Raw genomic sequence first — 49,084 nt, forward strand, 5'->3', positions numbered from 1 at the left:
GATCCAGCGGCGCGGGCGGGGTGGGCTGGCCCCTTGCGGAATTGGGCGCCAGGCTTCGACATGGCGCAGGCCGGCCAGATCGGCCCGCCGCGTGGCCATGTCCGCATGGGCGGCAAAGAAGTCGGGCCCGGCCATCGCATCTGCAAAGGACAGGTTCAGCGCGGCCAGCGTTTCATAGTGCAGCTGCACGGCCGAGCGGGCAAAGAACCACCACGCGATGCGCAGGGTGCGCCGGCGCCCGATATCCATGTCGGGCAGCGCCAGATGATGCGCCAGATGGTTGCGCAGATCCAGATAGAGCGTGTTCAGCGACTCCCGATCGGCAAAGTCCTGATCCTGAAATGACAGCACACCGGGCAGGGTGACGGTGTTGAAGTCATGCACCAGCCCAAAGCTGATATCATCGCCGCGCACGAAGAATGGAAACGGCATGTGATGGGCATGGGCTACCGGAAAGGCAAAGTACCACCAGCCGCCATAATGGTTGGGCGGCATTTCGGCGGTCGAGGCAAAGTCGAGGGCCGCGACCTGACCGGCATCGCGCAGGTCCGTTCCCAGATGCAGCGGGATGCAGTGGCTGTCAAACAGGGCCCCGTTTTCCCACAGCGCCCATTTATGCGCCGCAATCGACATGGCCCCGGCGACGGCGGTTTTGGGATCACTGGCCCAGGCCAGAAATCTCCAGGTGCGCTCGATGCTTTCCATATGGACGGTGGCGTCATCATCCATGAACAGGCAGTGCGACGATCTTCGCGCGCGCGCCTCGATCAGGCCGCGGGCAAAGCCGCCCGCTCCTCCGAGGTTTTCATTCGCCAATGCGGTGACATGTGATGAGGCCGCGATCTGCGCGCTTTGGCCATTGTCGACGACGATCATATGCAGGTGATCGGCCAGTTCGGACTGGGCGGCAAAGGTTTCAAATCGTGCAACCGAGGCGCGCACCGCCGATTCGCGCTGGAATGTGGTGATCGCGATGGTCAGATCGGGGATGCGTTGGGGTGCCTGTCGTGTTTGCCAGGCGGCGTCCTGCAGCGTCGTGCCCCTGGTTGCGACCAATGCGAACCAGAGCGTTCCCGGCCCCCGACCCGCCTCAAGCGCGGGTGTCAGATCGACCCGCGCCGGGCTGCCCGCACGCAGGGTCAGTGCGCGTTCCAGCACGATCTGGCGCGGCTTGCCGGGTGTGTCGCAGCCGATGACAAGCCGGACACGGCCGCTACCCCAAACTGCGAGATGCAGATCGCCAAGGGCGCAGTGACGGCGCCATTTCCCCAGAGAGAACAGGTTGAAATACGTGTCAAACCAGGCCTCGTCCTTGGCTTTCAGGACAAGCGGGGCGGTCGGCAGTTCGGTCTTGTGCGCAGGCCTGCGCATATAGAGATCGCCCTCTTGGTTCAGGCGGGGATCGGGCCAGATCAGGCGCTGGATCGTGAAGAACCCGGCGCTGTCGGTCAGAGCGGTGCGCATGCGGTCTCCTCCTGCAAATGGGTGATGAAGGTTTTCAGCGCGTCGCTGGGCATCGCGGCCGGGTCCATCCCGGCAAGGTAGGCCCGCATCGCGTCTTCTTCGGGCACGGGGCGGGGGCGGGCGATGTCATCTATATCGGCAAAGAAGGCGGGCTGGCCGAGACGCTGGCCGAGTGCGGCATGGATCGGGGCAAACAAGGCGGCCAGTTCAGCGCGGTGGCCTGCGCCGAACATCTCGATCTGACGGGTGGGGATGGGGGCACCGGGGCTTGGGTGGGTCAGCAGATGGTGGGCAAGCTGTTCGGTTTCACCATGGGGCAAGACCAGATTGGCGCGGCGTTTGATTTCGATCGCGGCGCGCGGCAGGCTGGGATTGGCCGCTTCGGCAGGCAGCAGCCCGGGGGGCAGATCAATCCCGGTCCGGGCAAGGAAATCCTGCGGGGATCCGCCGGCCGCGCAGATATCGTCATAGCTGCGCAGATGCAGGCGCGCTTGCGGAAACTGGTCGATCCACGGGGTGATCAGCTTGTCATAATCGGTATGGATCGTGCCGATATAGGGGCTGATCCCTGTCTCGCGCAGCGGCGCGATCGCTTCCCCCACCTTGATGCGCTGGCCATGCCAGGCGGTCAGATAATCATCCGGGCGGCGCAAGGCGCAGTAGATCTGCACCTTCCCCTCGGGCAGGGCGCGGCGCAACCGCGTGATCAGGCCGGGGTCGACATCGGCAAAATTCGCAAAAGCTTCCGAGCACAAGATCATCGTATGCGGTCCGAGATAGCGCAGCTGCTGACGGATCGCGTGCAGCATCTGTACCGCGCGCGGCAACAGGGTGAATTGCGGCGGGATCGGACGCGGCGACACCTCGGCCATCATCTGGTAGGCGAGCGCGCTGTGTGGCTCACGCGGGTTGACCGACATCCAGTCGGTACCGTCGCCTTTGCCCATTGCACGGGCCAGCAGCAGCGAGAACCCCTCCATCTCGACACAGGGGTACAGTACACCGGCGCGCAGGAGCGCGCAGGCATTGCGCGACAAGAACAGCTGCAATGCGGTCGAGCCGACCTTGTGATGCCCGATATAGAGAATGATGTTCATACCGCAGCCCCGCGCCGGAAAAATCGCGCGCAGATTGCCAGCGGGTGTCTTAAGACGGACCTAATGTGTCCGGGATTTTTCGGGAAAGCCCTGGTGGGGAATTCACATATTTACCATAACCATGATTATGAGTGTGGAATGTGCAGCTAGGGAGGAGTCACACCCTCGTCCTTGGGATCTGCCTGGGCACCTGTGTCGTCCTGCGCCCGCGCCATGAGAGCGATCTTCTGCGTGGCTTCATATTGAGACAGAAACACCTGACCGGTGAGGTCTTTGAGGAAATGCTGCTCTTTCAGGCGATCCATCACCGGGCCCTTTACCTCGGACAGGTGAAGCTGAACGCCCATTTCGCGAAGCCGTTCGTTGATCATCTCCAGCGACTCCAGCGCGCTGAGGTCGATCTCGTTGATGGCGGAGCATTGCAGGATGACATGGCGGATATTCTTGTCCGCCGCGACCCGGTTGTGGATCTTGTCCTCAAGAAAGCGGGCGTTTGCAAAATAGAGGCTTTCGTCGAGCCGCAGCGTGACAACACTGGGATCCGTGATCACATCATGTCGCAGGATGTTGCGGAAGTGCTCGGTGCCGGGTACCCGGCCGACTTCTGCGATATGGGGTTTGGATGATTTGTAAAGGTGCAGCAGGATGGACAGTCCGACACCTGCGGACACACCGGCCTCAACCCCCAGGCCCAGGGTCAGAAGGATCGTGGTGAAGACGGCGGCAAAGTCGGCTTTTGAGTATTCCCAGCTTCGTTTGAGGATTGAAAAATCAACAAGGCTCAGCACCGCGACAATGATGGTGGCGGCAAGCGTGGCCTTTGGCAGGAAGAAGATCAGCGGTGTAAGAGCAAGGGCGGCAATCGCCAGACCTACGGCTGTGAAGGCCCCTGCTGCCGGGGTTTGTGCGCCCGCATCAAAGTTCACGACCGAGCGCGAAAATCCACCGGTGACCGGAAAACCCCCGGTGAGGGAGGCGCCGATATTGGCGGCACCAAGCCCGATCAGCTCCTGATCGGGGTCGATGCGCTGGCGTTTCTTGGCCGCCAGAGTCTGGGCGACGGAAATGGATTCCACAAAGCCGATGATCGAGATCAGGAATGCCGGTAGCAACAGCTGGCCCAGCAAGTCGGGAGAGAATGACGGCAGCGTCAGAGGTGGCAGGCTTTGGGGAACGTCGCCGACGATCTTGACGCCCTTGTCCGCCAGACCCAATCCCCAGACCGCCAGCGTCGTCACGATGACAACGGCAACCGGCCCGGTCTTGACCAGAACGCCCGTGAGGCCCGCACCGATGCCAATCCGCTGAAGCAGCGGCTTGAGGCCCGAGCGCACCCAGAACAGGAAGGCTGTGGCAAGACCGCCGATGACGGCCGTGATCCAGTTGGTCTCGGGCAGGTGCCGGACCAGCGAGATGACCAGATCCAGCAGGTTGTGGCCACCGGCGTCTATGCCAAGGATATGCTTCAACTGGCTGGCGGCAATGATGATGCCCGAGGCGGTGATGAACCCCGCAATCACCGGGTGGGACAGGAAATTCGCGACAAACCCCAGCCGAAACAGCCCCATACCCAAAAGGATAAGGCCCGACAGCGCGGCCAGAGACAGGGCCGCGACCGCGTAACCCATGGTGCCCTGTTCGACAATATTGCTGAGGGCCGCGGCGGTCATCAGCGAGACAACAGCAACCGGGCCAACGGCCAGAGCCCGGCTTGTTCCGAACACCGCATAAAGCATGATCGGCGCGATCGAGGCATAGAGACCCGCCTCGGGTGGCAAACCCGCAAGCAAGGCATAGGCCAGCGATTGCGGAATCAGCATGATCGTGACGATCAGCGCAGCCACCAGATCGTTCGACAAGGCGGACCGGTTATAGTCCCGCCCCCAGGACAGGATCGGAAAGTACTGTTTCAGTGTCATTGCGGTCTCGGTGTTTGTGACCGGCTTTGCGCCGGTACCGGAATGTGCGGGCGATCAGGCCGCGGTGATTTTCTCGGGCTTGGCCATCCATTCATGGCCTTTCAGCATACCGCGCCAATAGATCGGCGGCAGCATCTTTTCCTTCAGGAACCAGGCCGCCCGCGAGGGTTTCGTGCCGTCGATGATGAACTTGGGGAAGCTGGGCAGCATGGTGCCGCCATAGCCGAACTCGGCCAGGACGATCTTGCCGTGTTCTACGGTCAGAGGACAGGATCCATAGCCGTTGTACTGGGCAACCGGAGCGCCACCGCGCATATCCGCCAGCAGGTTCTCGGCCACGATGGGTGCCTGAATGCGTGCCGCCGCTGCCGTTTTGGCGTTGGGGGCATTCATCACGTCCCCCAGGGACCAGATGTTGTCATATGTCTTGTGACGCAGGGTTGTCTGTTCGACGTCCACCCAGCCCGCCGCATCGGCCAGCGGAGAGACGCGAATGAAATCCGGAGCGGTCTGGGGCGGGCAGACATGCATCATGTCGAACTCGACCTCGATGCGTTTGACCGGGGTGTCGGGTTTTGCCACGTCGAACCATGCTTTGCGGGCCGGGCCATCGACAGCGACGAGGTTGTGAAAGAAGTTCAGCGTGGCGTCGTATTTCCTGACGTATTCCATGAGCGCGGGAACATAGTCCTTGACCCCGAACAGAACGCCGCCCGCGTTGTTGAACTGGATGTCGATGTTTTTCAGCACGCCGCGGCGGTGCCATGCGTCGCCCGACAGATAGAGCGCTTTTTGCGGCGCACCGGCGCATTTGATCGGCATGGGCGGCTGGGTGAAGATCGCCCGCCCCGAGGACAGGCGCTGCACCAGTTCCCAGGTATAGGGTGCCAGATCGTACCGGTAGTTCGAGGTCACGCCATTCTGGCCCAGCGTCTCGACCAGACCCTCGACCTTGTTCCAGTCCAGCTTCAGGCCCGGGCAGACGATCAGGCGTTTGTATTTGACCACCCGGCAGCCATCCAGGATCACCGCGTTGTTGTCCGGTTCGAAAGCGGCGACAGCGGACTTGAGCCAATGCACACCCTTGGGAATGAGAGACCCCATGGTGCGGGCTGTGTCCTGTGCCTCGAAGATACCGCCACCCACCATGGTCCAGCCGGGTTGGTAATAGTGGATATCGGCCGGATCAATGATGGCGATCTCAAGGTCGGGTTTGCGCGCCTTGAGACTGGCAGCGGCTGAAATGCCGCCGGCACCGGCGCCGACGATGACGACTTCAAAGCTGGCGTCGCCCCTGTCGGTCGGTGTCTTGCCTCCGTTGACGATGCGCCGCACGACGCCGCCCATATCATAACCCGCAGCCTTGGTGGCCGCGAGGATATCGGCGGTGCTGCGCTGACCTGCCTGAGCAAGGGACCAGAGGGTCGCAGACCGGGTTCCGGTCCGGCAATAGGCCAGAACCGGTCCCGGAAGCTCGGTCAGCGCCTTGTCAAAGGCCATGGCGTCTTCATCGCTCACCTTGCCCGCAACGATGGGCAGGTAAGCGGCCTCGAGCCCGGCTGTCCGCGCAGCTTTTGATATTTCCTCAAAGCTCGGCTGATCCGGGCCCTCTCCGTCGGGGCGATTGCAGATGATGGCCCGAAAACCTGCGTCTTTTATCGTCTGAATATCCGACGCAAGGATCTGTTCGCTGACCGACAGACCCGCAGTCAATGCCTTCATCTCCATAGTCTTTCTCCCTGATCAGAGTACGTTGACCGGCACTTTCAGCATCGGATTGCCGTCTTTGTCGGTCGGGACTTCGCCGGCCCGCATGTTCACCTGCAAGGACGGAATGATCAGCTTGGGCATGTCCAGCGTCGCATCCCGTTCCGTGCGGAACTTGATGAATTCTTCGCGGGTCTTGCCGCCACCGACATGGATGTTCTCGGCCTTTTCCTGAGCCACGGTGGTTTCCCACTGGATCGCGCGGCCATTGGGGCCATAGTCGTGGCACATGAACAAACGGGTCTCATCCGGCAAAGTCAGAACCTTCTGGATGCTGTCGTAAAGCTGGCCCGCATCGCCGCCCGGGAAGTCCGCGCGCGCCGATCCGCCGTCGGGCATGAACAGCGTATCCCCGACAAAGGCGGCATCGCCGATGACATGCACCATACAGGCCGGCGTATGGCCGGGCGTATAGATTGTAAAGGCCTTCATATTGCCGATCATGTAGCTGTCGCCGTCCTTGAACAGCGCATCAAACTGCGAGCCATCGCGCTGAAACTCGGTGCCCTCGTTGAAGACCTTGCCGAAAGTGTCCTGCACGATGAGGATCTTGTCACCGACGCCGATCTTGCCACCCAGCTCCTGCTGGATATAGGGCGCGGCACTCAGGTGGTCGGCATGGACATGGGTCTCGATGATCCAGTCAAGGATCAGACCGCGCTCTTTGATCTCTGCGATCAGCGCATCCGCATGATCATAGGTGATCCGTCCCGCCGCATAGTCGATATCCATGACGCTATCGACGATGGCGCAATGATTGCTGCCGGGATCCTTGACGATATAGGTGATCGTGTTCGTGGCCTCATCAAAATGGGCCGAGACATCCGGTTTGATGGACATATCTACTGGGTAACTCATTCGGTTTCCTCCTTTTTCTCAGGCTGCGGCATGAGCCTGCCCTGCCCGTTTCACGAAACGGTACAAACGCAGTTCGGCGATCAGATCTTGCAGGTCCGGATGCCAAAGACGCGGTAGAGCGGACAGAACCGCATTGCCGACGTGCCAACCATCACGGCACCGACGATCATGGATACAACCGTAGCCGTGCCGGATTCGAACAGGGCCATGCCGCTGACAAAAGGGGCTGCAAGCAGCACAACACCCAGAACAAGGCGGAAAATACGGTCGATGGAACCAACATTTGCAGTCATTTTTGAAGTCTCCTTATAAAGCTATATTCACTATAGCCCTTTTGACTTCACCCGTCGGTGACATAGTCACCAAACCGAAAAAAACGGCTTCAGGCCGCCTGCTGGGCCAGTTTCTCCAGCTGCATCCGGTCCAGCAAGGTCACGCTTCCGCGCGCCTGCTCGATCCAGCCGCGCCGCTGGAATTCCTGCAACTGACGCGAAATCACCTCGCGGGCGGTGCCAAGCTCGACAGAGAGTTTCTGGTGGGTCGTCTCGACGACTCCGTGATCATTTGACAGCGCCATGAGCCTGTCTGCAAGGCGCACATCCATGCGCTGGAATGCAACCTCGTCAATCATCAGGAACAGATCGGTGATCCGCTTGGAGAAGGCCGCAAAGACAAAGTTACGGAAGGTTTTGGATTGCGCCACAAGATCATCGAAAACCGCGCGCGGGATCGCGGCCGCCTGGACCTCGGTTTCGGTGATCCCCTCGGCGGAATAGTCTTCGAAGGCAAGCAGGCAGGCCGTGGTCAGAACGCAGCTTTCGCCGGCGTGAATGCGATACAGCACGATTTCATGCCCGGTTTCGGACACCTGCTGAACCCGCACTGTGCCATCCAACAGGAACAGCATGTTTTCGGGCGAATTCCCCGGCCCGAAAATCGTCACACCGGAGGGCACCGAGATGATGGTGCTGCGCGACAAAAGAAGCTGCTTCGTCTGAGGCTCCAGCCGCGACAATCCCGGAAACCGTTCAACCCATTCGTCCGAGTTGGTCATTGCTTATCCTTCTCAAGTCCTGGCAGGTCCAGCGGCGCGATCCGTTCCAGCAGCTGACCCTTGTTTGCGGCGATATCCGCGATGGTCAACTCATTCAGAACGGCCATGAAGGCGGCCGTCGCCTCCTGCAGTTTGCGCGACAATACGCAGACCCCGATCAGCGGACATGTGTTCTTTTCCGGATTGAAGCATTCAACCACATCCAGGGGCCCTTCGGTAATCGCGATCACGTCGCCCACGACGATCTCTTCGGGTGGCCGCGCAAGGCGAAAGCCGCCGCCCCTGCCCCGCACGGTCTCGAGATAGCCCGCCTTGCCCATTTCATGCACCACTTTCATGATATGGGGCCGCGAGAGGTTGTGAATGCGCGCGACATCTTCGATCCGCACAAGGTCAGGCACCTTTAGAGCCGCAAGCTGCAACGAGCGCAGCGCATAATTGGAGTAGCTTGTGAGTTTCATCGCCTGTCCCGTCAGCCAAAAAGATATACTGGCATTAGTTGTTTTGTAAATGCTGGCAGAACAACCGCAGTTCGTGGGGTTTTGCGGACCCGAGGCCCCAACACGCCCTTGCATGCAGCCCTCGGATGCTGTCATATTCGGCAAAGTGAATTTGTTGGGGGCTAACATGAAACTGGACAGAAGACAGGTTCTTGCCGGGCTGGGCGGTATCGCGATGTCAGGGGTTGCGCAGCGCAGCTTTGCGCAGACGAAAATGAGCCTTGGCGCCAGCGAGGTGATCAGCATCAGTGACGGCAATCTTGTATTGCCGGCCTCGATGTTCTTTGACGGCGTCCCCCAGGAGGAACTGAAGGCCATTCTGGCCGCGAACGGCATAACATCGGATCAGCTTGCTCCGCCGTGCAACATGACCCTGCTGCGCCAGCCGGATCGCATGGTCTTGTTCGATGCCGGCTCGGGCAGCGGTTTCATGCCAAGCGCGGGAACGATGCTGGACAGCCTTGATGCCCTCGGCGTTGCGCCCGAAGAGATCACGCATGTGGTCTTTACCCATGCGCATCCCGATCACCTGTGGGGAATCCTGGATGACTTTGACGACCCCGTGTTCCCCGATGCCCAATTGATGATCGGTCAGGCCGAATGGGAGTATTGGACCGATCCCGAAACCGTCGACACAATCGGAGAAGAGCGCGCCTCCTTTGCCGTCGGCGCCGCTCGCCGGCTGGAAGCGGTTCAGGATCAAATGATGATGTTTGGCGATGGGCAGGAAATCCTGCCCGGTGTGATGGCCCATGCCACCCATGGTCACACACCCGGACATATGTCCTTTGAAATCCGCGATGGATCAAACGCCGTCATGGTAGGCGGCGATGCCATCGGAAACAGCCATGTGGCTTTCGCGCGCCCCGATTGGGCCAGCGGGTCGGATCAGGACACCGATCTCGGGGCCCAAACCCGCATGCGCCTTCTGGATAAACTGGCGGCTGACCAGATCCCGCTGATGGGATTTCATTTGCCGCATGGCGGGCTTGGCCGGGTCGAACGGGACGGCGATGCCTATAAATTTGTACCGGAGGACGCATGATGCGCTGGATCCTTCCCCTTCTCATCGCGACAGCGGCCCATGCCAGCGAGGATATCGCTGACAAGTATCCCAACTCGCTGCTTTACGACAAACCCTATGAGGTGATCCCGGGCGTGTTTTCCGCCATCGGGGCCACCGCCCCTCCGACCTATGAAAACGCCGGGCACAACAACAACCTCAGCTTCATCGTGACCGGTGAGGGCGTGGTGGTGATCAATGGCGGTGCCGCCTATGGGCTTGCCAAGGCGCTGCATGACGAGATCAAGGCCGTCACCGATCAGCCGGTCAGGATGGTGTTCAATGAAAACGGACAGGGTCATGCGGTGCTGGGCAACAATTACTGGACCGAGCAAGGCGTGCCCGTGATTGCCCATGTCGATGCCGCGGCCGAGGTTGAACAGCATGGCAGCTCGATCCTCGAGGGGATGCTGCGATACAACCGCGATCAGGCCGAAGGGACCGTTCTGCAGGTCCCGACCGAAACGTTCGAGGATGACTATATCGTCGAACTGGGCGCGTTCCGGATCGAAGCCCGCTATCTTGGACCGGCGCATTCGCCCGGCGACATCGTCATCTGGTTGCCAAACCAAAGCCTGATCATTTCAGGTGATATGGCCTTTCACGAGCGGATGCTGCCGATCTTCGAGGATACGCTCACAGCCGACTGGATCGAGACCTGGGACACCCAGTTCGAGCCGATCAACGCGACCTATGTCATTCCCGGCCATGGCCATCCGACCAACATGGATCAGGTGCGCCGCTACACGAAAGACTATCTTGTCTATCTGCGTGCCAAGATCGCCGCGCATCTGGAGAGCGGCGGCGGGCTGGCCGAGGCCTATTACGTGGACCAGTCCCCCTATGCAAATCTTGATACATTCGAGGAACTGGCCACCAAGAATGCCGGCCGCGTCTTTGAGCAAATGGAATTCGAGTAACGCGCCAGGTGCCAGTCTTATTGCGCAGGTGTGAGCGAGGGACGCGCCTGCACAAGCCGGTGCGTCGCCATCGCTCCGATCCACATGGAAAACACGGCCAGCCATGCGGTGAGGGCAAAGACCGATCCTCCGGACATGCCCGCACCAACCGCGCAGCCACCCGCCAGCATGCTGCCGAATCCCATGAGAACGGCGCCGATCAGATAGCGTTCCATCGGCGTGTCAGGGCCGAACCGTTCTATCCGGGCCTCGTTGGAAGCCAGCGCCATCAGCGCGGCACCGGCAAAGACTCCGGGCACCAGACCCACGCCGAACCCCAGGGGCAGAGCCGTGGTATTGACCAGACCCATGAGCGTGTCTGTCGAGGGGCCCGTGAACGTGACCGATGAGATGGCGACCACCTCGAAGGATGTCTGGGCAATGGCATAGGTCAGCACCCAGCCAAGCGCCACCGCCGCACCCACGACAACCGCGCCCAGCATACGCGTCAGCCCGGTTTGCGAACGGATGGCAAAGACGAGGGCAGCGCCCAAGGCCAAAGCCGCCGCAAGGGTTGCCGCCCCCGATGACAGGCCCAAAAGAGAGAGCAGGTTGCGCGCATCGCCCCCGTCGATCAGCCACAGCGCGGCAAGCTGCTCGCGCATGGGGGCCAACACCCCGCGCAACGAGGCCTGGGCCACCAGGGTCAACACCAGCCCGGTCAGGATCGCCCGCAAGTTCCCGGTCGCGGACAAGACCAGCAATCGGCTTGCACAGCCCCGCGCCAGGATCATGCCTGCCCCGAACATCAGACCGCCAATCACGGCTCCCGAGATACTGCCGGCTGTCGCAAGCTGTCGCGCCTGCGACACATCCAGCAGCCCGACCCAGATGGCACCCTGCACGCCAAGCACCGCCGAGCAAAAGGCAATCAGCCAGATCGACAGGCGCGGACCCAAAAGCCCGTCCGAGACCTCGATGGTTGCGGCCCGCAGACAAAAGCGGGAATGTTGCGCAGCCATACCGAAGATGACCCCAACCACCGCGCCTGACATCATCAGCACCGCGTCATCCCCAAACTGTTCAATAAGGCGTTCCAACATCAGCGGACCTTTCCGTTTGTCACCGGATTAACGACTGTCCGGGTTGATAGCCTTGATTTCGGTCAAGCTTTTGCGCGGGCGATGGCGTGATCCGCACCCGCCCGGTCCCTTTGGACACACTGAGATACATCCAGTCCGCAGCTTTGAGCAGATCGAGTTTGAATAGGATTATAAGAACGGCATCAACCGTCCCGCCCTCGCGAAGGCACACGACACGACGCAACGGGCGGATTTTCGAACGATTCCCTCAAGGAAAGGCATTGATGAGAATATTGTTCCGGTTTGACGGTTTGACACGATCGGTTTCAGGCAAGTAATCCCTGCTCTCTTGCTGAAGGGGATGCCACAATGCTGCTGGAAAACTACGATGGAGCGCTGGAGCCGCGCATGTTGCAGGTTCTGTTCGGATTGGGTCTTGGCCTGATCTTTGGCATTGCAGCACAGATTTCGCGCTTTTGCTTTCGCAGTTCAGTGTCGTTTGACAGTGCCGACAGAGGTCAGGCGGGTGCCGTTTGGCTGACGGCGTTTGCCACGGCGCTGTTGGCCTTTCAGGTCGCCACGACGGCAGGCTTCATCGACATTGCAGGACACCGTTATCTGTCCGCAGATTTGCCCTGGGCCGCGATTGTGATCGGAGGTCTGGCCTTTGGCGCGGGGATGGTTCTGACGCGGGGCTGTGTGTCGCGTCTGACAGTACTGGGTGCCACGGGGAACTTGCGCGCTTTGAGCGTGCTGGTGGTGTTTGCTATCGTGGCCCATGCGATGCTCAAAGGCGTTCTGTCCCCCGTGCGCACCAGCCTTGGCAGCGCGACAATCGAGCTGCCCCTTGCGAGCCTTGCCGAGGTCCCACTGCTTGCGGCCCTGTTTGTGGGCGCGGCGGTGCTTGCCGCCCTTTACCTGATCAACCGACACCGCCCGAAGTGGCACACCGTTGCATTGGGTGTCGTGATCGGCCTTGTGCCAGTTCTGGGCTGGATCGGGACAAGTGTGCTTCTGTTTGATGAATTCGATCCACTGCCCGTCCAATCCGCAGCGTTCACCCTGCCGTGGTCAGACACGTTGTTCTGGGTCATTGCCTCGACCGCGGTGCCTGTGGGCTTTGGCACCGGGTTGATCGGCGGCGTGTTGCTGGGCAGCTTTGCAAGTGCGGCTTTGCGCGGCGAGCTGGCGCTGGTCAACTTCGAGACATCGGCCCAGTTCGGGCGCTATGCCGCCGGTGCTGCGCTGATGGGCTTTGGCGGGGTATTGGCGGGTGGCTGCACCGTGGGTGCGGGCCTGAGCGGCGGAGCCACGCTGAGCGTTGCCGCCCTGCTGGCCTTGTTCAGCATTGCGATGGGCGGCGCGGTTGCCAGCCGCATCGCCACCGCACCAGAAGGTTTGCCCGCCTGAAGATCGCCCCTATTGCGCGGCCATCGGCCTGCGCGACAACTGGCATTGCGACCACAACTGGCTCAATGCGCCGACCAGATGGTCCATGTCGGCATCTGTGTGAACGGGCGATGGCGTGATCCGCAACCGTTCGGTTCCCTTGGGCACGGTGGGGTAATTGATCGGCTGGATATAGATGCCAAAATCCGCCAGCAGCAGGTCAGAGATATATTTGCATTTGACCGGATCGCCCACCATCACCGGAATGATGTGGCTGGAGTTGCGCTCGTGCGGGATGCCTGCCGCATCGAGGCGGGCGCGCAATTCTGCCACGCGGGCCTGGTGGGCGGCCCGTTCGGTTCGTGACGCTTTCAAATGCCGGATCGAGGCCGCAGCCCCGGCCGCGACAGCCGGAGGCAAGGCGGTGGTAAAGATAAAGCCACTGGCGAAACTGCGCACAAAGTCGCACAGATCGGCAGAAGCGGCGATATAGCCGCCCATCACGCCAAAGGCCTTGCCCAAGGTGCCTTCGATCACCGTCAGGCGATCCATCAGGCCCTCGCGCTCGGCGATGCCACCCCCGCGGGGACCGTAAAGGCCGACCGCATGGACCTCGTCCAGATAGGTCATGGCGTTATACCGCTCGGCCAGATCGCAGATCTCGGCAATCGGGGCGATATCGCCATCCATGGAATAGACGCTTTCAAACGCAATCAGCTTGGGGCGTTCCAGCGGCAAGGCGGCCAGTTTATCCTCAAGATCGGCCAGATCATTGTGCTTCCAGATCAGCCGTTCAGCCTTGGAATGGCGGATCCCTTCGATCATCGAGGCATGGTTGGCCGCGTCCGACAGAACCACACAATCCGGAATACGGGCCGCCAAAGTCCCCAGTGCAGCCCAGTTCGACACATAGCCCGAAGTAAACAGCAAGGCCGCCTCCTTGCCATGCAGATCGGCCAGTTCGGCCTCAAGCAACACATGATCGCGGGTCGTACCCGAGATGTTGCGCGTGCCTCCGGCCCCTGCCCCGCAGCGATCCAGCGCCTCGTGCATCGCCCCCAGAACCGTCGGATGCTGGCCCATGCCCAGATAGTCATTCGAGCACCAGATCGTGACGGGCCGGGCCTTGCCGCCCTGATGGGCTGCCGCATTGGGAAAGTTCCCGCATTGGCGTTCAAGTTCGGCAAAGACCCGGTAGTTGCCTTCCTCCCTGAGGGCCGAAAGGCTCGAGGCAAAGTAGTCGCTGTAATTCATGTGTTATTCCATTGCCTCTTGCACGATCTCATCCAGAAGCGCCTGGACCTGCTGCATCTCGCCCTCGGGATAGGTTCGATAGCCGATCATCACGGCACCGTCCTGATCCGCGACGAAAATGCCGTAGGGACAATGCGCGATGTTCATCGGATTGATTTCCATGACCTGCCGCGACAGCTGCGCCGAGCAGAACAGGAAAATGTCGGCACCATCGAAAAGCGCCTTTGTGCTGCCGACGTCTGCGCCGGTTCGGTTGAGCATGTCGCCGGTATGGCTGACATGGTCGATGACCAGACCCCGGCCCACGATCGCGCTTTCGACGGCAAAGGTCGCGTCGTCAAAGCTGCCTTTGAACGGATAGGTGATGGCCTGCGGGTCTGCGGCAAAGCCCGGAGCAGCCGCACAGGCTGTGATGATGGCAAGAATGAAGCGTTTCATTTGGTGTTCTCCCTTTGAATACGGGGATATCCAAGCAGAGACTGATCGCCCGGGCCTTGATGCAAGTCAGGCCCGGGCGAAGGATCAGCTGAACATGTCAGCCACGATACCGGAGTACCAACCTTCAGATTCCTCATAGGTGGCTTTGCGCAGCTCGGCGCTTTCTCCGGTTTCCGAGATGAACCCGTCGACCTTGGCGATTTTTTCCTCGGTCGCCTCATAGGTCGCACCGACCTTCACACCGTCATTGGTATCGATCAGCGACCAGCAGGTGTTCGAGAACTTGGCCGGGAACACCTTGGACCCGGTCAGGGCACCGCGGACCGCATTCGCGCAGACCTTGGCCTGGCTGTTGGCGGAAAAGCCCGATTTCGGCATGTCGCCCTGTTGCGACGAGTCGCCCAGAACATAGACATCGGGATCGGCCTTTGTGCTCATGTCCACTGCATTCACCGGTGCCCAGTTGCCGTCGGTCACGCCTGCCATTTCTGCAATGCGGCCCGCCTTCATCGCAGGGATGACGTTGCAGACATCAACCTGGGTGACTTCGCCATCGATGGTGATGGTCATCGCATCGGGGTCAACCGATACATTGCCGCCACCAAAGTCGGCGCCAATCCAATCGATCATGCCCTCGTAATGCTTGGCCCAGCCTTCCTGGAACAGACCCATTTTCGAGAACTTCTCCTTGGGATCGGCCACGAGGATCTTGGCGGTCGGGTTGCTGGCCTTGAGCGCATGGGCCACCATCGAGATCCGTTCATAGGGTCCGGGCGGGCAGCGATACGGGTTGGGCGGTGCCACCATGGCGAAGGTGCCGCCTTGCGGCATGGCCGCGATCTGGGCCTTCAGCAATTCGGTCTGTGAGCCGCCCTTATAGGCATGCGGCATGGCGTTCTGCGCGCTCAGATCCCAGCCTTCGACCGCACCATCGACGAAATCTATACCCGGGCTCAGGATCAGCTTGTCATAGGGCAGCGTGGCTCCACCGGCGAGGCTGACGGTCTTGGCGTCGCGATCGACATCCACGGCCCAGTCATGCACGACATTGATACCGTATTTGGCCGCCAGCGTTCCATAGGTGTGGCCCAGATCGTCGATCTCTTTGAAGCCACCCAGATAAAGGTTCGAGAAAAAGCAGGTGAAATAGGTGCGTGACGGTTCCACCAGGGTCACGTCGATCTCGCCCTTGCTGTCCTTGGCGATATAGCGCGCAGCCGTTGCGCCGCCTGCGCCGCCACCAATCACGACCACCCGTGGTTTGCCATGTCCCGCGGCCATCAAAGCCGGGGCGCTGAGACTGGCAGCGGCGGCAGCGCCGGTGCCCAGGAATAGGCGTCTGTTCAGTTTCATGGTTTTTTCCTCCCAGAAAAATGGCCTCGTTACTCGAGGTCCTTGAAATATGCGGCCAGCGCCGCGATCTCTTCATCATTCAGACGTCCGGCCATCATCTGCATCACGGGATGGGGCCGGAGTTTGTTCTTGTAGGCATGCATGGCGATCACGAAATCATCCACAGGCCACAAGGTAATCGACGGGATGCCCTCACCGCTGCCGTCCCTTTGGTGACAGGTCAGGCATTCACTGGCGAGGTACTCGCCATATTCCGGGTCGCCCTGGATGGCGAGGATCGCGGGATCAAGGTCATGGTCCGTTGCAAGGGCGGTGGGTTCGGCCTCGGGCACGTCCGAGGGATTGTCCGAATATGTGCGCAGATAGGCCATGAGATTGGCCCGGTCATTGGCGTCTTTCACGCCGCGAAAGCTCATCCGGGTTTTCGAGACAAGTGCGCGCGGGTTCTCGATATAGGCGTCGAGGGTCTCAAGGGTCCAGACCAGACCATCCGTGCCCGCACGCTGCATGGATGCGGAATAGCGATACCCCTCATGGGCTGCCGCGTTGCGCCCGAAAATGCCATTCAGATGGGGACCAACGCGGTCACGCGCACCCTCCCCCACTTCATGGCAGCTTGAGCACTGGGAAAAAATCGCGGCACCTGCTTGCGCATCGCCGATCTCTTCGGAAAAAACCACTCCAGCCGCGAATATCGCGGCCAGAGCAGCCGGGAGAAACACACGGGGCTTCATCACTCGGCAAAGCTTGCCAGATAGGCGGTGATCGCGACAAGATCATCGTCTGACTTGATGCCGGGAAAGCTCATTTTGGTGCCCTTCATGAAGCTTCTGGGGTTGGCCAGAAACGCCTGAAGGTTCGCCTCGTCCCAGACCAGCCCGTCATCGGCCATCGCCATGAGGGGCTTGGAGTACTTGAACCCGTCGACCTGACCTGCGGCCTTGCCGACGATACCCGTCAGGAGCGGACCCGAGCGGTTCTTGGCACCTTCACCGATCTGGTGGCAGGACTTGCACTTCTTGAACACAGTCTCACCCGCCTTGATCAAGGCCGGGTCGATGGCGGCGACCTCTGCGGCCGGAGCGGCTTCGCTTTGCGCCGCTGCAACCTCAACCACTTCGGTTTCGGCGGGCTCTGCCGCGCTTTCCTCTTGCGGCGTGACGTCCAGAACCAGGGCGCGCATGGTGACTTTCACCTCACCCTTGCAGTTCTCCATGCAGGGCTCGCTGCCCCAGAAGGCGGCTTCCGCTTCCAGCCGGTCATCGATGATGAAACCGTCCGCATTGGGCATTTCGAAATCGGCAAAGTTCTCGTTGGACAACACGAATTCCTCGTCCACAAGATCGTTGGAATAAAGGATATAGGCCACGATCCCATAGACCTCGTCCGGGGTCAGCGACTGCGCATTGCCAAAGGGCATCGAGCGGTTCACGTAATCCCATGTGGTCGACAGATAGGGCCAATAGCTGCCCACCGTCTTGAGGGGATCTTCATGCGCCAATGTCCCGGCCCCGCCGGCAAGCTTGGGCCAGTTGTCGACCCCCTCGGCAAAGTCGCCGTGACAGGACGCGCATTGCGCGGCAAAGACCTCCTCGCCGGTCAGCACATCGCCTGATCCGGGCGGCAGACCTGTACCATCGGGGCTGACATCCAGATCCCAGGCTGCGATTTCTTCGGGCAGAGCGACGCGGCCAAGACCGTAGCCTTCGGCAAAGACGGGCGTGCCCAACAGAACAAAGGCCGTTGTTACCTTAAGAAACTTCAACATTCTCTGCCTCCCCGTTCGGGCGCACCCACCATGTCTGGATGCAGTTGTTGTGATAGATCGAGTTCAGGCCGCGCACCTCGCGCAGCTGCGTCTTGGTGGGCTGGACATAGCCGGTCTCGTCCATGGCGCGCGATTGCAGGAACATCTCCTGCCCGTCCCATGTGGTGTCGAGATAGAACCGCGTGAGGGCCATTTTCTCACCGGGTTTGGCCAGACGGGCGGTTTCCCATGTCTTGCCACCGTCCTTGGACACATCCACGCGCGTGATCGCACCCCGGCCGGACCATGCCAGACCGGTGATGACCAACGGACCGCTGCCATGGGTGATCGGTGCCTGCGGGCTGGGCGAGGTAACGACGGATTTGGCATCCATCTCCCATGTCCATTTGCGCGCAATGCCGTCTGCCAGAACATCGGTGTATTTCGAGGTTTCCTCGCGGCTTTCGACGGGGCCGTCCATGACTTCGATGCGACGCAGCCACTTGATCCACATGTTGCCTTCCCAGCCGGGCACGACAAGGCGAACAGGATAGCCATGTTCCTTGCGCAACGCCTCGCCATTGGCTTTGAAGGCCACAAGCACATCATCCAGCGCCTTTTCCATCGGGATCGAGCGCCCGTTGGATGAGGCATCCGCGCCTTCGACATAGACCCATTTGTCCGCCAGATCCCCGGCGGCATCCAGACCCGCTTCCTCAAGGATCGTACGCAGGGGCACACCGGTGTATTCCATGTTGTGAATCATGCCGTGGGTGAACTGCGCGCCGTTCAGCTGGGCACCGGCCCATTCCATCCCGGTATTGGCCGCACATTCGCAGAAATAGACATGGTTTTCGCGCGGGAACCGTTCCAGGTCCGCATAGGAAAAGATCAGGGGGCGGTCGACCATCCCGTTGATCATCAGGCGGTAATCCTGCTTGCTCAGTTCGATCGCGCCGGAATGGTGACGCTCGAACGCGCAGCCCTGCGGCGTGATCGTCCCGTCCAGCGCATGGATCGGAGTGAAGTTGATCGAGCTGATGGTATCTGCCGTCAGCCATTCCACGTTGCGGCGCACCACGTCACCTTCGAACTTTATTGGCAGGCCATAAGGCGTTGCATCAACGCCATCGCCCAGACCGCTGGCCCAGGGCTGGACTTCGGTAATCAGAGGATCAGGCGTGGCGGCCTTTGCGGTTCCGGCCATCGTGGCAGCGGCACCAGCCGCAAGGCCCGAGGCCAAAAACGCCCTGCGCGACGTCTTGTCAGTCATGTTTTTCTCCATTCCACATCATCTGTTCGAACACGCCTCGGTCAGGGCCGGATGTAGGCGTAATCATCTTCCTGCAACTGGATCAGGCGCACGACGCCCGAGGGCACCACCACCGCCTCATCCATCAACACGACATCCTTGCCCGCCTTCTCGCTCATCTTGCGAAGGGTGTTGCCGCAGGCCGCAAAGGTCAGGGACTCGTTTTCCAGCGACATGGCCGAGATGCGATCCTGAACCGGGCTTTTGCCGGGGATAAGCATGTTGAGACCGGGACCATAGGCCACGACTTCGATCACGACGCTGTCGCCCTGGCTTTGGTAATAGCTGGTCACGTTGGCCACATTGTTCAGAGCCATGTTCATGACCTGCGGGTCGTTTTCGTTCACATGCACAGCGACACGGTGCGTCAGGCCTTCGGCCCAGGCACCCGTGGCAAGGATAACGCTCAGAAGGGTGGTTCCGATCAGGGTCTTCATGACAGTCACTCCAGTTGGTTCGGGTTATGCGCCGATAACTTCGACACTGTTGTTGGGTGACACGGTTACGGTGCCTTGCTTGCGGATATGGCTTTCAACCACGTCCCAGATCTGCGGCCCTTCCGTGCCTTCGTTCACGCTCGCCCATCCTGCGACCTGATAGGTCTTGGAGGCGTCGATCGCTTCTCCGGTCTTCAACAGGGTCAGATCAGTGATCCGGCTGCCTTGCGGTTTCGTGATGTCGATCCGGTACCCAATGCCACCCGTGCGCACCATGTCGCCGCCCTGCTGGTAATAGGGGTCCGGGTTGAACAGGTTGTCGGCCACATCCTCAAGAACGATATGCAGGAATTCTCCTGTCATTTCCGTGCGGTAGGCTGCGCCATAGGTCATCGAGGTCACGTTCCAGATATCCTCGCGGGTGATGTCCTGACCCGGCAGCAGGGACGGCCCCCAACGCACACCGGGGCTGAGCGCGATATCCGCCTCGCGTTCGGACAACAAAGCATCGCAGATCAGATCATCCCAGGTGCCGTTGAAATTGCCGCGCCTGTACAGGAGCGATCCGGTCTGTCCGATGACTTCGGACAATTGATCCTCAAACGGCGCGCGCACGGAATCGATCACCGCGGCCACCTCGGCATCCGGCGTGATCACATCCGACAGGATCGGGATCAGCTTGTGACGAAAGCCCATCATGCGTCCATCGCGCACATCCAGATCAACCCGCGAGACGAACTTTCCGTTCGAACCAGAAGCCACGATGATCGTGTCTCCCACAAGGACGGGTTCAGGCAGCGCATCATGGGTGTGCCCGGAAAGGATCACGTCAATCCCGCTCACAAGGCTTGCCATCTTCTTGTCCACGTCAAAGCCGTTATGGCTGAGGCACACCACAAGTTCAGCGCCCTGAGCGCGAACCTCATCGACCATTTTCTGCATGTTTTCGTCCCGGATGCCGAAAGCGTATTCCGGGAACATCCAGCCAGGATTGGCGATGGGCATATAGGGAAAGGCCTGCCCGATCACGGCCACCTTCACGCCACCGCGTTCAAAGAACTGATAGGGCGGAAACAGCTCGGACGGTTCGTCCCATTCGGCGTCAAAGATATTCTGGCCAAGCGCGGCAAAGGGCAGCCCTTCGACAATCTCGTTGACGCGCTCGGAACCCAGCGTGAATTCCCAGTGGAACGTCATTGCATCCGGGCGCAGCGCGTTCATCACGTCGACCATGTCCTGACCCTGGGTCTGATAGCAGGTATAGCTGCCATGCCAGGTGTCGCCGCCATCCAGCAGCAAGGCATCAGGGCGCTCGGAGCGGATCTGGTTGATCACGGTCGCCACGCGGTCCAGACCGCCGACCCGTCCATAGGTCTTGGCCAGCGCTTCGAAATCACCCGATGACAGCGCGTAATGGGCATAAGACCCATCTTGGACACCATACATCCTGCGGAAATCTGCCCCGGTTATATGGGGCACCGCACCTCTGTTGCTTCCAACGCCGATATTGACCGAAGGCTCGCGGAAATAAATCGGTTTGAGCTGGGCATGGATGTCAGTGATGTGGATCAGCGAGACATTCCCAAATGTGTCGAACTGCAGCAACTGATCCTGGGTCAGGGCCTGTTGCGCTGCAAGTCGACCCCATTGGCCAAATCCCGAAGCCCCCAGAAGGGCAGTGGTCGCCATGCTGGTTTGAAGAAAGTCTCGACGGGAAATCATATGCATTTTCCTGAATACGTTGTGAAAAGAAAACCCCGCACGGTTGTCGTGCGGGGCATCAGGAGTCAGTTGCGGACGGCGGGGCCTTCGACGCTCAGGCCGTTGCCGCGAGACGCGACATAAAGCTCAAGAGCGACGAACTCGGGGCTGCCGGGGCTGAATGTCTCGGCCCGTGTGTCGCGCACACATCCTTTGAACCGGTCATGAGCCGAGTTCAGCCTGGTGTTCTTGAGCCGGTAGACCGGAAAGCCATTGATCTGGCCCTGGCTGAGGTGGTCGGCACGGATCATGTTGCCATAGTTGTCCTCGTGACAGTTGGAACAGGCCAGCTCCAATTGACCGAAACGGGTGTAATAGAGTTCCTTACCCGTTTCCCAGGTGGATTGCGCCGGGCCGTCGATGGCGACGTTAACCGGCAATCCGCGCGAGACCGACGCAAGCAAGGCTGTCATGTTGACCATATCGGCGGCTGTGTATTTCCACTTTTCCGCACCCATCCGGTTTTCACGGCAGTCGTTGATCTGCATTTCCAAGGTACGCACTTCGCCCGCGGCTTCGTTGTACTTGGGATAGACCGGACGCACGCCCGCCATGTCTTCGGACGCACCATGGCAGCTTGCGCAGGACTTGCCTTCCGAGCCGTCAACGGTATTCCACATGTCTTCGGCCTGTTCGACAAAGATCATTCCGGGATTGTCAAAGTCATCCATCTGCATGGCCCGGGTTTCGGTCTCCCGAAAATGCCAGCCCGAGATCACTTCATCCATTACATCGGACAGATGCGCCGGCGCGGCCGTCCGTGTGACCATCGTGATGTCTTCGTTCAAAATCAGCGTGTCATCCACCGGATCTGCAAGCAGAGGTGTGGCGGCAAATACGCTTGCCAGCAATGCGCCTGTCAGCTTTTTCATAGATGTCCCTCCCAAGACGATTATATCACCCGATCGCGATGGAATTTTTGGTGTCGTACACCGACCCATCATCGTCGTACCAAGTGAAAGTGAACTCGCCCGCCTCGGGCACAATTGCCTCGAATTCGAAATACGGGTTGGTCGAGATCGCCGGCTCCATCTTCACGTCGATCACATTCTCGCCGTTGAAGTCGCAGGTGAACCGATTGATGATCGAACGCGGAATAGCGTTTCCATCGCTGTCCTTGCGTTGCCCGGATTCCATCTTGTGGCTGATCAGGGTCTTGATCGTGACCGTGCCACCAGCTGCAACTGTTTTCGGGACTTTGACGCGGGGTTTTACACCAGATGCCATATCTTTTTCTCCTTCTTAGCCGCCGCAGCCGCCGATTGTGACTTTGATCGTGGATTTGGCCTGAACAAACGAGCCGTCCTCGAGTTTTGCGATCGCGACCACATCCTGGGTGCCCGCAAGGCGGATCCGGGTCGACGCGGCGCGCGATCCGGCCAGTTTGCCGAATTTGAAAGTCGCAACACCGGGGGTCGGGTTGCCCAGGGCCAGCACCAGAATCTCGGCAGCAGAGCCCGAAGACACTTCGATCGGCACCGTGTTGCCGTTCTCTGCAATTTCGGGTGCTACCAGCGTGATGTCGCCTTCGCCCACATCGGCCCCACCGGTAAAGGCAGCAATTGCATCCTCACCGGCCGCGGATGCGGGAAAGGGCAAACCAGCGATCAAAGCAGCGCTGGCACCGATCATGAGTGCGTGTCGTCTTGTCAGTTCCATATATAAACCTCCTTGGATCCCCGAGGGATCATCAGTCTTTCAGCGTGACCAGATAGGCCACAACATCTTCAACTTGCTGTGCGGAAAGAAGCGGGGCGAACGTGTCGTCAGCCGCCTTGCCCGTATACGCATTACCGGGACGGGTGAATCCTTCCGTCTTGTAGAAAGACGGCATGATGCTACCTTCGAACATCACCTTGGCGTTGACCACGATTCCGCGCAGATCCGCTTCGGTCCAACGGTCACCGGCCCCGTCAAGCATCGGGCCAACATTTCCCTGGAAAGGAACATTCGCCATATCCGTCACCTCATGGCAGGCGACGCAATTGCCGGCAGATCTGCTCCCAAGAATGTCACGACCGCGCGTCGCGTCTCCCGGTGCGCCTGTCAGCGATGTTTCAATGCTGCCATCGACAAAGACAACGGCCGTTGGTGCGATCTCTTCAGCGGCCAGGCTGTAGGTCGATGCAGCCAGGGCCAGTACTGCGATATAGATGCGTTCCATGCGTCCTCCCAAACACATTAATATTTGAGCATACTTTAGTACACAAAACCGTGAGCGATCAACAACAAATTCGAATGTATGAATTTGATTGTCTCAATCCGTCGATCCGTTCGACCGTTCCTGGATCCGGCGCGCGTGATAGCGTTGGAAATCCTCATCTGAATCAAGCTCATAGCGCTTTTCCAAAACCCAGGTGAACATATCCAGCGTAGTGCCTGCGCCAAATGCGCCCGGCATCAAGGCGACGGCTGCGGACTGCGCCGTTGCCCCCTCCTCGACCTCTTCGGGCAGAAACAGAATCGACGGGGTGAACAGAAGGCCCCATTTGCGCGCAGCCTGTTTCTCGGTCAGGACCTCGCCATCGAAATCGGTGATCTCGGTATCCCCATGCAGGTTCACCTGCACCACGAAAAAGTTCTCGCGGATATAGCTGGCGATATCTTCGCGCGGGAACACCTCCTGATGCATCTTGGTGCAATAGATGCAACCGCGCTGCTCGACCATGATCACAAGCCGTTTGCCTTCGGCATTGGCGTCGGCCAGATCTTCGTTCAGGTCCTTGAACGTGTCGCGCATCCAGTCCGTCTTGTGCAGCCCGTCATCACCGACTTCAACGGCAAAGGCCGGCGCGGCGATCAAACACAGCAGGGCAATCAGGCGTCTCATCAGGCGGTCTCCTTATATGTTTTGAAAGGCAGGGAAGGTTTCCAGCATCCACTGCGCGATATAGTTGACGCTGTCAGTGGCAATCAGGGCAGCAAACAGGATCATCAACACGCCCATGGCCTTTTCAACCTTGGGCAGATGGCGGCGGAAGCGGGATGCAAATTTCAGGAACGGCCCGATGAACAGGGACGCCACGACAAACGGTGCCGTCATCGCCACTCCGAACACCAGCAGCAACAACAAGCCACGCAGGGCGGTGGCCTCGGTGCTGGCGGTGAACACCACCGCCGTCAGCACCCCGCCGACACAGGGCGTCCAGCCGGCTGCAAAGGCAAAGCCGACCACATAGGCACCCAGAACGGACATGTTCTGTGTATCGCCCGCCTCCATCTGGAACGCCCGGTTCAGAAAGCCGATCCGGATGACCCCCAGAAAATGCAGCCCCATCACAAGCACGATCAAAGCCGCAACAAGGCGGAACTCGGTCTGCGCGGCGCGGAAACTCTGGCTGAGGCCGAAGGCCGCCGCACCCAGCAGGACAAAGACGGTGATGATTCCCAGCGAAAACATCAAGGACGCCAGGAACGCCCGCTTGCGCACACCCGGCGCAAGGGTGCCTTCGGCACTGATCTCGGACATCGACGCGCCGGCCATATAGCTGAGGTAAAACGGCACAATCGGCAGAACGCAGGGCGAGAAAAAGACGATCAGCCCGCCCAGAAAGGCACCCAAGAGAGAGACGTCGAACACTGCACCGTACTCCCGAGCTTGCTCAAACTTCATATTCACGTTATTCTATATATCTGAGATCAGTCAAACGGAACATCAATGCAGCGCCTTTTTCTTGTCCTCATGCTCGGACTGTTCCCCTGGCCCTCACTGGCGGCCGAGCTGGTCATCGTTGAACAAGACGGGTGCCACTGGTGCGCCAAGTGGAACGAGGAAATCGGGCCGATTTATCCCAAGACCGACGAAGGCCAGCGCGTACCATTGCGGCGTGTCAATCTGCGTGCCTTGCCGGATGATATCAGCTTTTCCTCTCGCCCGGTTTTCACCCCTACCTTCGTGCTGATCAAGGACGGACAGGAACTGGGGCGGATCGAAGGCTATGGCGGAGACGAGTTCTTCTGGTTTTTGCTGAATAAACTCCTAAATGCACACTCAATTGAAACAGGGGCCAAATTTTAGGCACAGGCACTTGAACAGAAACGGCGGCGCAATGCGGAAATTGCAAAGAAGACGCCAAATGTATAAGGGAGTATGAATTTTGCTGGACGCCGGGACCGATATGTCACTGCCCGTTATCAAAAAGAACATGTCTGACACCGAAATTGAGGCGATGATGGAGAGCGCGTGCAACGCATCCAACTTCCTCAAGGCGATCAGTCATGAGGGGCGATTGATGATCCTGTGCCACCTTGCCACGGGCGAAAAATCAGTCACCAAACTTGAGGAATTGCTGTCAGCCCGGCAGGCTGCGGTATCGCAACAGCTGTCGCGTCTGCGCATCGAAGGGCTGGTTGCGCCGCGACGCGAAGGCAAGGCGATCTATTACAGTTTGACAGATCAGCGCGCCATCAAGATACTTGATGTCGTCTACGATCTGTTCTGCAAAGAGGGCTAGCTCACCCGCTTTCATACGTAGACACAAGGGAGGCTACGTATGTTGGACGGCATTTCGGATGCTGGGCTTTTGGCCCTGATCGGTCTGTTTGGCGGTGTTCTGTTGGGGCTGGCCGCGCGGCTTGGCCGGTTTTGCACCTTGGGAGCCATCGAGGATTATCTGTACCAGGGCAGCGATCTGCGGCTGCGCATGTGGGCGCTGGCCATCGGGGTCGCCGGTCTTGGTACCTTTACCCTGGTCGCCTTGGGCGCGCTTGATCCGGCCCAATCCATCTATCACCTTGCCCCCTGGTCGCCCGCCTTCGCAATTGTCGGCGGGCTGATATTCGGCTATGGAATGGCGATTGCGGGCAATTGCGGATTTGGCGCGCTGGCCCGCTTTGGCGGAGGGGACCTGCGCTCGTTCGTGATCATTCTGGTGATGGGCATCAGCGCCTATGCCATGCTGTCCGGCCCGCTTGCTGAACTGCGGATATCCGCTTTGTCGATGACCGAGATCCAGACCCAGTCTCACAGCTATCCACAGCTTGTGAACCGCGCGACCGGACTTGCGATCAGCCTGACAGGTCTTGTGATCTTTGCCGCGATCACGGGGTTTGCCCTCTGGTCCCGCGCGTTTCTGAGCAAGCCCCGACTGATTTTCTGGGGTGCACTGGTCGGGCTTGCCATCGTCAGCGGCTGGGCAGGCACTCAGTGGGTCGCTAATGCAGGCTTCAGCGCATCTCCGGTCAACAGCCACACGTTCACCGCGCCACTGGGCGAGACAGTTTTGTTCATCATGACCTCCAGCGGCGGCGGTCTGTCATTCGGAGTCGGCTCGGTGGCAGGTGTGCTGGTCGGGGCCTTCATCGGCAGCCTGCTCAAGGGACATTTCCGCTGGGAAGCCTGCGAAGACCCGCGCGAGCTCAAACGTCAGGTTCTGGGCGCGGTCCTGATGGGCTTCGGCGCCGTTCTGGCCATGGGCTGCACCATTGGCCAGGGGATCTCGGCCTTTGCGCTTTTGACGCTGAATGCGCCAATCGTGTTCGCCTCGATCTTCCTGGGCGCAGCGCTGGGTTTGCACCAGCTGATCACCGGCATCGGGTTCGGCTGGCTCAGGTCGTAAGCACCTCAGATCCGCGAAAGATGGCGCAGCGCCGGCAGGCTGGGAATGAACGTATACGCCCCGCCCCGCACATGGACCAATCGTGGCAGTCCGGTCAGGCGAATGGTCTTGCCGGTTTTCAGGAACAGATCGAAAAAGCTGAGTTCCTTGTCATTGGCACCAAGCAGCGGGTCATTGCTGCCCGTGATATGGGGATCCTGAAGACCAAGGTTCACCCAATCGCACATGACCGCTTCGAATTGCGCCGCAAGATTTCCGCACAGGAAATTCCCCAAAAGCCCGCGTTTTTCATCATCCGGCTTTGCCGGGTCATACTTGGGCCCATAGGGCATGCCACGCCTCACCAGGCGGCGGGTGTTATTGGCAATCCGCTGCACGATCGCACCGCCACGGGGATTGGCGCGCCGGGTATGCGCCCCGAACGGACATCTTGCCTCGGGACCATAGTCAAAGTTGCTCCAGTCGTTGCGTTCGATCTTTGCGTCGGGGCTGTCCGGTGACAGTTCAAGAGGAACCCCATTGCGCCAGCGCCCGCACATCTGCGCCGCAACGATCTCGCGCAGGGCCTCGCGCCGTGTTGGCTTGCCGGACCATGTCTTTTCGGCCCCCTTGGGCAAAAGCTCTTCGGCCTCCGGCAAGGTCATGAGGACATCCGCACTGCTGTCCAGAAAGGCCTCGAAGGCCTGCACATCCTGTTCCAGCACGCGAAAGGCGTTGAAACAGCCCAGCCGCCCCAGGTCCAGCGGCACACGCCATTTCAGCCCTTCATAAACCGTCGGAAACCCCAAAAGCACAGTGCCCAGAGGCGCATAGGGCTGTTTGTCGGGAAAGCGCGTCGGGTCTGATACACCCTCGAACCGGGGTTGAGAGATATTGTCCGTATAGCCGAAATGAACCTCAGCCGCGTCAAAATTTGCGCCGTCGCGCACGCCCAGCAAGGCAAAGACCCCGCCGCCGCGAAAGCGCAGCAGTTGTTCTTGCGCCTCATCCAGCAGCTTGGACTTGTCGGCATAAAGCGTGGCGATCACATGCAGCCTGTCCGGACTGTCGAAGGGGGCTTCCCAGTTTTCCGGCGCGCTGTCGCCCGTATCTCCGATCTTGGGACCGCGCGTGTGCATGCCCTCGCGAAACTCATCGGGAAACCACCCCATCTGAGCCGAAGTGACGCCCAGCTTCTTCAGTCCCGGCGCGGTCAGGCTGACGTTGAAGCACAGCTCGGGCGGCGTGGCACCCCAATCGGATCGGGTCAGGCCGATCAGCTCGCCGGGATCGTCCGCCGCAATCTGTCCAAGCCACAGACGCGCCAGTTTGACCTCGGCAATCTCAAGCAAAAGGTAACGGACACGGTTTTTCTTGTATCCACGCAGGATGTTGCCCTGCAGATCCGCGCGTTCAAATCCAAGCTCCATCACCAGCCCACCTTCAGTTCTTTGCGCACCTGAGCCGCCGAAAAGCCCGGATACCGGCGATATCCGCCACCTAGGGAAATGTTTGGATTCGCGTTCAGCTGCAAAACCAGTTCCCGCGACAAGCTGCGCAAATCGTCATCGGGGGATTGATCCACACCCAGATTGGCCCGTTCCCAATCGACCATCAGATCGGTGGGATTGTCCGGTGCCTGATACAGATCGCGGGCATGGACCCAAGCGATAAAGCCTTCGACATTTCTTTCGCAGGGGATCACGGATTCCCCTCCTTCGATATGATGCACGATCACGTCGAACAGGTCGCCAATCGTGGCAATGAAATCCCGGATGTAATTCGAGAAATCTCCGTCATAGACCGAGATCATGCACAGGTTGTCATCCACGATGATGAACCGGGCAAAATGCACCGTTCCCACATTGTCCAGCCCGGCATAAATCTCGTCCAGGTTCTGCGCCAGCGCCATGACCAGCTTGGCGCGTCCGATGGGTGACTTGTCCTTCAACGGCATGATCAGGTTCATCATGTTCTGAAGATTGTCGCTGGGCTGGATCGCCGGGCGCACACCCCCGGGCAAAGGCCGGGTCGGTTCGCGCCAGGCCCAATAGGGCACTAGGATGTTTTTCCCGATCCACTGAAACAGCAGCGTCTCGGGCAGCCCGTCGACCAGGCGCGCGAACCATGTCCTGCTCTCACTCATCGGCTGATCCTCCCGAGAACGGACAAATGGCCCCGCCCCTCAGTTCGCGCGAGCGTTCATAGACCCGTTTGCGCAGCTGCAGGATCGGATCCAGGGGTGACATTTCCAGACCCGGAAGAAGGCGGCCGGGATTGAAACTGATCTTGGTGGCCAGAAACTCCTTCTGGTCGGGATCGTCCGGTACGTCCGTCAGATAAAGCGTGCCCATCGAGATCTTCTTGCGCCGCCGGGGCCAGGGTTTGGAGGGATCATGCAAGGGATCGCCATCTTCGCCGATGATCATGTTCAGGATAAAGCGTGCCGGCCAGTGTTTCACCCGGGCACCCAATTCCTCGTTCAGATAGGCGGCGCGGGTTTCGTTCGGGCCTGCCTTGCGCACGCCTGCCACGGGCTGCCAGTCAAAGCGCACATGGCGCCTGTGCTCGTCCGGCGCGATGGCGATGAATGTGTTGACCGCATGATAGGCCGCACGCGCATAGCTGACCGGCGCTCCGATCACCGAGGTATCCGCCACCGCCTGGCGCGCAAAGGCATGACGGTTGGCATAGTTCAGCGCACCGAGCGCCGTGTCATATTTCTGCCCGGGCCGGGGATCGGGCAGCGGCAATTCCAGCTTCAGCATGTCACACAGCTTTTGCCAGGCGCTCTCGCCGCGTGCGGCTTCGGGCTTTGACTCTTTGGTGAAGGCCATGAATTCGTCCGGAGTGGCGGCAAAGAACTCGCCCAGGGTCATGGCGATCAGATCGCAGGCGCGATCCTCCCCCAGGTGAAACCGGGTGGCCATGCCGCGCACATCGTTCAGGCTGTCATTGCGCCGGAAATCGCCTGATCCGTTGGAAAAGCGCACCGTCGCCCTGATGTCCGAGCCGTTGAAAATCTCGGCGCTGCAATAGGCTGCCGCCGCGTCGGACGCACGAAAATGGCCCAGAACACCCACGCCGTTTACATGAACCGGACGGGTTCTTTTCTTGTGATCAGGAAAATCCGCGATGATGGCATTGATTACATCCATCGGGTTGAGGTCATCACCCATCCACTCTCTCCTGTTCTTCACTGATATCAGAGCGCGAAAAACCCGCCGAGGATTCCCGACCTCACGTTACAAGCCTTCAGCGTAAGCGCGGGCCTGCTTTTGGTCAAACTTTTGTCCGCGCGCAAACAGCGGGGCAAATGCCACCTCTCCCAGTTTGGCCCGCGCAGTCTCCAGGAATGACTGTCCGGCCTTGCCCAGACTGATCGGAGACATCGACAACGCGCCCGCCAGAACCGCCACGTCTTCATGGCGCTCAAGCGCGGCAAGCGACGCGATCAGGCGATTGATCGTCAGCCAGACATAGATGGTCGCCCCTTGCTGGGGCAGATCCCTCATCAGCCCGGTTTGCAGGCTGATCTGATGCTCGGGCTCTGAATTGCGCGAAATCGTGTCGATCAGCGCACGCCGCGCGCGCTGCGCGCCCAACATGTTGCCGCCGATCTCGGCCCATTGAATCGCGCGTTCAAGTTCCGGCACGATATCCTGCGGCGCGCTGCACATGGCCAGACCCGCCCGCCCGAAATGAACATAGCCCACCAGCGAGGGTTGCCGGACCTGCGCTTCCAGCCTGTTGAGATGATCGACCAATGTGCGGGTCAGCGCCTCTTTCTTCTGCGTCCCGTTCAGATAGGCCGCTGTGCTGGTGTCGATGATATCCAGAGCGATATCGCCCTGCTCGCGCGCCAGTTCCACGGCGCGCTGGTGGTGGGTCATGAAATCCGCAGGGCGTCCAGACCACAGGGCAACATGGCCCGCCACATGCGACAGCCAGCCCCGGCTGGTGCCGACGCCGGACTGCTCGAGCCGAAACCCGCGCTCCAGCAAGGCCAGCGCGGCTTTGTCGTCTCCCTGTTCGTGCAGCGAATGGCTGGCGGCGGCGGCCAAAAGCAAAGGTGCCTGCTCAAGGTCGTCAGAGCCCGGCCTTGCCATGATCCGCTCGGCCCATGACGCGGTTTCCGTTCCGCGATGATAATAATTGTAATGACCCAACGGGGCCGCGATGCGCGCAGCAAGGCTCAGATCGCTCTCAAGCGCGCGCTCGAACGCCACCCTGAGATTGTCCAGTTCCTCCTGCAAGCCAGAGACCGCATCGCGCTCGGCGGCGGTTTCAAAGGCTGCGGCCAGCGCCGCGCTGCGCCGGGCATAGACCTCGCCATGGCGGCGCTGAAACGCCCCCAGAAGACCTCTTTCTTCCAGCTTTTCGCGCCCGAAGGCGCGCACTGTCAAAAGCATCCGGAAGCGGCGGTCTTCCTCGATCTGGGCGGTCAGCAGCGAGGCATCTATCAGCTCATCGATCCCGTCAAGGATGTCGACCTCGTCTTCGATATCCAGCCCGCAAACCTCCAGAGCCTCCTCTTCGCTGAACTGTCCCGAAAACACCGACAGACGTTCAAGAACCTTCTGGCTGATCTCATCAAGCAGGTCATAGGACCACTCGAATGTCAGGCGCAGCGTCGTGCGCTGACCCCTGTCGGAATTGCGCAGCGTGGGCGAGCGCATCCGTTCCGGGCGCGCCGCATCCATGGCAATCCGGCTCAACGGATAGCGGCGCAATTGCCCTGCGGCGATCTCGATCGCCAGCGGGATGTTTTCAAGCTGATTGCAGATGTTCAGGATGGTGCCAAGATCCCCGGCATCCGGCTCGAAATCGGGCCGGATCAGGCGGGCGCGCTCAACAAACAGGCGCACGGATGTCGATGTCTCGTCATCATGGGACAACACCGGCACCTGGAACTGAACCTCGCCGTCAATCGACAGGGCCCGCTGGCTTGTGCAGACGATATCAAGCTGGCTGCAGGCGTTGCGCAGGGTCGTGACCAGGTCCGCAACCTCGTCCAGCAGATGCTCGCAGTTGTCCACCACGATCAGGGCGCGGGCCTGGGCCAGATGCTTGAGGACACCGGCACGCTTTTCACCCAAAGCCGCCGTATCCAGCGAGAAGGTCGCCGCAAGCATGGTCCACAGATCCGCCCCCTGCTCGAGGGCCGACAATTGCAGCAACCACGCCCCACCCGAGTAACCGCTCCCCAACCGGCGCGCCAGTTCCGTGGCAAGCCGTGTCTTGCCGATGCCCCCGGGGCCAAGCAGCGTCACCACGCGCGCCGAACTCATCAGCTCGATCAGCGCCGAAATCTCCTGATTGCGCCCCACGAATGCATTCACCTCGGCGGGCAGGTTGCCGCCAAGGGTCTCGCGCTTGCCACCCAAATCGCCGAAATGCTCGGGCAGCCCCTCTGCCGTGACCTGAAACACGTTCAGAGGCTCGATCCCCTTGAAATGGAACTGGCCCAGATCAACGACACCCAGCCCCGCCTCATGCAGATCAGGCGCACACAGATCCAAGGTGGTTTGCGACATCAGGATCTGGTCGGGATTGGCTGCCTGTTCCAACCGGCTGACACCCGACAGGGCAGGTCCGAAATAGTCTCCGCCCCGGGGCCGGGCCAGACCGGTATGAATACCCCATCTGATGCGCGGTCGCCCGGTTGCGCCCCAGTCCCCGTCCTGCATGCGCCGATGGCTTTCAACGGCCGCCTTAACGGCCGCCACGGGGCTGGCAAAGATGGCAAAGACACCGTCGCCGGTGTTCTTGAACGGTGTCCCGCCCGCGCCCCGAATGACCTCGTCCAGCAGGGCATCATGACGATCCATCGTGCGCGTCATCTCGGCAGGATACCGGTGAAACAGCTCGGAGCTGCCGACGATATCGGTGACCAGAAATGTATGGATCTGCAAATCCCGAACAGAACCGTCGCCCTGATGGCCGATATCTTCAGACCGGACCTGATCGTTGGTCGTCAGGGACATGAGTATCTCTTTGCAAATCCTGCCTGCTGGTTATGTCAGTTCGCTGGCCAGTTCTCCAAGGCTGCGTTCCGTGATGTCGAGGATCTCGGAGATCTGCGCCGATTTAACGATCAATGGCGGGCAATAGCCCATGGCGTCCAGCATGTTGCGCGACAACAGGCCGTTGCGCAGCATGATCGCGTTCATATGCGTGCCGATCATGCCGGGCGTGAACTCCTCGGCCCGGCCTTCCGGTGCCACCAGTTCCAGCGCAGCGATCAGCCCGACGCCGCGGGCTTCGCCAACCAGCGGATGGTCGGTCAGTTTGGCCAGTCCCGCCTGCAATTCGGCCCCGCGTTCCGCGGCATTGGCCACCAACTCGCGCTCTTCGATGATCTTGAGGTTTTCCAGCGCGACAGCCGCGCCCACCGGATGACCACCCCCGGTGTAACCATGGCCCAGAATGCCGATGCGATTGCTTTCATCTGCGATCGGTTCATAGACGCGCTCATTCACCATGAAGGCCGAGAACGGAAAATAGGACGAGGTGATCTGCTTGGACATGGTCATGATGTCCGGCTTGATATCATAGGTGACCGAGCCGAACATCTTGCCGGTTCGGCCAAATCCGCAGATGACCTCATCCGCGATCAGCAGGATATCGTATTTCGACAGCACAGCCTGGATCTTTTCCCAATAGGTCGCGGGCGGAACAACCACGCCCCCTGCCCCCATCACCGGCTCGGCGATAAAGGCCGCGACCGTATCGGGCCCTTCGGCCTGGATCATCGCATCCAGATCCTCGGCGCAGCGGGTGGCGAATTGCTCTTCGCTCTCGCCCTCGCGGCCTTCGCGCCAATAGTGTGGGCAGGTGGTGTGCAACACGCCCTGCAACGGCAGATCAAAGGACCGGTGGTTATTGGGCAGCCCCGTCATCGACGCCGAGGCAATGGTCACACCGTGATAGCCCCTGAGCCGGGAAATCACCTTTTTCTTCTCGGGCATGCCAAGCGCGTTCGAGCGGTACCAGATCATCTTGAGGATCGTGTCATTCGCCTCGGATCCCGAGTTGGTGTAAAACACCTTGCTCATCTCAACCGGTGCCATCGCGACCAGCTTTTCGGCCAGGTCGATCGCCGGCCCGTGCGAGCGATGCGAAAAATTGTGATAATAGGGCAGCTGCTGCATCTGCGCATGCGCCGCGTCGATCAGGCGTTTTTCATTGAACCCCACCGCGACGCTCCACAAGCCCGCCATTCCCTCGATATAGCGGTTGCCGTTGGTGTCAAAGACATGGACGCCCTCGCCCCGGTCGATCACCATCGGCCCCTTCTCTTCATGCGCGCGGGCATTGGTATAGCCGTGGAAGTGATAGGCTATATCGCGGGCTTCAATCGAATTGGGGCGCATTTCCATGGGGCACACCTTTGGTCAGAGGGGTTTCATTGCAACATCGGTTCGAATCCGATTGCTGCGCAGCGTCGCGAGAGTCGGCAAGGATGGCAAGGCAATAGTATCGCAGGACCTAAGCTGCGACCACACCATCCGCGCGCCATGCGTCAAAAATCCTCAATGCCTGCTCTGCAAAAACCGCGTCATTGATGTGCCCGTCGATCCGATAGGTCTGGACGTTGGGCGGCAAACTCGCCTCCAGTTCCTGCAGGAACGCCTCCAGCCCGGCCTTGTCGTGCAGATCGGCGCCTTCCCGGTCCCATTCACCCAGCCCATGTTCGGGCAACAGCAACGCAACCGGACCCCTGGCCTTGGCCAATTGTCGGGAATGCGCGCGCGCCACCTGTCTTCTTTCCTCGTCATTCAGAACGATCGAGGTCAAAAGCCGGTTATGCGCATGGCTGGGATGATCCGCCCATTTCTGCGGCACCGCCTGCCAGCCAACGATATCGACAAGGTCATAACAGCCCGGTGCCACGATCTGAGGAATGCCGCGCAGACCCGCATTGGTCAACCGATCCGCTCCGGCCGAAATGTTCGAGCCGTTCACGAAATTGCCCAGCTCCTGCGTGCAAAAGTCAAAGACGCAGGCAAACGCCCCCTGCGCCGCAAGGCTTTCAAAGGCCCGCCCGCCCATGCCGGTGGCGTGGAACACGGCAACCTCATAGCCGCGCTCTTCCAGCGCGGGTTTCAGCGGGACCATGTATTTCAGCGCCGATTTCCCCAGAGACGTCATACCGATCAGCGGCTTTTTCGCATCCGCAAGCACCACGGCCCGTGCCGCGCCCAGAACCGCGCCCGCAGCCTGGCTGAGCGAGGCTTTGCAGACCGAGTTCAACCCGTAAAGCCCCCCGGCCCAGAGGATCATCTGCGTGTCCGGTGCCAGACGCTCGGGCGGGATCAGCGGAGAAAATGACACGGTCGAGACGATGTATTTCGGCACCCCCAAAGGCAGCGCCGAACACACATCCAGCGCCAGATCCGTACCCATCGTGCCGCCCAGAATGATCATCCCATCGAACGTGCCGCCTGCATAAAGCCGCGCGCTCAGCAAAGAGGCCCCCTTTGCCATGATCTGCATGGCGTGGTTTTCGTCACCCGAGGCAATGGCCGCGGCGATCGAACTGCCCCCTTCCTGGGCAACATCATGCTTTGAGTAATCCGTCGGCCGGGAGGGATCCCCCAGAACCGACACATCCATGGTGACGACCTTCCCGCCCTGCTCGCGGATCACTCCGGCCAGGAATTCCAACTCGTCATCCTTGGTGTCATAGGTTCCGATCACCAAAATGGTCTTGTCTGACATAAACGGCCCTCCTCTGGCGATTGACCCTACAGTTTGATCCAGGCGGTCTTGAGGTTGATGTATTTCTCCAGCGCATGCAGCGACTTGTCATGCCCGTTGCCCGACTGGCCGACACCGCCCAGGGGCACCGTTGCGTCGGAGCCTCCATAGGTGTTGACATGCATCACGCCCGTGCGCACGTTGCGCACCATACGATGTGCGCGCGACAGGTTCGAGGTCCAGACCGCGCCAGCAAGCCCATAGACCGTGGAATTGGCAATACGCACCGCCTCGGCATCGCCGTCAAACGCGGTGACCCCCAGAACCGGGCCGAACACTTCCTTCTGGGCCAGCGTCGCATCGGGTCTCACGCCCGTCACGATCGTCGGTGCCATGAAATACCCGCCGGTCTCTTCAAGGATCCGCTGACCGCCGGTGACGATCTCTCCGCCTTCGGCCAAGGCCGTATCGACAAAGCCAAGGTTCTGTTTCAACTGGGCTTCGGAATTGATCGCGCCGATCGCCGTCTCAAGGCTCAGCGGATCCCCTACGCGCATCCCTTCGCTGATCCGCGCGACGTCGGCTACAAAGTCATCATGGATCGACGCCTCGACCAAAAGCCGCGATCCCGCGACACAGACCTGCCCGGCATTGCGGAAAATGCCCGTCGCCGCGACTTTGGCGGCCTCGTGCAGATCCGGGGCATCGGCAAAGATGATATTGGGAGATTTGCCACCCAGCTCGAGATAGACGCGCTTCATGTTCGAGCGCGCGGCATATTCCATCAGACGCCGCCCCGTGGCACCCGATCCGGTGAACACCAGCACATCCACATCCATGGACAATCCCATGGCCTCGCCCACCACGGCACCCTCGCCCGTGACCGCATTCAGAACCCCCGGCGGCAGACCGGCCTCAAGCGCCAGATCCAACATGCGCATCAGCGACAAAGACGCGGTTTCAGCCGGTTTCAGAACCACGGAATTACCCATCGCCAGCGCCGGGCCTAGTTTCCAGGCCCCGATCATCAGCGGAAAATTCCACGGCACGATCGCCCCGACGACCCCCACGGGCTCCTTGTGGATCAGGCCCAGAACATCGCCCGGTGTCGGGGCGATCTCGCCGTAGATCTTGTCCAGAGCCTCGGCATAATACCGGATCGTGCCCGCCGCCGAACCCGGCTCGGCCTTGAGGGCCATTGCGATCTCGGTGCCATTGTCGCGCACGCCCAGAACCGCCAGTTCCAAGGCGTGCGCCTCGATCAGATCGGCCCATTTCAACAGAACCTTCTTGCGCGCGGCAGGCGGCTGACCCGCCCAGCGTCTGTCCTCGAAGGCCGCGCGGGCCGATGCGATTGCCGCCTGCATATCCTGCACCGTTCCGCGCGCCATCCGGGTCAGCACCTGCCCGTCAATCGGAGACAGGACATCCATCTGCCCCCCGTCCGAGGCGGGAACATGCTTGCCCTCGATCAGGTGAAAGCGCTCGGCAACCGGGTGGGCGCGCAACCCGTCGATACTGCTCTGGTCCATGAGGTCCTACCGTGTTTGAGAATCGTGAAGATCGTGATCTTGTTCTGGCTTGTGCCCCCGGTATTCCTTGACCAGGGCGCGGATATGCAGGGCAATCACCAAAAGGATCATCGCAAAGATAATGAACGAGATCGGCCGGTCGATCATGTCGAACGGCGTTTTCAGCCGCGGCAGCGCCGAGCGCAGTTTGACTTCCATGATCCCGCCCAGCACCATGCCAAGAATGATCGGCACAATCGGCAGGTTCAGCCGCTTGAGGATCAGACCCAGTACCCCGAAACCCGCCGCGATCATGCAATCCGTCAGCGAATTGCGCAGCGAATACACCCCGACAAAGGACAGGATCAGGATCATCACCCCCAGGAACCGCGTCGGCACCCGGATGATCTTCGTCAGCAGGTTCGTCGAGAACAGCAGGAACACCATCACGATGATGTTCAGCAGGATCAGCGCCATGTAGAGGCCATAGACCAGGTCGATATTGTTCTGAAACAGCTGCGGGCCGGGGATGACGTTATGGACGTAAAACACCGACAGCATCATCGCCGTAAGGGCTTCGCCCGGTATGCCCAATGCCAGCAGCGGGATCATCGCCGCGGCCGGAACCGCGTTATTGGCCGCTTCTGATGCAATCAGCCCCTCGGGGGATCCCTTGCCGAATTGCTCGGGCGTCTTCGAGGTCTTTTGCGCATAGGTATAGCTCATGAATTGCGCGGTGAACTCGCCCGTGCCCGGGATCATCCCCAGGATCACACCAAAACCCGACGCAACCGTTGCGACGCGCTTGTGCTTCATCAGCTCTTTCAGCCCATCGGTCATACGCCCGGTGACAGGCTTGGCATCGGGGCTGTTATCCGGGGCCGTCAAAAGAAAGAACGCCTGACTGAGCGCGAACAGGCCCAGCACCACGACAATCAGGTTGATACCCGAGGTCAGGAAGGAATAACCGAATGTATAGCGCTGTGTGTACGTGACCGCATCCAGGCCGATGGTCTGCAGAAAGATCCCGAACATCGCCAGCAAACCCGCCGCAAAGATCTGCCCGCGATGGGCAAGGATCACCAGAATGATGCCCAGAAGGGCGGCCAGGAAAATCTCGCGGCTGCCGAACATGGGCGCAATCAGCGCCAGAACCGGCGAAAGCAGGATCAGGCACAATATCCCGAACATTCCCCCCCAGAATGACGCGCTATAGGCCAGCGAGACCGCACGATGCGCCTCGCCCCGCTGGGTCATCGGATAGCCGTCATATGACGTCAGCGCATTCACCGCCGTGCCGGGGGTGTTGATCAGAACCGCGGGGATCGCTCCGCCATACATCGACGAGCCATAGATCCCCAGCAGCATGGTCAGTCCCACGATCGGATCCAGCGAAAAGGTCGCCGGCAACAGGATCGCAATCGCGACCGCCGGACCAACGCCCGGGATCGCTCCGATGATCACACCGCCAACCGACCCGATCAGCAGGGCCAGCATCACATCCCATCGCGCCAGCATTTCCGCCCCGGCGAGCAGGTTTTCCATGGTTGGCTCCGATCAGAAATATGTCAGCATGATCTGGCGCAGCCCGTCGGGCAGCCCTTCATAGATCTGACCCGATGGCAGTTTGACCTGCAAGAATGTCTTGAACAGCAAAACGATCAGAACCGCGCTGACAGCCGCCCACAGCACAACACTCCCCTGCCGGTATCCCGCGCGCAAGCTCAGCAACACCGCAAAAATCACGGTCGACGGCAAATAGCCCGCCCAGGGCACGATCGCCGCATAAGCGATGAACCAACCCGCATATTCCAGCGAACTGACCCAAAGCCAGACCTCGCTCCAGCGCCCGGCGATGCGCTCGGACAGCACCGATCCCAGCAGGTGGAACGCCGCGAACCCGCTCATTCCGATCAACGCGACCGCAGGCCAGAACCGGGGTTGTGCAAAAAGTTTCGCACCCGGTCTATAGGCGGTCTGGTCAAACAGCTGCGACAACAGGAAGAGCGAAAAGATCAGAGCGACCCAAGCAAAGACAATATCCCCGGGACGGCGATATCGCTTGAAAAGCACCTGCAGTGTTTTTGCACGCGACATGCGATTGGTCCTGTCTGACGCGGGAAACAGAAAGGATCGGGCAACGACCAGCGCTGCCCGATCACCTGGGAAACCGGATCAGTTGCCCAGCAGTTCTCTGATGCCGTTCAACGTCGCGATATCCGCGGCGATCTGCGCTTTGACCTCATCCGCAGGCTGCCAGTAGACCAATGCGCCGGTTTCGGCCGCCAGCGTCTGCGCGCGCTCGGACATCACGGTTTTCTGCGCCCCGGCAATGATCTTGTCGCGCACATCCTGCGGTGTGTCCTTGTGCACGAACAGACCGTTCCACAGCGCCACGTTCAACGACGGTGCCAGCTCGGCGACAGTAGGCGCATCGGGCGTCAGCGAGATCCGCTCGGACCCGATCGAGGCCAGCACTTTCACATCACCAAGACAGGGCAGGATCAGCTGCAACGTGGTGTTGATGACATCGACGTCACCAGAGGCCAGCGTGTTGCAATCCAGCGCGTCAAAGGCCGCGTCGGATGCAAAGGCAAAGCCCATCTCCTTGGCCAGACCCAGCGTGACCTGCGTCGGCACCAGCGGTGCCCCGAAGTGACCCAGCACCACATCATTGCCGGCCGCATATGCCGCCAGACCCGCCATGTCGTCATAGGGCGCGCTGGCCCCGGCGGCGATCACGAAGGGATAGGTCAGGAAATTGCCCAGAGGCTCGAACGGATCGGGGTTCAGCTCGGGGATACCGATCTGCGGGCCGACCACGGGAACCGCGATGATGAACGACCCGATGGTATAGCCATCCGCCGGCGCATTGGCGACTTCGATCGCGCCGGGGAACGGGCCACCGCCGCCGCCGGGTTTGTTCACGACCGCTGCAGGGACACCGTAAGCCTCCTGGAAATCTTCGGCGATCATCCGCGTCAGCACGTCCTCAAGATCGCCCGGAGGCCATGGCACGATGAATTCCACAGGCTTTTCCGGGTACTCGGCGCTTGCCGTTCCCGCGACCGCCGCGAAGGCAAGCGCCATGGCGGTGAGCGATTTGACATAGAGTTTCATTGTATTCTCCCTGTTGGTTCGTATTTTGAACCGATGTTGCATAAAAAAGGTTGTCTTGTTAAACGCCATCTGTCAAACCTTTTCTATTCATTCTGGAACCCGCCCACCGATGTCATCTGCTACGAAAACTCTGGAATTGCTGGCCTACTTTTCGCCCACCCGTCCCGAAATCGGGCTATCGCAATTCTGTCGGCTGGCAAAGCGGGACAAGGCAACGACATATCGCCACCTCCAAGCGCTTGAAAATGCGGGCTTTGTCGAACAGAACCCACTGACGAAACACTATCGGCTTGGCCCTGCCCTTCTGCAACTGGCCCAAACCCGCGAAATCACGGTTCCCCGCAAATCCGGGACCGAGGACGCCCTGCGTCACCTGGCCGATGCGACCGGAGAAACCACGCATGTCGGCGTTCTGTCGGGCACGACGCTCTATGCGCTCGCCTCCTGCGAATCGCCAAGACACAGCACGCGGGTCATCATCGACATCCAGACCTTCCCGCTGCATGCCACCGCATCGGGCCTCTGCGCGCTGGCCTTCGGGCCTGATGGGCTGATCGAGGTGGCCAAAGCCGATCTGCGCCGCTTTACATCACACACGGTCAAGACGCCGCAGGAACTCGAGGCGGCGGTGCAAGCCACAAGGCGCACCGGCTTTGCGCAATCCGCCGGCAGCCTCGAGCAGGACGTCTACAGCCTGGCCACCCCGATCTATGATCAGACCGGGCTTTATGCCGGCTCGGTATCCGTCGCCTGTGTGGCGACACGCTTTACGCCGGACAGCGCACAGACCAGCAAACTGCACCTGATGACCGCCAGCCGCGAGATTTCCCGCAACTGGGGCGGCGGCGTTCCCGCAGATCTCGAACGGACCTGGCAACAGGCGATGTCTCAATCTCATGAATTGGAACCCACCGCATGAAAGACTCGAACTTTCTGAAAGAGAACAACGGCCGCCTCATGTGGCACCCGATGACCTCGCCCCAGGACAGCATCGACAGCCCGCCAAAGATCATCACCGGATCAAGCGGCGTCAGCATCACCGATATCGACGGTCACACGGTTGTGGATGGCGTGGGTGGGTTGTGGAACGTCAACCTTGGCTATTCCTGCCAGCCGGTCAAGGACGCCATCACCGACCAGCTTGCCAGACTGCCCTATTATTCGACCTTTCGCGGTGCCTCCAACGATGCCGCCATCGAACTGTCCTATGAGCTGAGCGCGTTCTTTGCCCCCGATGGCCTGAGCCGCGCCTTCTTTACCTCGGGCGGATCGGATTCCGTGGAAACCGCCCTGCGCCTTGCCCGCCAGTATCACAAACTGCGTGGCGAGCCCGGCCGGGTGAAATTCCTCAGCCTCAAGAAAGGCTATCACGGCACCCATATGGGCGGCGCAAGCGTGAACGGAAACGCCAATTTCCGCACCGCTTACGAGCCGCTCCTGCCCGGCTGCTATCACATCCCCGCGCCCTATACCTATCGCAACCCCTTCAACGAGACCGACCCCGAAAGGCTGGCCCAGCTTTGCGCCGCCGCCCTTGAGGACGAGATCGCCTTTCAGGGCCCCAGCACGATCGCGGCGATGATCATGGAACCCATCCTGGGTGCCGGAGGTGTGATCCCGCCGCATAAATCCTTTGCCCCGATGGTGCGCGATATCTGTGAGCGCAACGGCATCCTGCTGATCACCGATGAGGTCATCACGGCCTATGGTCGCACCGGCGCATGGTCCGGCGCGCGGCTCTGGGGCATTCAGCCCGACATGATGGCCACCGCAAAGGCCATCACCAACGGCTATTTTCCCTTTGGGGCCGTGATGCTGGGTGACAAGATGATCGAAGCCTTCGAGGACAACCCCGCCGCCAGGATCGGCCACGGCTATACCTATTCCGGTCACCCGGTCGGCGCCGCCGCCGCCCTTGCCTGTCTGGCGGAAACCAAACGGCTGAACGTCATCGAGAACGCCGCCGCGCGCGGGGATCAGCTTTATGCGGGCTGCAAGGCCTTGATGGAGAAATACGACATCATCGGAGATGTGCGGGGCGGACATGGCCTGATGACAGCCATCGAAATGGTCAGCGACCGCGCCACCAAGAAGCCGATCGACGCCGACACCGCCGCCAAGGTGCAGGAGGTCGCCTATCAGTCCGGCGCGATGATCCGCGTGTCGGGGCCAAACCTCATCCTGTCACCGGCGCTGATCCTCAGCGAACAGGACGCCGCAACCATTCTGGCGGCAATCGATGCGGGGTTTGCAGCGGTGTAAGCGCCCCTATCCCGCTTCGCGCTCGGCCCAGCCTGCAAAGGTGCGTTCCAGAAAGATCACCGCGTAATACAAAAGGATCCCCAGAAACGCGAGGGCGATCAGCACGGCGAACATCAGGGGATAGTCGCCATTTGTCTCGCCCGACTTGAACAAGGCCCCCAGTCCGCGCCCATGCGGGCTGACAATTTCCACAAGGTTCGTGCCGATAAAGGCCAGCGTCGCCGACACCTTCAGGGCCCCGAAAAACTCGGGCAGGGTCTTGGGCAGGGCAATCTTGTAGAAAATCGTGAACCGCGAGGCCCCAAGCGCGCGCAGGATATCGCGATACTCGGGCTCAAGCGTCGACAGGCCGATACCGACCGACACCGCAATCGGAAAGAACGAGATCATGAAGGCCATCAGCACCGTGTTGAAATCATGCTGCCCGATGAAGATCAGCGAAATGACCGGCACAAGCGTCGCCTTGGGAATGGCGTTGAAGCCGACCAGAAGCGGGTAAAGCGCATCCCGCGCGATCCGCGAAAACCCGATGATCATGCCCAGAAGCGTGCCGAACACCACCGCCAGCATCAGCCCCAAGACCGTGCGCCACAGCGTCTGCCAGCCCATGGTGAAAAACAGCTCTTTGTATTTCCAGAAGGCCGGTGGCAGATCAGACGGCGAGGCCATCTTGAAGTTCGGCCACCCGTTCACCCAGACCAGAAATTCCCAGAGCGACAGGAAAATGACAATCGCAATCAGCGGTACAGCGATCTTGCGCAGCATCAGTGAACCTCCACATCGCGGCCCTGTGCGATCTTGATCTGATCGCGCAGGGTATGCAGCATGTCCGCCGCTTTCGGGGTGTAAAGCACATCCAGCGTGCGGTCCTCCGGCAGATCGACCTCCATCACGTATTGCGTGCGCGCCGGACGCCCGGACAGCACGATGACCTGATCGCCCAGAAACACGCTTTCGCGCAGATCATGGGTGATCAGAACCGCCGTGAACGGCTCGGCGCGGCGCAGCTCGCGCATGGTCTGCCAGAGATCTTCGCGGGTAAAGGCATCCAGCGCGCCAAAGGGCTCATCCAGGATCAGAACCTCGGGCTTGTGAACCAGCGACCGGCACAGCGACGCGCGCTGGCGCATGCCACCCGACAGCTCGGACGGGCGTTTGTGTTCGAACCCGATCAGCCCGACCATATCCAGCAGCTCCATCGCCCGCGCGATGCGATCCGCCTTGGGCATCCGGGGGGCCACGATTTCCAGCGGAAGAATGACGTTATCAAGGATCGTGCGCCATTCCAGAAGAACCGGGTTCTGAAACGCCATCCCAACTGTCTTGCGCGGTCCCTTCACGCGTTCGCCATGCAGCCAGACCTCGCCCTCATCGGGTTTCATCAGGCCCGCGATCAGCCGTGTCAGGGTGGATTTTCCGCATCCCGACGGGCCCACCACCGCGGCAAAAGTGCCGACGGGAACCGACACCTCAAGACCATCCAGAACAGGCAACGCTCCGGTGGCGGTTTGGTATGCGTGTTTTACACCCTTGATTTCAATGAGATTTTCTATGGATACACCCGCATGAAAAAAGGGCCGGCACCTGAAAACAGACACCGGCCCGGACTTGGATTTTACTTCAGCATCAACATGTCTTTGGCAGGCAGGAAGCCCGGATCAAAGTACAAGGTCGAATCGGGGGGCGAGTTGAACTCATAGACCGATTTGGTCTGCTCGATCGCATTGGCCATCCGGGCTGGATCAATCGAGCCCATGCCGTTCGCGATCACGTAATCCGTCAGGACATTGGCATCGATCGCCATTTGCAGACGCTCGGTCTCGAGGGCAGCGTCAGCGGCGGGATTGCGCTTCATCAGCGCCTCGATCGCCGTGCCCGGTGCGGCAATCGCGTCTTTCCAACCCATGGCGACAGCGGTCAGAAAGCCGGTCACCTGTTCGGGGTTTGTCGCCGCGAAATCCGTGTTCACGATGATGGCGTTGCCATAAAGATCCACACCGTGATCCGCCATCAGCAGAACCGTGATGTCATCCGCGGGCACACCCAGACGCTTGAGGTTCAGCGTGGATGAGAACGAAAAGCCGGTGATCGCCGCGACCTTGCCCTCGGCCAGCATCGGCTCGCGAACCGGAAAGCCGACGGGCTCTACCGTGATCGTGCTCATGTCCAGCCCGGTTTCGGCGGCAAAGATCGGAAACTGTGCCCAGGCCCCGTCCGGCGGTGGCGCGCCCAGCACCTTGCCGGCCAGATCAAGGGGTGATTCGATGCCAAGGGATTTGCGCCCCACGACCGAGAAGGGCGGTTTGTCATACACCATCATCACCGCTTTGACCGGTGCGTCCGGGTTTTGATCCAGAAAGCGCATCAGCGAATTGATATCGGCAAAGCCCACAGGGAATGCCCCGGTGGCAACCTTCGGAATCGCGTCCAGCGACCCGGCCCCTTCGCTGATGGTGACCGTCAAACCCTGATCCGCAAAGTAACCCGCGTCCAGAGCATGGAAATACGGAGCGGCCGGACCTTCAAATTTCCAGTCCAGCGCAAAGGGAACCTCGGTCTGTGCAAGCACAGGCGTGGTAAAAAGCGCGGCGGCAAGCGCCAAAAGGGTTCTTGAGCGTAGCATGTGTTTCCCCTGGGAATGTTAAGTTTCTGCAAATTTGCCGATCGCGATGAGACCGAAACAGGAGTCGCCGCACCGCACGGATGAATTGCCTTCAAGGCACAGCAGATTGCCTATAAAATGCACGATTTCACGACCTTTGCTTATATTTTGGTCAATCTAGGAAGTTTTTGCGTGTCACGCAATCGGGCATTTCACCGTCGTGAAACCGGCCGGATCACAGGGCAATCACGACCTCATCGATTCCGTCATCGACCGCGCGGCAGGCATTCAGAATGCGGGCCATCAGATGGGTCTGCACATAGGTTCCGTGAAACCGGCTGGGCGCAGTCAGGATCAACCGCCCCCCTGCCCTGTCCTGCCGTTTGAGCCTGCGGAACCAACTGCCATAAAGCGCTGGATCCTCGGCATGCAGCAGCCCTTGAGCGAATTGCCATTCGGTGCCCTCGGACATGTCGGGTGCGGGCACCTGACCGCGCGAGGGCAGCGGCACGACCTTGTCCTGCTCGGTGTCGGGTGCCGCCATGCGCAGCTCGAAATCAGACCCTACACAAGCCCATTGTGGCCGCGTGGCCTGCAGAACGGCCTCCATGTCCAGACGGTATTCCGTCACCCTGCCCCGCGCGCCCTGGCGTTTGACGACCAGCCAGCCGATCGCGCGCAGCCGTGCCATCTCGCGTTTGACAGTGCGCTCATCAACAGACCAGAGCCGCGCGATCTCGCGCTGGCCCACGGCCAGTTCCTCGCGCTGCCAGTTGTAACGCGCCGTGACAAGCGTGATCAGTCTCAACACCTGGCGCTGCTGGTGCTTGTCACCTGCCAGCGCATGGGATCCAAGTGCCGTGATGAAATCATATTTGCGCGCGGCGGCATATTTGCCCACGGCTTTGGTGGATAGCATGACTGCCCTCGGTTTGGTCCGATAAAGATCGGGTCTGCCTCTGGCCAGGAGTTTCTGACGAACCCTTTGGCGATGTGTCCAAAACGCTTTTTCGGATCACAGCTTCATTTGCGTCCTCACCTGCGATTTTGTCAAGCCCGCAATCGAACTGCCGCTTGTGACCATCCAAATTCCATTCAAAAAATCAGGTTAAATGGTATTGGGGGACAGTCTGTGTGTCCCGTTAAATCGTCACTATGTCCCCCATTATGTCGTGGGTCCTTCTCAGCTGTCCCCCATTATCCAGCGTGGATCTCTGGCGGCGACCTCGGCTGCGCGAATCGGAAAACACCAGGGAAACAGGCGCGTTCGGCCACCAGTCGTAGTCTATCGTCTTCGGGGTTCTTTGAAAAATTGTCTTTTCACCGAAGCGATTTTCGGCGTAAATCCTGAATATACGATAATCTACGTTCTGACAAATATCGCAGAACGGGTTCCCCGCGGGGAACCGCAGCAGGAAAAGAGGCACCATGTTCACCCATAATGAGCTTGCACGTCTGCAGTCGCAGTCTCTCAAGATGCAGGGCCATATCCGCAGGCAAACCTATTCACCCGAGATGGAAAAGACGCTGCGCCGGTTCTCAAGCTGGGAGGTGGCCGAGCTGATCTTCAAGATGAACCCCTCGACCCTGCGCGGCAGGCTGGCGGCGGATCCGTCGCTGCCTGAAGGGCTGGTCGAAGAGGATGGCCGCCAGCGCTGGTACAGCCTTGAAGAGATCAACGAGCTGCGCCGCCGGATCAAGGTCAAGGGCAAGTCCTTGATGCCCGAGCGCCCGGCGGGCAAGCGCGCGATCCGCGCGGCCGTGGCAAATTTTAAGGGCGGCGCGGGCAAGTCGACGGTCGCCTTGCACTTTGCCCATGCCGCGGCGCTGGATGGCTATCGCGTGCTGGCGGTGGATTTCGATCCACAGGCCACGCTCAGCCATTCCATGGGCCTGTCGGATGTGTCCGAGGAATACACCGTCTGGGGCATCATGGCGCGCGATCTCATCCACGAGACCGAACGGATGAACGCCGCCACACGCGGTGCGGAATCCGGGACCGCCCTGCCCCGCCGGCAACTGCCCGCGGCGGTCACGGGCATGGGGCTGGATGCGCTGCGCATCACCGACTTTATCAAGCCGACCAGCTGGCCCACGATCGACCTGATCCCAAGCTGCGCCAACGCGGCTTTCGTGGAGTTTGCCAGCGCGCAGTATCGTCACCTCAATCCCGAATGGTCGTTCTTTGCGGCGGTCTCGCGCTATCTCGATGCGCTGCCGGATGATGCCTATGACATCATCATTTTCGACTGCCCGCCGGCCATCGGCTATCAGTCGATGAATGCGGTCTTTGCGGCGGACGTGCTCTATATCCCGTCGGGCCCGGGCTATTGGGAATATGACAGCACCACCAGCTTTATCGGCCAGCTCTCCGAAGCGCTGGAGGATCTGGGCCGCTTTCAGGGTGGGCAGACCGAGAAGGCCTTTGCCGATATCCGCTTTCTGCTGACCCGTTTCGAGCCGAACAACGAATTGCACCGCGCGATGCAGTCAGCCTTTGTTCAGGTTTTTCGCCCACATGTGACCGAGCATCCGATCGAGATGACCCGCGCGGTCGAACAGTCGGGTCGCTTTCTGTCGTCGATCTATGAGATGGATTACCGCCAGATGACCCGCGAGACCTGGCGGCGCGCACGGGCGTCCTTTGATCGGGCCTATGATGAATTCAAAGCCACGCTGCTTGTCGCGTGGGACAAGCTGGAGGATTAATCCATGTCCAAGAAACGCAGCATTTTCGAGATTGATTTCGACGTTGAGGCGGATGCCTCGGATGACGGGTTCCCCGCGGGGAACCAGGCCGCGCCGGAAACCAAGTCCTATAATGTGCAGGGTCACCCGCTGCAAAACAGCGAACCTGCCCCCGTGCGGCGCAGCCCGATGGCCAGCGCGATCGCGGAAACTTCGGAAGCCGCAGGAGACCGCGCACGCGCCGAGGCTGCCATTCGCGCCGAGAATGATGCGCTGGCCCATGAGTATGTCCGTCTGAAAAAGCTGGGCCTGATCACCGATTTGATCCAGACCTCGGATGTGCATGTGACCAAGCTGATCCGGGACCGCTCGATGCAGGCGGATCCCGAACTCGATGAGCTGAAGGCCTCGATTCAGGCGGTGGGCTTGTCCAACCCGATCCGGGTCGAACAGTCCGACGAGGGCTATGAGCTGATCCAGGGCTATCGTCGTTTGACGGCGTTTCGCGAACTGGCCGAAGAAACCGGTGATCCCAGATACACGCGCATTCCCGCAGCGCTGGTTCCCCGCGGGGAACCGTTGGATGCGCTGTATCGCAAAATGGTCGACGAGAACCTGGTGCGCAAGGATCTGTCCTTTGGCGAGATGGCGCAGCTGGCCATGTCCTATGCCGAAGATATCGGGGTGTCGGTGCATGATGCGGTGTCCACGCTTTATGCGTCTGCGGCCAAGCAAAAGCGCACCTATATCCGGTCCTTCGCGCGGCTGTTGCAGAACCTTGGTGGGGCGGTACGCCATCCCGAAGCCTTGCCGCGCGCCTTCGGTCTTGAGCTGGACCGCGCGTTGGATGCGGACCCGGTGCGCGCCGGAGAACTGGCGCGCAGATTGCAGGCGATTTCCGACCGCACGGTCCTGGACGAGGCGCGTATCTTGCAGGTGGCCCTGATGGCGCGCAGAGCGAAACCGGCCCCCTCCAAGCCGTCGGTGTCCAAGACCACGCTGCGCTTTGAACGCCCCGAGGGCGAGGCGCGCCTGATCGCCCATGATGGCAAGGTCGAGCTGCGGCTCGAGCGGGATTTCTCGGCGCTCAGCAAGGCGCGGTTGCAGGCAGCAATCGAGTCATTCCTCGACACATTGGACGAGGGCGAGGGCGAGGGCAGGGGCTAAGGCCCCGCCGACGTCGGGTCCGCCACAGGGCTGGACCCGACACAAGGCCGGCGGGCTTGGACCTGCGGCGGCCTGCACGGTTCTCCGCGGGGAACCAGGT

47 protein-coding genes are annotated in these 49,084 nt (G+C 60.3%); 10 read left to right on the forward strand and 37 right to left on the reverse strand.

What is annotated here, in order from left to right:
- The 8 genes from WAO69_RS05070 to WAO69_RS05105 all read right to left on the reverse strand — a co-directional run.
- On the reverse strand, positions 1-1,464 hold a 1,464-nt coding region (locus WAO69_RS05070), incomplete at its 3' end, for a glycosyltransferase (RefSeq protein ID WP_422176966.1).
- Positions 1,449-2,561, reverse strand: coding sequence for a hypothetical protein (locus tag WAO69_RS05075; protein WP_422176967.1), 1,113 nt, complete (start codon positions 2,559-2,561; stop codon positions 1,449-1,451). The genes WAO69_RS05070 and WAO69_RS05075, both read right to left, overlap by 16 nt.
- 146 nt (positions 2,562-2,707) lie before the next feature.
- A complete protein-coding gene (locus WAO69_RS05080; protein WP_422176968.1) occupies positions 2,708-4,480 on the reverse strand; it encodes a SulP family inorganic anion transporter in 1,773 nt (590 codons plus the stop codon).
- A 54-nt stretch (positions 4,481-4,534) separates the two neighbouring features.
- Positions 4,535-6,208 (reverse strand): TIGR01244 family sulfur transferase, encoded by a 1,674-nt coding sequence (locus WAO69_RS05085; protein WP_422176969.1) that lies wholly within the window; start codon positions 6,206-6,208, stop codon positions 4,535-4,537.
- A 15-nt stretch (positions 6,209-6,223) separates the two neighbouring features.
- Positions 6,224-7,105, reverse strand: a complete 882-nt coding sequence (locus WAO69_RS05090; RefSeq protein WP_422176970.1) for an MBL fold metallo-hydrolase — start codon at positions 7,103-7,105, stop codon at positions 6,224-6,226.
- Between the two features lie 80 nt (positions 7,106-7,185).
- Complete coding sequence (locus WAO69_RS05095) at positions 7,186-7,398, reverse strand: YgaP family membrane protein (protein ID WP_422176971.1); 213 nt, start codon at positions 7,396-7,398, stop codon at positions 7,186-7,188.
- 89 nt (positions 7,399-7,487) lie between these two features.
- Positions 7,488-8,159, reverse strand: a complete 672-nt coding sequence (locus WAO69_RS05100) for a Crp/Fnr family transcriptional regulator (protein ID WP_422176972.1) — start codon at positions 8,157-8,159, stop codon at positions 7,488-7,490.
- Entirely contained in the window at positions 8,156-8,620 is a 465-nt protein-coding gene (locus WAO69_RS05105) for an RrF2 family transcriptional regulator (RefSeq protein WP_422176973.1), read from the reverse strand. The genes WAO69_RS05100 and WAO69_RS05105 overlap by 4 nt, the downstream gene beginning before the upstream one ends.
- A gap of 166 nt (positions 8,621-8,786) precedes the next feature.
- Between WAO69_RS05105 and WAO69_RS05110 the strand changes: the two genes are divergently transcribed.
- On the forward strand, positions 8,787-9,704 hold the full coding sequence (locus WAO69_RS05110; RefSeq protein WP_422176974.1) for an MBL fold metallo-hydrolase: 918 nt from the start codon (positions 8,787-8,789) through the stop codon (positions 9,702-9,704).
- Positions 9,701-10,642 (forward strand): MBL fold metallo-hydrolase, encoded by a 942-nt coding sequence (locus tag WAO69_RS05115; RefSeq protein ID WP_422176975.1) that lies wholly within the window; start codon positions 9,701-9,703, stop codon positions 10,640-10,642. Before WAO69_RS05110 ends, WAO69_RS05115 begins: the two co-directional genes overlap by 4 nt.
- A gap of 17 nt (positions 10,643-10,659) precedes the next feature.
- Here WAO69_RS05115 and WAO69_RS05120 read toward each other — a convergent pair whose 3' ends face one another.
- The gene (locus WAO69_RS05120; RefSeq protein WP_422176976.1) at positions 10,660-11,724 is read right to left on the reverse strand and encodes a YeeE/YedE family protein; all 1,065 of its coding nucleotides are present in this window, start codon (positions 11,722-11,724) and stop codon (positions 10,660-10,662) included.
- Between the two features lie 348 nt (positions 11,725-12,072).
- Between WAO69_RS05120 and WAO69_RS05125 the strand changes: the two genes are divergently transcribed.
- Positions 12,073-13,113, forward strand: a complete 1,041-nt coding sequence (locus WAO69_RS05125; protein ID WP_422176977.1) for a YeeE/YedE family protein — start codon at positions 12,073-12,075, stop codon at positions 13,111-13,113.
- 9 nt (positions 13,114-13,122) lie between these two features.
- On the opposite strand, the gene hemA is transcribed toward WAO69_RS05125, so the two are convergent.
- From hemA to WAO69_RS05195, 14 genes are all read right to left on the reverse strand, one after another.
- On the reverse strand, positions 13,123-14,346 hold the full coding sequence (hemA, locus tag WAO69_RS05130; RefSeq protein ID WP_422176978.1) for a 5-aminolevulinate synthase: 1,224 nt from the start codon (positions 14,344-14,346) through the stop codon (positions 13,123-13,125).
- Positions 14,347-14,349: 3 nt separating this feature from the next.
- Positions 14,350-14,784 (reverse strand): DUF302 domain-containing protein, encoded by a 435-nt coding sequence (locus tag WAO69_RS05135; protein WP_422176979.1) that lies wholly within the window; start codon positions 14,782-14,784, stop codon positions 14,350-14,352.
- A gap of 84 nt (positions 14,785-14,868) precedes the next feature.
- On the reverse strand, positions 14,869-16,137 hold the full coding sequence (locus WAO69_RS05140) for an FCSD flavin-binding domain-containing protein (protein WP_422176980.1): 1,269 nt from the start codon (positions 16,135-16,137) through the stop codon (positions 14,869-14,871).
- 29 nt (positions 16,138-16,166) lie between these two features.
- A complete protein-coding gene (locus tag WAO69_RS05145) occupies positions 16,167-16,871 on the reverse strand; it encodes a c-type cytochrome (RefSeq protein ID WP_422176981.1) in 705 nt (234 codons plus the stop codon).
- A complete protein-coding gene (locus WAO69_RS05150; RefSeq protein ID WP_422176982.1) occupies positions 16,871-17,905 on the reverse strand; it encodes a c-type cytochrome in 1,035 nt (344 codons plus the stop codon). The genes WAO69_RS05145 and WAO69_RS05150 overlap by 1 nt, the downstream gene beginning before the upstream one ends.
- A complete protein-coding gene (gene soxC / locus WAO69_RS05155) occupies positions 17,889-19,157 on the reverse strand; it encodes a sulfite dehydrogenase (RefSeq protein WP_422176983.1) in 1,269 nt (422 codons plus the stop codon). Before soxC ends, WAO69_RS05150 begins: the two co-directional genes overlap by 17 nt.
- Positions 19,158-19,198: 41 nt before the next feature.
- Positions 19,199-19,633 carry a hypothetical protein gene (locus tag WAO69_RS05160; protein WP_422176984.1) on the reverse strand — a complete coding sequence of 145 codons (435 nt, stop codon included), beginning with the start codon at positions 19,631-19,633 and terminating at the stop codon, positions 19,199-19,201.
- Between the two features lie 24 nt (positions 19,634-19,657).
- Complete coding sequence (gene soxB, locus WAO69_RS05165) at positions 19,658-21,355, reverse strand: thiosulfohydrolase SoxB (RefSeq protein ID WP_422176985.1); 1,698 nt, start codon at positions 21,353-21,355, stop codon at positions 19,658-19,660.
- Positions 21,356-21,420: 65 nt separating this feature from the next.
- The gene (soxA, locus tag WAO69_RS05170; RefSeq protein ID WP_422176986.1) at positions 21,421-22,266 is read right to left on the reverse strand and encodes a sulfur oxidation c-type cytochrome SoxA; all 846 of its coding nucleotides are present in this window, start codon (positions 22,264-22,266) and stop codon (positions 21,421-21,423) included.
- A 25-nt stretch (positions 22,267-22,291) separates the two neighbouring features.
- Positions 22,292-22,621: a thiosulfate oxidation carrier complex protein SoxZ gene (gene soxZ / locus WAO69_RS05175; RefSeq protein WP_422176987.1), complete on the reverse strand. Its 330-nt coding sequence runs from the start codon at positions 22,619-22,621 to the stop codon at positions 22,292-22,294.
- 15 nt (positions 22,622-22,636) lie between these two features.
- On the reverse strand, positions 22,637-23,053 hold the full coding sequence (soxY, locus tag WAO69_RS05180) for a thiosulfate oxidation carrier protein SoxY (RefSeq protein WP_422176988.1): 417 nt from the start codon (positions 23,051-23,053) through the stop codon (positions 22,637-22,639).
- Positions 23,054-23,084: 31 nt separating this feature from the next.
- On the reverse strand, positions 23,085-23,558 hold the full coding sequence (gene soxX, locus WAO69_RS05185) for a sulfur oxidation c-type cytochrome SoxX (RefSeq protein ID WP_422176989.1): 474 nt from the start codon (positions 23,556-23,558) through the stop codon (positions 23,085-23,087).
- Between the two features lie 93 nt (positions 23,559-23,651).
- Positions 23,652-24,224 (reverse strand): thioredoxin family protein, encoded by a 573-nt coding sequence (locus tag WAO69_RS05190; protein ID WP_422176990.1) that lies wholly within the window; start codon positions 24,222-24,224, stop codon positions 23,652-23,654.
- A gap of 12 nt (positions 24,225-24,236) precedes the next feature.
- Complete coding sequence (locus WAO69_RS05195) at positions 24,237-24,974, reverse strand: cytochrome c biogenesis CcdA family protein (protein WP_422176991.1); 738 nt, start codon at positions 24,972-24,974, stop codon at positions 24,237-24,239.
- Between the two features lie 102 nt (positions 24,975-25,076).
- Here WAO69_RS05195 and WAO69_RS05200 point away from each other — a divergent pair, with 102 nt between their 5' ends.
- From WAO69_RS05200 to WAO69_RS05210, 3 genes are all read left to right on the forward strand, one after another.
- Complete coding sequence (locus WAO69_RS05200; RefSeq protein ID WP_422176992.1) at positions 25,077-25,412, forward strand: hypothetical protein; 336 nt, start codon at positions 25,077-25,079, stop codon at positions 25,410-25,412.
- A gap of 127 nt (positions 25,413-25,539) precedes the next feature.
- Positions 25,540-25,848 carry an ArsR/SmtB family transcription factor gene (locus tag WAO69_RS05205; RefSeq protein ID WP_422176993.1) on the forward strand — a complete coding sequence of 103 codons (309 nt, stop codon included), beginning with the start codon at positions 25,540-25,542 and terminating at the stop codon, positions 25,846-25,848.
- A gap of 39 nt (positions 25,849-25,887) precedes the next feature.
- The gene (locus WAO69_RS05210; RefSeq protein WP_422176994.1) at positions 25,888-26,952 is read left to right on the forward strand and encodes a YeeE/YedE family protein; all 1,065 of its coding nucleotides are present in this window, start codon (positions 25,888-25,890) and stop codon (positions 26,950-26,952) included.
- 5 nt (positions 26,953-26,957) lie between these two features.
- Here WAO69_RS05210 and WAO69_RS05215 read toward each other — a convergent pair whose 3' ends face one another.
- The 10 genes from WAO69_RS05215 to WAO69_RS05260 all read right to left on the reverse strand — a co-directional run bounded on the left by WAO69_RS05215 (position 26,958) and on the right by WAO69_RS05260 (position 40,265).
- Positions 26,958-28,361 carry a Dyp-type peroxidase gene (locus WAO69_RS05215; RefSeq protein WP_422176995.1) on the reverse strand — a complete coding sequence of 468 codons (1,404 nt, stop codon included), beginning with the start codon at positions 28,359-28,361 and terminating at the stop codon, positions 26,958-26,960.
- Positions 28,361-29,077, reverse strand: coding sequence for a hypothetical protein (locus WAO69_RS05220; RefSeq protein WP_422176996.1), 717 nt, complete (start codon positions 29,075-29,077; stop codon positions 28,361-28,363). Before WAO69_RS05220 ends, WAO69_RS05215 begins: the two co-directional genes overlap by 1 nt.
- On the reverse strand, positions 29,070-30,110 hold the full coding sequence (locus WAO69_RS05225; RefSeq protein WP_422176997.1) for a catalase: 1,041 nt from the start codon (positions 30,108-30,110) through the stop codon (positions 29,070-29,072). Before WAO69_RS05225 ends, WAO69_RS05220 begins: the two co-directional genes overlap by 8 nt.
- 66 nt (positions 30,111-30,176) lie before the next feature.
- Positions 30,177-32,918: an AAA family ATPase gene (locus tag WAO69_RS05230; protein ID WP_422176998.1), complete on the reverse strand. Its 2,742-nt coding sequence runs from the start codon at positions 32,916-32,918 to the stop codon at positions 30,177-30,179.
- Between the two features lie 30 nt (positions 32,919-32,948).
- Entirely contained in the window at positions 32,949-34,313 is a 1,365-nt protein-coding gene (locus WAO69_RS05235) for an aspartate aminotransferase family protein (RefSeq protein WP_422176999.1), read from the reverse strand.
- A gap of 109 nt (positions 34,314-34,422) precedes the next feature.
- Complete coding sequence (locus WAO69_RS05240) at positions 34,423-35,655, reverse strand: Tm-1-like ATP-binding domain-containing protein (protein ID WP_422177000.1); 1,233 nt, start codon at positions 35,653-35,655, stop codon at positions 34,423-34,425.
- Positions 35,656-35,681: 26 nt separating this feature from the next.
- Complete coding sequence (locus WAO69_RS05245) at positions 35,682-37,166, reverse strand: aldehyde dehydrogenase (protein ID WP_422177001.1); 1,485 nt, start codon at positions 37,164-37,166, stop codon at positions 35,682-35,684.
- Between the two features lie 6 nt (positions 37,167-37,172).
- Positions 37,173-38,690 carry a tripartite tricarboxylate transporter permease gene (locus WAO69_RS05250; RefSeq protein WP_422177002.1) on the reverse strand — a complete coding sequence of 506 codons (1,518 nt, stop codon included), beginning with the start codon at positions 38,688-38,690 and terminating at the stop codon, positions 37,173-37,175.
- Positions 38,691-38,702: 12 nt separating this feature from the next.
- On the reverse strand, positions 38,703-39,242 hold the full coding sequence (locus tag WAO69_RS05255; RefSeq protein ID WP_422177003.1) for a tripartite tricarboxylate transporter TctB family protein: 540 nt from the start codon (positions 39,240-39,242) through the stop codon (positions 38,703-38,705).
- A gap of 78 nt (positions 39,243-39,320) precedes the next feature.
- A complete protein-coding gene (locus WAO69_RS05260) occupies positions 39,321-40,265 on the reverse strand; it encodes a tripartite tricarboxylate transporter substrate-binding protein (protein ID WP_422177004.1) in 945 nt (314 codons plus the stop codon).
- Between the two features lie 109 nt (positions 40,266-40,374).
- Between WAO69_RS05260 and WAO69_RS05265 the strand changes: the two genes are divergently transcribed.
- Positions 40,375-41,184: an IclR family transcriptional regulator gene (locus WAO69_RS05265; protein WP_422177005.1), complete on the forward strand. Its 810-nt coding sequence runs from the start codon at positions 40,375-40,377 to the stop codon at positions 41,182-41,184.
- A complete protein-coding gene (locus WAO69_RS05270; RefSeq protein WP_422177006.1) occupies positions 41,181-42,527 on the forward strand; it encodes an aminotransferase class III-fold pyridoxal phosphate-dependent enzyme in 1,347 nt (448 codons plus the stop codon). The genes WAO69_RS05265 and WAO69_RS05270 overlap by 4 nt, the downstream gene beginning before the upstream one ends.
- Positions 42,528-42,533: 6 nt before the next feature.
- Here WAO69_RS05270 and WAO69_RS05275 read toward each other — a convergent pair whose 3' ends face one another.
- The 4 genes from WAO69_RS05275 to WAO69_RS05290 all read right to left on the reverse strand — a co-directional run bounded on the left by WAO69_RS05275 (position 42,534) and on the right by WAO69_RS05290 (position 46,048).
- On the reverse strand, positions 42,534-43,292 hold the full coding sequence (locus WAO69_RS05275) for an ABC transporter permease (RefSeq protein WP_422177007.1): 759 nt from the start codon (positions 43,290-43,292) through the stop codon (positions 42,534-42,536).
- Positions 43,292-44,080: an ABC transporter ATP-binding protein gene (locus WAO69_RS05280; protein ID WP_422177012.1), complete on the reverse strand. Its 789-nt coding sequence runs from the start codon at positions 44,078-44,080 to the stop codon at positions 43,292-43,294. The genes WAO69_RS05275 and WAO69_RS05280 overlap by 1 nt, the downstream gene beginning before the upstream one ends.
- 62 nt (positions 44,081-44,142) lie before the next feature.
- Positions 44,143-45,150, reverse strand: a complete 1,008-nt coding sequence (locus tag WAO69_RS05285; protein WP_422177008.1) for an ABC transporter substrate-binding protein — start codon at positions 45,148-45,150, stop codon at positions 44,143-44,145.
- Between the two features lie 214 nt (positions 45,151-45,364).
- Positions 45,365-46,048, reverse strand: coding sequence for a DnaA N-terminal domain-containing protein (locus tag WAO69_RS05290; RefSeq protein ID WP_422177009.1), 684 nt, complete (start codon positions 46,046-46,048; stop codon positions 45,365-45,367).
- 509 nt (positions 46,049-46,557) lie between these two features.
- On the opposite strand from WAO69_RS05290, the gene WAO69_RS05295 reads away from it, so the two are divergent.
- Positions 46,558-47,838 carry an AAA family ATPase gene (locus tag WAO69_RS05295; RefSeq protein WP_422177010.1) on the forward strand — a complete coding sequence of 427 codons (1,281 nt, stop codon included), beginning with the start codon at positions 46,558-46,560 and terminating at the stop codon, positions 47,836-47,838.
- Between the two features lie 3 nt (positions 47,839-47,841).
- On the forward strand, positions 47,842-48,984 hold the full coding sequence (locus tag WAO69_RS05300; protein WP_422177011.1) for a ParB/RepB/Spo0J family partition protein: 1,143 nt from the start codon (positions 47,842-47,844) through the stop codon (positions 48,982-48,984).
- Positions 48,985-49,084: the final 100 nt, after the last annotated feature.

The sequence above is a fragment of the Aestuariivita sp. genome (assembly GCF_049276915.1).
In the GTDB taxonomy this organism is placed as follows: domain Bacteria; phylum Pseudomonadota; class Alphaproteobacteria; order Rhodobacterales; family Rhodobacteraceae; genus Aestuariivita.

What these genes read in the sequence shown, in the direction of transcription:
- WAO69_RS05150 (WP_422176982.1), bottom strand. Translation starts at nt 17,905, where the DNA reads ATGTTGAAGTTTCTTAAGGTAACAACGGCCTTTGTTCTGTTGGGCACG.
- WAO69_RS05290 (WP_422177009.1), bottom strand. Translation starts at nt 46,048, where the DNA reads ATGCTATCCACCAAAGCCGTGGGCAAATATGCCGCCGCGCGCAAATAT.
- soxZ (WP_422176987.1), bottom strand. Translation starts at nt 22,621, where the DNA reads ATGGCATCTGGTGTAAAACCCCGCGTCAAAGTCCCGAAAACAGTTGCA.
- WAO69_RS05080 (WP_422176968.1), bottom strand. Translation starts at nt 4,480, where the DNA reads ATGACACTGAAACAGTACTTTCCGATCCTGTCCTGGGGGCGGGACTAT.
- WAO69_RS05210 (WP_422176994.1), top strand. Translation starts at nt 25,888, where the DNA reads ATGTTGGACGGCATTTCGGATGCTGGGCTTTTGGCCCTGATCGGTCTG.
- WAO69_RS05100 (WP_422176972.1), bottom strand. Translation starts at nt 8,159, where the DNA reads ATGACCAACTCGGACGAATGGGTTGAACGGTTTCCGGGATTGTCGCGG.
- WAO69_RS05075 (WP_422176967.1), bottom strand. Translation starts at nt 2,561, where the DNA reads ATGAACATCATTCTCTATATCGGGCATCACAAGGTCGGCTCGACCGCA.
- WAO69_RS05145 (WP_422176981.1), bottom strand. Translation starts at nt 16,871, where the DNA reads ATGAAGCCCCGTGTGTTTCTCCCGGCTGCTCTGGCCGCGATATTCGCG.
- WAO69_RS05225 (WP_422176997.1), bottom strand. Translation starts at nt 30,110, where the DNA reads ATGGGTGATGACCTCAACCCGATGGATGTAATCAATGCCATCATCGCG.
- WAO69_RS05215 (WP_422176995.1), bottom strand. Translation starts at nt 28,361, where the DNA reads ATGGAGCTTGGATTTGAACGCGCGGATCTGCAGGGCAACATCCTGCGT.
- WAO69_RS05295 (WP_422177010.1), top strand. Translation starts at nt 46,558, where the DNA reads ATGTTCACCCATAATGAGCTTGCACGTCTGCAGTCGCAGTCTCTCAAG.
- WAO69_RS05115 (WP_422176975.1), top strand. Translation starts at nt 9,701, where the DNA reads ATGATGCGCTGGATCCTTCCCCTTCTCATCGCGACAGCGGCCCATGCC.
- WAO69_RS05205 (WP_422176993.1), top strand. Translation starts at nt 25,540, where the DNA reads ATGTCTGACACCGAAATTGAGGCGATGATGGAGAGCGCGTGCAACGCA.
- WAO69_RS05140 (WP_422176980.1), bottom strand. Translation starts at nt 16,137, where the DNA reads ATGAAACTGAACAGACGCCTATTCCTGGGCACCGGCGCTGCCGCCGCT.
- soxC (WP_422176983.1), bottom strand. Translation starts at nt 19,157, where the DNA reads ATGACTGACAAGACGTCGCGCAGGGCGTTTTTGGCCTCGGGCCTTGCG.
- WAO69_RS05220 (WP_422176996.1), bottom strand. Translation starts at nt 29,077, where the DNA reads ATGAGTGAGAGCAGGACATGGTTCGCGCGCCTGGTCGACGGGCTGCCC.
- WAO69_RS05250 (WP_422177002.1), bottom strand. Translation starts at nt 38,690, where the DNA reads ATGGAAAACCTGCTCGCCGGGGCGGAAATGCTGGCGCGATGGGATGTG.
- WAO69_RS05240 (WP_422177000.1), bottom strand. Translation starts at nt 35,655, where the DNA reads ATGTCAGACAAGACCATTTTGGTGATCGGAACCTATGACACCAAGGAT.
- soxA (WP_422176986.1), bottom strand. Translation starts at nt 22,266, where the DNA reads ATGAAAAAGCTGACAGGCGCATTGCTGGCAAGCGTATTTGCCGCCACA.
- WAO69_RS05235 (WP_422176999.1), bottom strand. Translation starts at nt 34,313, where the DNA reads ATGGAAATGCGCCCCAATTCGATTGAAGCCCGCGATATAGCCTATCAC.
- WAO69_RS05260 (WP_422177004.1), bottom strand. Translation starts at nt 40,265, where the DNA reads ATGAAACTCTATGTCAAATCGCTCACCGCCATGGCGCTTGCCTTCGCG.
- WAO69_RS05110 (WP_422176974.1), top strand. Translation starts at nt 8,787, where the DNA reads ATGAAACTGGACAGAAGACAGGTTCTTGCCGGGCTGGGCGGTATCGCG.
- WAO69_RS05090 (WP_422176970.1), bottom strand. Translation starts at nt 7,105, where the DNA reads ATGAGTTACCCAGTAGATATGTCCATCAAACCGGATGTCTCGGCCCAT.
- WAO69_RS05105 (WP_422176973.1), bottom strand. Translation starts at nt 8,620, where the DNA reads ATGAAACTCACAAGCTACTCCAATTATGCGCTGCGCTCGTTGCAGCTT.
- WAO69_RS05085 (WP_422176969.1), bottom strand. Translation starts at nt 6,208, where the DNA reads ATGGAGATGAAGGCATTGACTGCGGGTCTGTCGGTCAGCGAACAGATC.
- soxY (WP_422176988.1), bottom strand. Translation starts at nt 23,053, where the DNA reads ATGGAACTGACAAGACGACACGCACTCATGATCGGTGCCAGCGCTGCT.
- WAO69_RS05190 (WP_422176990.1), bottom strand. Translation starts at nt 24,224, where the DNA reads ATGAGACGCCTGATTGCCCTGCTGTGTTTGATCGCCGCGCCGGCCTTT.
- WAO69_RS05095 (WP_422176971.1), bottom strand. Translation starts at nt 7,398, where the DNA reads ATGACTGCAAATGTTGGTTCCATCGACCGTATTTTCCGCCTTGTTCTG.
- hemA (WP_422176978.1), bottom strand. Translation starts at nt 14,346, where the DNA reads ATGAATTACAGCGACTACTTTGCCTCGAGCCTTTCGGCCCTCAGGGAG.
- WAO69_RS05200 (WP_422176992.1), top strand. Translation starts at nt 25,077, where the DNA reads ATGCTCGGACTGTTCCCCTGGCCCTCACTGGCGGCCGAGCTGGTCATC.
- WAO69_RS05125 (WP_422176977.1), top strand. Translation starts at nt 12,073, where the DNA reads ATGCTGCTGGAAAACTACGATGGAGCGCTGGAGCCGCGCATGTTGCAG.
- WAO69_RS05255 (WP_422177003.1), bottom strand. Translation starts at nt 39,242, where the DNA reads ATGTCGCGTGCAAAAACACTGCAGGTGCTTTTCAAGCGATATCGCCGT.
- WAO69_RS05160 (WP_422176984.1), bottom strand. Translation starts at nt 19,633, where the DNA reads ATGAAGACCCTGATCGGAACCACCCTTCTGAGCGTTATCCTTGCCACG.
- soxB (WP_422176985.1), bottom strand. Translation starts at nt 21,355, where the DNA reads ATGATTTCCCGTCGAGACTTTCTTCAAACCAGCATGGCGACCACTGCC.
- WAO69_RS05275 (WP_422177007.1), bottom strand. Translation starts at nt 43,292, where the DNA reads ATGCTGCGCAAGATCGCTGTACCGCTGATTGCGATTGTCATTTTCCTG.
- WAO69_RS05270 (WP_422177006.1), top strand. Translation starts at nt 41,181, where the DNA reads ATGAAAGACTCGAACTTTCTGAAAGAGAACAACGGCCGCCTCATGTGG.
- WAO69_RS05230 (WP_422176998.1), bottom strand. Translation starts at nt 32,918, where the DNA reads ATGTCCCTGACGACCAACGATCAGGTCCGGTCTGAAGATATCGGCCAT.
- WAO69_RS05265 (WP_422177005.1), top strand. Translation starts at nt 40,375, where the DNA reads ATGTCATCTGCTACGAAAACTCTGGAATTGCTGGCCTACTTTTCGCCC.
- WAO69_RS05285 (WP_422177008.1), bottom strand. Translation starts at nt 45,150, where the DNA reads ATGCTACGCTCAAGAACCCTTTTGGCGCTTGCCGCCGCGCTTTTTACC.
- WAO69_RS05300 (WP_422177011.1), top strand. Translation starts at nt 47,842, where the DNA reads ATGTCCAAGAAACGCAGCATTTTCGAGATTGATTTCGACGTTGAGGCG.
- WAO69_RS05135 (WP_422176979.1), bottom strand. Translation starts at nt 14,784, where the DNA reads ATGAAACGCTTCATTCTTGCCATCATCACAGCCTGTGCGGCTGCTCCG.
- WAO69_RS05245 (WP_422177001.1), bottom strand. Translation starts at nt 37,166, where the DNA reads ATGGACCAGAGCAGTATCGACGGGTTGCGCGCCCACCCGGTTGCCGAG.
- WAO69_RS05120 (WP_422176976.1), bottom strand. Translation starts at nt 11,724, where the DNA reads ATGTTGGAACGCCTTATTGAACAGTTTGGGGATGACGCGGTGCTGATG.
- soxX (WP_422176989.1), bottom strand. Translation starts at nt 23,558, where the DNA reads ATGGAACGCATCTATATCGCAGTACTGGCCCTGGCTGCATCGACCTAC.